Genomic DNA, 41390 nt, shown 5'->3' with positions numbered 1-41390 from the left:
GCACCATAGGCCATCCCACTTTATGAATATCTCGCATATCTGGCAGCGCTTTTGACCACTAGCATACCTGCCTGAGCCAACCGGCTTTTGGGCCTTGTGGCGTATACATATACCTTTACAAGTCATTTTCTTTTTTTCACCTTGTGATCGACTGGCATCCGAATAACGCAGGTCGACGACACCGATATTATGTGAAATATCTATTTAAGATTGTTGCAAATATTTTAACGACGAAATTGATTTCAATTATGAATTAGTTCGTTCGCACAAAATGGATCGTATAAATCATGCAAGAAATCAATAAGAAAGGCTCAGTAAATTCGCCAGCGAATTGGATTAAAGGGCGCACTTGTATCTATTAAATGGCGAATCGCAATCATAGTTCTGCAACATTCACATGATTTTCGAATATCTTGTAAAAATTGTAAATGCTATTTAATTGTTTACCTATATTGTTATATATGAAACCATGTTACGGCTATAGCCAATGTTTAAGCTTTAGAAACCCGTCGATTGGTTGTTTTCGCCAGAGTCTCAGTAGAGCTTCCGCTTGGGGAACCGAAAGCATGACCTTGGAAAAGTGGTTGTCAGTTGCAATCCTAGGACATGCGACTTGGACGAAAGCATCAATGCCCCTAAAGTTCTGCAGGCGCTCGTCTGTGATTTCCGTTAGGGCGATAAGCTGAACCTTCTTTCCCTCCTTTTCAAACTCTTTCTTGAGTTCCATTGCAGTAAGCTGAGAAAATTGACCTTCTTTGAGCCCAATTATGAGGCCAAAGTTCTCCACATCCATAGCCTTGTAGACTGAAAGTATGGCTCGTTTTTGTAGTTTGGCAGCAAACTCGTTTACTTGCGTGTATTCCTCAAAGTATGGATCGAGCATGAACGTGGGCTTTTCAGTAGACATGGCTACACTTGCGGCGTGGAACATGCTCTGTCCAAGGAATACAAAGGCGTCCACTTCTTTGACGCGAGAATGGGCGGGATAGAATTCGCAGCCAAAAACCTGCCCGTCAAGGAGCTGGCCCTTGCCTGTGCCTAGTATGACTGTAAAGCCTCTTGATTCAAAAATTCGCTTCACTTCCTGAAGCTGCAAAAGATGCTGGCTGTCAGTAAGGAGTGACACGGTTCTGTAACTTCCAGAAAGACCCTCTGCGCATTTGTCGGCTATGCTCGCAAAAGAAACATCGTCATAGGCGTTTATCATGACCACCTTGCTTCCAAAGTTCTCCATCCTAATGGTGTGGCCTATGTTGAACAGGATTTCAGCGCCGAGCATGTCCGCGGCATGAGTATTCAAATCGCATGACCCCCAGCATGTATCGCCGATAATGTAAGCTGGAATTCCTGTCCTCTGCGTGATGTGCTCCGCGGCAAGCTGTAGTTTGGGGATGAGTGCCTCGGGGCCGTTTAGCGCTACCGAACGCGGATGTCGTTCTGCAATTACTTGGAAAATGCGATCTTCGTCAATGCTAATCATCTTGAAACTCTCTCCGGCGCATCAGCTCATGAACCAAGCATGCCCTTTGGGCCAAAATCCCGATTTCTTCCGAAACGATCCAGACGCTGCATTTGCTGTCGGGATATGCTTGGGATCATTGAGGGAAATCGAGTTCGAATACAATTTAAATCATGCCCCGTGCCTGCGGGTGCCGCGCCGTTATGAGAGGGACAATGAGGAATGGAGGCAGCCCGGCGGTACCACCGTCGGAAAAAGACCCCATCTCAAGCCGAGCAAGATCCAACACGTAGACGTGCTAGCATGGCTACGCCACCTTAGGGTTGCTCCCTCCCGGACCTCACCCATTTCGACAGTGCACAGTCAACGCTGCGCCTTCGCGCAGATTGCCGTTCATAACCATCCGACACGGCATGATTTCATTTCAGCCCGGCAAGCGGGTATCTTCCACCGGCGGATTTACCCACCGGTTACTGGTCCTGGCATGAAGCCGATTTCCAGTGTGGGGCACGGCTAGCACCCCGACCCTCCCTGCCTCCGTCCAGTAAAACCCAAAATGGCTATATTTGCTTGTTGCTGGAATTTAGGATTCGAATTGTTTTGCATGCAGAGCAAATCGGCCCGCTAGAATCCCTGCCGCAGCTTGAGCATTTGTTAGAGTTGTACTCAGTCGGATTGGCGCGAACTATCGTGGCAATCTTGACCGCAGAATTAAAGGCGCTGTACTTGATTCCAGAGTGACGGCTCTCAAGCCTGTTCATGAATTCCCTGATTTCGGAGCGGATGCTCTCGTCCATGTAAGGGCATTCCTCAGACTGGAATGGAATGTCGCGCTGCAGCGCGTAAAACGCGATTTCGTATTCGGGAATCTCTACGAAGGGCTTGATTTTCCTAATCCCGTTCCCGTATTCGACCGGCTCTGGGTGCGTCCATCCGATTCTCTCAACGTCACCTGCAAAGAGGTTGATCATAAATGTCTGCAAGTGATCGTCCAGGTTGTGGCCGGTAGCTACCACCTGCGCGCCAACCTGCTCGGCTGCCAGGTCGATCGCCCTTCTGCGAAACGTTCCGCAGATGGAACAGGAGCTCATTTTGGCACTTGGTCTCGTCTTCATTGCCTCGTCCATGCTAATTCCGAAAAGTGACTTGTAGCTGAGGACGTGGTTCTCTACCTTCAGACCTTTGCAGAATTCCTTCACGATTGAAAGTGATTCGTCCCTGTAGCCGGAAATCCCCTCATCAATGGTAATAGCCACAAGCTCGTTTCCGTTATTGCGATTTTGGAACTGGCGGTGCAGGACTGACAAAAGAGATAGACTGTCCTTTCCTCCCGAGACTCCAACGGCAACTCGATCTCCGTATCTTATCATCGAATACTTGGAAATGGTTTTTGCTGCCTTGTCTTCGATGGATTTTTGGAAGCACTTCTTGCAAAGAAACTCGCCCGAGTACTCGCGCCTTATGACCGGGCTGTCGTCGTGGCACTTTGTGCATGCCCGATTATTTGCCTTTGAGTCACTTATCAAGCGAGTGCCCTTTTTTTTTGGGGCGACTCGATATTAAATCATTTACCAGCCGCAGATTGACAAGTCGCATTCACCCGGGTTCCGACAGCCTGACCTGCCGGGCATCTGATTTTATTCCCGCATTTTCAAACGAATGCGCAACTGCTGAACGGGATAATGAAGAACCAGAAAAGGCTAGGGAGAATTGTGCAATGCGGATTGTAATTGTCATATTCTTCACCAAGACGTCTTAATTGTTATTAGCCTTGACAAGTTATGGATTCTCGTAACCTACATGCCCGGCGATTCTGATTACCATGAGGAGATAAATCTCAAAATACTGAGAAGTCTCTCCCAGGATTCTTCAAAATCGTTTGTTGACATTGCAAAGGAGCTTCAAGTGTCCGATGCTACAATCCACATGCGGGTAAAGCGACTTGTCGCATCGGGTATAATCAGGAAATTTACAATTTCCGTGGACAGCGCGAAGCTGGGTTATGACCACCTTGCCTTTATGGGCGTTAACATACGGCAGGGTGCGGCCGATGAGCTGACTTCTGAATTGGCAAGCTTTAGGGAGGTCCTCGAGGTGCATGAACTTCATGGGCGCTTTGACCTATTGGTCAAGATTCGCGCACGTAGCTTGGAAGAAATGCGTAACATAGTTGTAAACAAAATAAGAAGCATGCCGCAGGTAATAGAGGTCGAACTTATGCCAGTGCTCAGGTCTGCAAAAGAAGAGCCCATGGTTGACCTGTCAGAAGTCGCTGGCCCGACGGATGCTGCTGCCTCTTAATGGCAGCAGGCGATTTACTTTTGGTTCTTGTCCTTCTTTGAGGACTGCCACCAGTCCAGATAATCGTCATGCCGCTTTCTGCGCTTGTCCTCACCGGCCGCCTCGGCCCTGTTCCTTATCTCGTCTATCTTTTCCCGGGAGGCAAAAAGCCCGCAGCTTCTGCAAATAAAGTTCTTGCTGGTAAGATCGAATTTTAGCTCTCCTCCGCATTCAGGGCAAAAACTGGGCACTCTTCCACTTGCTCCTTTCGCGAATAAAAGGTTTTCAAGCAGGGTGATGTGACGGACAGGCATGCGCTATATGGTTAATGTAAAGCCAAGTGCAGGCGCAGGCGAGGTCCGTGTGGACGGGGATGAGATCCACGTCTCTCTAAAGTCACCTCCTGAAAAGGGCAGAGCCAACGCAGAGCTTGTCAAGAGACTAGCAAAGGAGTTTGGCGTGTCGCCAGACCGAGTCAGGATTGTCTCTGGATTGAGTTCCCGGAAAAAGATCGTGGAAATTACGTAGGCAGCGGAAAACGACTAGCACTGCAAGTGCAATGCAAAAGGTAAGGTCGGTGCATGGACTTTGGTCGTCATCCCGCAGAAGCGGTCGGTTCGCCCATCAACTGCCATGCACCGAGCAATCACAAATCACCACTTTTGGATTTAATCTTTTCAGTAATGGTTCCTTGGTCTGCATCAACATAAAGCTCGGCCCCATTGCAGATTGAGGCCAGATCATATCCTTTCGGAAGGTCGACTAGCGGGATCTTGGCAATAGCACACCCTGATGCCGTTGTAATGTCCGCCTTTGTGCAAACGATGGCAGAGGGAGACTTGCGCATCACTCCAATTGAATAAAACACATAGGCCCCTACGCTACTGCCGGTCGCAAAAGGAAATACCAGTGTCGTGCCAGCAATAGATTTGCCATAAAGCTCGCTCGCCTGGTCCTTGACAACTCCTGTCCTCGGATCAATCATGGCCAAGAAATTCAAAGGCTGCGCGCTTACCAGAGCAGGCCCCTGTCCTCTCCCTCCGACAATGCGCTTGCATCCGGCAACCTTGGTTATCCCAACACGCGGGCCTTCACTCAAGACGTGTGTTCCTCGCAGATTGTCTTGATATCTTTGAGCTCCACTCCAAGCTTGCTTGAGTGGTTAAAGTAGTACGCGCTTTTGACGCTGTTGGTAGTCACGGAATCGTACCGGTCCCTTGCTACGTAGGGGGTCAGGCAGGTGCACGAGTCGCACTTGACCTCCGCTCCCGAGCGCTCGATCTCGCCTGCCAGCCCGATTTTGGCCGCTTCTTTGTAAATAGCCCTTGAACAAAATATCAGGCACCTCTTGTCAAATTTTTTCCCCTGAACACTTGATGCTACGAGCCTCAGCTCGTCCAATCCAAGCTGGGGGCTGCCAAGCGCGATAATGTCCCCTTTCTCAGACGTGTCAAGCTCGTCGAGCAACTTGGTTTTTTCCTCAATGCCAAACCCGACTTTTTCTTTTGCCTCACCAATGACGTACATGCCGCATGAACCCGAGGTGCCCATCCCTGCAGAGAGTGCCTTTGCATCCACACGGTCAAGCGTATTTTTTTCGCAGGAAATGCTGACACTGCTGCTGTCCTTGGCGACCTTGCCAGCAAAGTAACCAAGAAGGCCGTAGTCGAGTTCGCTTGAAAACCGGTACCCTGGAATTATTCCAATCCTTGGCTTGCGAAGCTCTTCAATCCGCAATTCTGAGAGGGGAGCCTTGCCAGTTACAGAGCTTGCAAGCGCGCTCAGAGCGCTTTCTTTGTTGGTCTTTAGCCCAAGCACAGAGTTCGAGTAAACGGCGGCGTTGCTTTCGGCAAAGCTCACCTGCGTTCCCTTTGGGGGAACGCCAAAGACCTCGTACGGGGTGCAGGTAAAAGACGGGATAACGCCCAGCTTCTGGTATGACGCGACAATCTTTTGTTGCTCATGCCTGAATTTCTCTGGGATAGAGTCAGGGCTATCTGCGTCGTATCCCATGGGATTAACGGTCGTCCGTATGGCAACGCGTGCCAAGTTGCTAAATTCTTCAAGAAACTGAACCCCCGCGTCTCCGATGGTGTTGTAGTTTACCCCTGAGACGTGGGCCCATTCAACGGGAACAAGCCTGTCTGCGTCTGTGGCCTCGCCTATGGCGGCCAGAATGCGATATGCCGCTGCGATGGCTTCTCCATTCTTGCCGGCAAGAGCACGCTCTTCCTCTTTTGTAAGGTGCATTAGATTCGGTTCGCCTGCTCAATTGGCTTGCCGAGATAAGAGTTATTTGGAACCCCGAAGCGACCTTTGGCTGCGCCAGTATTTTTATTGCAGTCGCAAAACCACCATCCACTGGCATAGAGCCATTGTCAGAATTCAAGAATAAGAAACTGGACGGCCGGCCACGAGCTGTCCAAAGGAGGCGCGACATCAAAAAGATAATCGCCGGGATGAATCAAACGCTTGTCGCTAACAAGCCGCCCCGGCTTACCGCTCTTCGCATGCTAAAGGAAGCCGAACAGGGCGACCCTTTCAAGATACTGATTGGCACGATACTCTCTGCACGCAGCCGCGACGAGAACACTACCAAGGTCGTTGCCCGGCTATTTTCACACTATAAGAACGCAAGTGAACTTGCATTGGCAAACCTTGAGGACATCAAGCGGGACATCCATAGCATCGGCTTTTACAATGTCAAGGCAGCCAGGATAAAACAGGTAGCCGAATCGATTGTTACAAAACACGGAGGGAAGGTTCCCGCAGACATTGATCAGCTTTTGGAGCTGCCCGGTGTCGGAAGAAAGACTGCCAATTGCGTGCTTGTATATGCTTATGACAGGCCGGCAATCCCGGTGGACGTCCACGTACACCGGATTTCAAATAGGCTGGGTCTCGTGGAAACAAGGAAGCCGGAAGAGACAGAAGAGGAACTCGCTAAAATTGCAGATCCAAACCTCTGGACCACAATCAATGACACGTTTGTAATGTTTGGTCAGAACATATGCCTGCCCCGCCGGCCGCTGTGCCGCATCTGCTCGCTCAAAAAGCAGTGCAGGTATTACCGGCTTATTGGTAAGGCTCCGGCTTCCTCCTCTTCTTCATGAGCAGGACGCCCATGAGCCCGCCCATGCCGAGCATCACGCCAAGCGGAACGTAGTAGGTAGGCGAATCGGAGGGACTTCCCGCTAGCATCTCAAATGTCAGCTGGCCGCCGACAGCATTGTCCGGATCCGCCGGACTTTTCTTTCCATATGCGGCAATCGAACCGACCGAAAAGCCTTGTATGTCCAGGCGGTCCACCACGATCCTCTTCCCGTCGGTCACCGTGAGGCCCTGGTTGTCTGCATGCGATACGGAAATGGGGCCGTCTGTGGCCCAGCCCTGACCGTCCTGGGTGTTTACTACCGAATAGCCTGTATCCGTCGTGTTTACTCCGACGATAAAGTCATGGTTCGGGCCTGCGTACATTTCAATCTGAATGAATTTCTGGCTCGGCGCTGGTTCCTGCAGTCTGACTATTGCTACTGAGGTATTTGCACGGGAATAGGTCACGTTATTTGTAATTCCGAGGATCCAGTTCTGGCCCTTTGGCGCATCGTAAGTATAGACCATCGCATGGCTCAGGTCCCTATTGGCCGCGGCTGCTGGCAAAGAAAAAGTCTCGTCCTTTTTGGTCTTCAAAACGTTAAAAGCGTCAGGATTGGTCTGCGCTACAGCAATTGCCGGAAGCGTGAAAATGGCAGTCATAAAGACGCCAAAAGCGAAAAGCGGTGCAAAGCTTGTCCTCACGGCTGATTATTTTCAATTTTAGTTATATATATCCCGCGTGAGGCACGGCGCGGAATTCCATAGTGTGCTTGAGAAGGCCTTTGCCCGTAGCACGGATGAAACGACCGTTTCACGGTCACCTAAAATAATACCTGCGAAAAGCCATAGTTGAAAGTAACGTTGTATCACCTTTCCAAGAGCTGGCTCGGAGCGATATTGGGAGTATCTATGTCCCTGATGCTACTCGAGCCCACTTATTCGGCGCTTGCCGACTCTCTTGAGGTGACGTCTAACAAGAACGTTTATTCGACAAATGAGCGGGTCATCGTCGTAGGGGTCGTACCTGCTTCTAGCGATAGTAACGAACGTGTCAAGGTCTCGATTGTTGGCCCGGACGGTCAGATCTGCGGGCCGTCCCGCTATGCTCTGCCTGACTCTGAGAATAATTTCGTCACCCGGCCCATTCCCGTAAGGAATTGCGGTGCAGGGACATACATTATAACCGCGTCGTACGCAAATCTCACAGAGTCGACCACCTTTGAAGTAGTTTCGCCTGCTGTAGAGCAGGGCTCGATAACTTTGGACCTTCAAAAGATCATGGCAGGCCTTTCCCGTTCCGACTCTGAGGTCAGCAAGACGATAAGGCACCTCTTGGTCTCAAATGAGACTATTTCCGCGGACATTTTGGTAAAATATCAGCAGGCCAAGCAGCAGGCTTCCTCGGCGATTCAGTCAATCACCTTGAAGCACTGGGACGAGGCCAAGTCCAAAGCTCGGGAAGCGCTTAACTCGTTTGACCAGATTGCGAGCGAACTCTCTGAAAACGGCTCGGCTCACCCCGCGGCGCCACTCAGTAATTCCTCAACCATCGTCAAGCAAGAGCAACTGCAGTCGTCAAAGGAAAGCCCGGACGACGACCTTCCGGTCCTTGCTGACGGGATTGCAAGCGCAGACAGCCTCTCGCAGAAGCTCCAAACGCTTGCAGCCGCAAACGACGTGAATGATTCCGAGCTCTTCAGATCTGCTTCGGCTGCCATACTCGACGCCAGAGGAATGCTCGCCTCGAACGACACACAGGGAGCCCAGGAAAAGCTCCAGCAGGCAAGCACGATTCTCGGTCATGTGCAAGTTGACCTCAGAGACCATGCTCAACAGCGAAACCTCAATTCGACTCTGGCTCCCGGAACATTAGACCTCTCAACCACTGCCAAGCAGAGACTTGTCGAGGCCGCCGACAGAATCCAAAAATCCGACATGGCGCTGCTTTCTCAGAACATCACCGACCCTACAATAAGCTCCAAGGTCCAGGCTTCGCTGGACGCGCTCCAGCTGGCGCATGAAAGTATTCAAAAGGGCGACCTTGGGCAGGCCCGCGGACACATTGGCGATGCGCTGAGTTTCATGGTCAAAGCAAAGTCTGCTTTGTTCGCTCAGCAGTCCCATAGCGACGTCCAGTCTTCGCACGATCACCGGGGCAAGAAGAAAAACCACTAGGCCGCCTGCGCCTCTATAGCGGGCTTTGATTTTCGACTATCGACTCTTTTCTCAGAAAGCTCTCGTTTTCGACAAACGTACGGCTCTTGCTGATTTAACCGGTGCTTGGGGAATCCGCGAGACCCGGGCGCCACCAATCAGCGCAAAAGCGTGCTGGAACGGTCGTTTCATCAGTGTTCTGCTAACATTCTCCTAATATAATATCGGCCGTTTTCTAGAGTTCGTGCCAGAGAAAAAAAGCAACCGTGGAAAAATCGAGATAATGGCCGATATTTTGTCTCTCTCGACGGCGGGTATCAAAAAGACTCACATCATGTACCGGGCGAACCTGAGCTACGAGCAGATTCTCTACTATCTAAATGAGCTCATGGCCAAGAGCCTGATCTCTTTACATGTCCGCGACGGATCTGCCCTTTACACCACGACCGAGAAGGGGAGGGAATTCCTGAAATGCTACGCGTATATGGCGCAGCTTATCGGCGACGGCCAGGCCCCTAGCCAAGGCGTAGAGCTTCTCGTGAGCTAGACGGCCATCGGCTATCGATTGTTCGGGATGGCCCGATTCAAGCCATCGTGTATCCTAAAGCTCAGACAAAAGGTTCGGCAAAAGAGACGATCGTCTCTGCCACCTCCGGTCTCATAAGATGCTTTGGAGGTACCTCTCCTGAGCTGACCATCTTTCGCATTTTTGTCCCGCTTAGCTCCTCTCTATGTTCCTGACCATGAGGGCAGTTGCGCTCGTTTGCAAAGGCCAGGCACCTGTTGCAGTAGTAAAAAGCCGGAAAGAAAAGCGGCTGAATCCCGATGTCCGGATAGTCCTTAAAGATCTCGTGAGCAGCAAACGGATGGTAATACGAGCCTACGCCCGCATGGTCCCTGCCCACAATAAAATGCGAGCATCCAAAATTCTTGCGCATGATAGCATGGTGTATTGCCTCCTTCGGTCCCGCGTATCTCATTTCTGTATGCAGCGTGGCAAACATGACCCGCTGGCTAGGATAATAGTTGTCGATAAGCGCCCTGTAGGCAGCAAGTATCACCTCGTCCTTGAAGTCGCCGGCTTTCTTTTTGCCGATTAGCGGGTTTAGGAAGAGGCCGTCATAAAGATTGAGGGCAGCCTTTTGCAGCATCTCATGCGCGACATGGGGGACATTTCGGGTTTGAAAGCCCACCATGCTCTTCCATCCACGGGTCTCGATTTGTTTTCTTGATTCCTCCGGAGTGATTCGGTACTTGCGGATGCTGCCTGACTTGGAGTCGAAAACCTGAATATCGCCACCGACCAGGTATTCCTTCATTCCGTTGACCTTTGCAACGCCGGGGTGAGCCATGTCCAGTGTGCCGTAAATGGACTGGCAGAACGCTGCCTTGTCGTAGGGATAAACCTCCTCTACAGTGAGCTTTGCAAATACCTGCCCGCCTTCCGCTAGGGCGACAGTCCCGCTGTCGCGCATCTTGTTTGCCTGCTCGCTGTCCGCGTCAAGAACAATGGGCACGGTCCAGGGGAGTCCGTTTCCCAGCCTGCCGGAGCGAATGACGCTGTCGAAATCATCCCTGCGCAGAAACCCTTCAAGGGGGCTGAAAATCCCGTCTGCGATATTTTCCGTGTCGCTTCGCAGGTCTGCGCTAACCTCAAAAACGTAAAGTCCGGAAACGTCAGGAACCCTCGAGTTCCTGCTTACCAGCCTTCCCCCGTGCGGAGAGGGAATCGCGTTTTCCAATCTCTCAAGACTCGCTACTTGAAGGCTTTTTTAATGCTTTCTTGGAAGTGGGGTCAAAGTGAAGGCCGCACTCTTTGTGCGCAGCATTTTCCCACCACCACCTGCCAGCGCGCTCGTCCTCGCCGGGCACCACTGGCCTGGTGCACGGCTCGCAGCCAATACTCGGATAGCCCTTTTCGTGCAGTTTGTTGTAAGGTATGTCGTTCTTTTTGATGTAGTCCCACACCATCGATGATGTCCAGTCGGCGAGCGGGTTTACCTTGATAATGCCGTTGTGCACCGGGTCCGACTCGACCTTTCTCGCCGCGGCCCTTGTGCTTACCTGGTCGCGCCTAATGCCGGTTATCCAAGCATCAAGACCTGCCAGTGCCCTGTTTAGCGGTATGACCTTTCTGACATTGCAGCAGAACTTGCGGTTCTCTACACTTTCGTACATCAGGTTCATGCCCTTCATCCGCACCATCTCCTCGACTTGTTTTTGATCTGGAAAGAAAACCTCGACTTGTATGCCGTACCTTGCGCGGACGTCGTCTATCAGATCATATGTTTCCTGGTTCAGCCGGCCAGTTTCCAGCGTAAAAACCCTGGTCTTTTGCTTGTCGGCCTTGCACATCATGTCGATAATAGCTACGTCTTCGGCTCCAAAGCTGGAGGCAAATGAGATCTTTGGTGAAAACGTTTCAAGGGACCATGCTATGACGTCCTCTGCAGTCGCAGACTCGAAGCGAGCCGCGAGCTCCTCTATTCGGGCAGGAGAGAATGCTGCTGAAGACTCCATCTGCAAGCCACTAGTTCGATTATCCGATATTATAGGGTTTGTGGGTCTGCAATCGGCAGAAATTGTAAATTAATTCAGATTTTCTGCGCCTTTCTAACTTTGGTTGCCTTCTTGGCCGGCGCCTTTTTTTCTGCATCTTTCTTGGAGGTTGGTGGTTTTGCGGCCGGCTTTGCTACGGGCTCTTCACTTACAATAATTACCGTCTCTTTTACGCTCGCTCTGCCGGCATTCTTCAGCGCCTCAATGCAGTATGAGCGAATCTCGTCGTGGACGGCTGTTTCCTTTATCTCGCTAAGGGCCTCGATTGCCTGTTCTCCAAAGTTGTTGCGCAGCTGCTCAATGGCCCTGATGCGCTCGGAAAGATCCAGTGACCACTTGGCGGCCTGCTTTAGTTCCCACAGGTCATAGTCCCGACCCGTCATTTCAAATTCGGGTATGGTGCATCTGATATTTATCCTAGCGTACATGGTACTCTCAAGCAGCGCCCCAGTTGGAAGGCAACCAAATAATACAACAATCTGGGACGGCCGTGTATTTTTTGCAAAAAACAAAATAACCTTATATATCTAATCGCCATTAGAAAGCAGCGGGATAAATCAAGGCTTTGGGAAATACCAGAGACATGAATGAATATTATGCGCTAAACCGTTCTATTCTGTCACATATCTTCCTGTAGCCGGACTCGGACCACTAAGTTGGAGGCTGTATCATTTGTCAAATAATTTCTGGGACAGGGTAGAAGAATTCAAAAAGCTAGGAGCCGATCCGCTGGCATGGCTTGCCAGCGGTACTTGCGAGGTCGACCCATCGATAAAGTCGGCGGCAGCCACTCAAGTACACAAGGCCGGGCTGAAACTTGTACCCTCCTGGTTTGACTCGTACTACTACGTTGACGGCAAGCAGCCAGAGCTTACCCGGCGGGTATTTGACCCCGCCGAGGAAAAACACGACACCGCGGTTGACATCAAGCGCGCACTTGCCATGTTCCGGCTACAGAAGGGCAGCTGCGAGGAGGCTGCGCAGCTGGCTTCCGCACTTGGCACCTTCTTCAAGCCCTTTAGTACAAAGCTGGCAGTTTCAAGCATGGCAATTGCGGCCACGCAAAATCCTGATGCGCAGTTTGCGCTGCTAGACTACATCGAACTTCACCGCGGCGACAAGGCAGGCTTTATGCCCGCGGTCAGCTCGGTCGCGCAGGTTACCGACGTATTCTCGCCGCCCGACGCCGAGCTCCAGGCTGCTATACCTATGACCTCCTGTATAGACATGCTCAGCCTGCTTGGCTGCGGAATAAACTCGAGCTTTAGGCTCTTTCCAGTCTATGACGCGCCCGGCGAATCGATGCTTGATAACATCCGCGCAAACCTCGACTCGTACACGTCGCGGCATAATCTCGCCTGGGAGGACTATAGCTCGCTCAAGAAGAGCAAGTTGTTTTACGGCTGCAGCGCAATGGCAGTCACTACCAAGGAGCTTCCCACTCGATACGACCTCGTCGAAGAGGGAATGCAGATAATGATAACAAAAAGCCTGGGAGGACTTGCGGCGCTCACACTCCGAATGCTTGGCGCAATGAGCCCGGACAACCGGGAGAAATACGAAAAATCGGGAATAACCGCAGAGACTCTTGAGCTTGCCGCCGGCAGGGCGATAAAGAACCTCACCGAGCCCCACTTTATTTTGGGAAAGATAGTTTCAAAGTACTGCCCGGACTTTGGCGGTACACTTGACAAGAGTGCCAACATTGCAGCTGTTTATCCTGTCGGCTCGCAGGGCATCAGCGCGCTACCTGGTCTCGCCCAGTCGCTGAACTGCCAGCTTGTGATAAACGAGATTCCGCTGCTAGATCCCGAAATTTCAGCATATGCAGCAAGAGACTCGCTTGTGGAGGACTGTACGGCCTCGCTGAACGGCTGCCACATCATAGTCGCAAGCAAGGAAGTGCTTGACCTTGTCCGGCCGGAGCTTTCAAGCCACGGCTTTGCGCCTGCAGTGATCGGGTTTGTCGGCAAAAAGGGAGCACCTTCAGTTGCAATCGACCAGGAAAGTGTGAAGCGGCTTGTACCCTCGGTGAGGAGGCAGGCGGCGATATTTGCAGTACCTAACAGCGGAAATGCCGAGCAGGTCCCGGGCCAGCCGGCGGCTTCCGGCGCGGCACAAACATAAGGCACGGTAACGGTCTAGAGCCGTGCAGGATCCGAACTGTATCTTTTGCAAAATCATTGGGGGCAAAATCCCCGCACGGGTTGTTGCTCGGAATCAAAACGCCATAGCGATCCTCGACGCGTTTCCACTTGCGGCCGGCCATACCCTGGTGATGCCAAAGGAGCACGTTGTCAAGGTGCAGGATGCGGATCGCGACCAGTCATCTGATATCTTTGAGCTTGTCGGCAAGGTCGCGACCGCGATAGAATCCGGACTTGGGGTGCAAGGGTCTCTGGTAGCTGTCCACAACGGCCCGACCGCTGGCCAGGAGGTTCCACACCTGCACATACACATTATCCCCCGGCAGCAAGGCGACGGAGCGGGGCCCGTCCACTCGATGTTCAAGACCCGGCGAAAAATCGAGCCGTCAGAGATGGACTCGATTCTGGACAGGATTGCGTCTAGCGCGCACCAGTGAACGCGCTATTATCCTTGCAAGCAGGACCGGGGTCATTGATCCGACGTTGCCTTCAATCGCATGACCAAGCACAAGCAGAGAGATCCCCGCGACTATCATGCATGCGCCTTGGGGCAACCCTACCTTGACAATGCCTAGAATGATTGCTATGCCTGTGACATAGGCTGGCAGGCCGGCGCAGTGCAGCGCAATGTTTGCCGGGTGCCTGTGAGTATACCTGACGATTCTGACGGCTGACCTAAAGATTCCCAGCGAGCAATAGCTCATGTACTTTCATTACCGCCGCCCGAAATTATGCCTTTCATAACGGACGGAACATCGCTGAGACTCGCCGCGGTATGTGCAGGAACCTCGCATTCTTCGCGCGGAGCCTGGAGCGAAAACAGCGACTCGCATGTCCTTATCGTTTCCATGCCAAGCCTGTTAGCGGGGCAGATGTCAGTGTCAAGCCTGTCGCCGACCATGACACACGAGCCAGCTGCAACGCCAGCCTTTTCCATTGCGAGCAGGAAAATCCTGGGGTCCGGCTTTTTGAGGTTTACCTGCGACGAGATTGCAGAGACCTTGAAAAAGCGCGAAAGGCCGGACCTGCGCAAGAGTTCCGAGACGTCGTCGGCCTGGTTTGCAATTATGCCCATCTCGCATCGCATTTCTGAAAGCGCCTCAAGGACATCAGCTGCCTCCGGGAAAAAGCGAAACAGGGCCTCCCTGCCCCTTGAAATCTCCGACTGAACCCTTGACATGACTGCCGCAAAGTACCCTTCGGGAAGCGTCAGCTTGCAAATCTGCTCAACAAGTTCGGGCACGCTGCCGGTACCTATCCCCCGGTTCCGTATTATGCTGTCACGGACGGCCAGGTAGTTTCGCTCGTCAATCCTTGCGCCGTACCCGTTCAGGACTTCCAGGAGCCGCCTGTCAAAGTGCGCGATGAAATCCCCCTCGTCGATAAGCGTCTGGCCAAGGTCAAAGAAGACAAAGCGCCCTGAAGCCACCGGCCTTCTTCGCGCCGGCCACTAATGTTCTTTCGGCTGGCGAGCCGGCACGCAGAACCAGAAACACTTTAAATAGAGTTTGCAGGCTTCACGCGCTGTTCAGTTAATGCCGGCTACGAGGGATTACGACATCATCGTTGCGGGCGGAGGGTTGGCTGGAATGATTATCGCGACCTCTGCCGCTTATTATTCAAAGCAGTCTCTGAGGATTCTGGTGGTTGACCGGAATCCTGTCTCAAGCCTTGGAAAAAAGACCGTGATGGGCTGGGTATGCGGCGACGCCGTTGGCAAAAACACGGTCGACTACATGTCTAGCAGGATAGGCACCAAGTGGGGCCATCCTGAAATTGAGCACCCCGTCAAGGGCGTAATTGCGTATTCACCTGACCACGAAACCGGGGTTTCGTTTGACGGCGAGGGCTACATCCTGAACCGCAGGCTGCTTCCACAGAAGCAAATGAGCGACGCGCTAAAGTGCGGGGTGGAATTGCTAGACCAAGTCGCGCTGCGCTCCCTTGTGATAGAGAACAATTTCGTAATCGGGGTCGAGGGCGACAACCTCCGCACCAAAGAGCCATTCCGCAAGACCGCAAAACTAGTGGTGGACTGCACCGGCGTCACCTCGGTGCTTCGCACCAACCTGCCCATCAAGTCCTTTATCCAGCGCAGAATCGACCGGGACGACCTGGAGGCGACTGGCAGATACATCTATGATTTCGAACCTGCGCGGGACGACAAGACCTACTTTGACCCCGACTATTGCATTATCCATCTCGACCAGAACCTTGCGCCCGGGGGCTACGGCTGGGTTTTCCCAAAGGGCAAGAGCAAGGTCAACATCGGCCTCGGCGTGCAGCAAAAGGCCTTCGAGACTCGCAACAAGAGGATGGGCGTCAGGACGGATCTCAAGACGCTGATCGACCAGTACGTGGATGCAAATCCTGTGGTCGAAAACCCGCGCCTTGCAGAAGGAAGCGAGGACGAGGGCAATGCGTTTGGAACCTGGCAGGTCTCGGTGAGGAGGCAGAACGACTGCCTTGTGGCAAACGGCTACATGCTCGTCGGCGATTCCGCCTGGATGCCAAAGCCACTGGACGCCGGCGGCATAGGGCCGGCAATTATCGCTGCCACAATAGCAGGCAAGGACGCGGTGGAAGCGGTGCAGTCAAGCGACACCTCCGAGAAGGGGCTGTGGAAGTACAACAAGCACTTTATCAACGACTACGGCTACAAGACCGCAGGCCTTGAGGTATTTCGGCGCATGCTGCAGGGCCTCTCAAATGAGCAGATAGACTATGGCATGAAGCACTTTCTGTCCAAGATGGACATTGACAGGATAACAAACGGCGAGCACCCAGAGTTTGGCACCGTCGACAAAATAGGCATGCTGATTCGCGGCGCAATGAACAAAAAGCTTGCCGAGGACCTGAAGTACTGCGCCAACATGAACAAGGTCCTTGTCAGCCACTATTACAACTACCCGGACGGGCCTGAGGGCTTTGAGGACTGGAGCACGACTCTCCAACGCCACCTTGGCGAGGCGGCTGCCCGCTACAAGTAGCTCCAAGAAACAGTGATAGATGGGCTCGCTCAAGTGCTAGGCGTCTCTTGTCGGCTAGCAGCAAGTACGCGTCGGTACGGGTTTTAGAGACTGTGTCGCTTTCCGAGCTCTCGCAGGTAAGGGAACTTGCCGACAGGATGGCATCAAGCTATGAGGAGCATTTCCCGCAGCACGACTTTAGCTACAGGATACTTCTTCCGCGCGGCGAGCGGGTCGGGTCCAAGGCAAAGAGGCTCGGCCTGACGCTCCAGGGGGAGTTTGTGCTGGCGCTTCGAAAAAAGCACATAATACCGAACATTCGAGACGTGAGGTACGTACATGACGAGTCGCACTACGGCTGGATCCTGAGTTCGCCGGAAGTCCTCGCGCAGGTAGGCTAGGGCGGGCTTGGAGTCCGCTTGCCCTCTGACTTTTTGAACCGGTTCATGCTAAACGGCTGTTCGAGTTTCATCGTCCTTGCTAGCACGACTGAAATGATAAAGCCAAAAATCATTCCGCCGACGATATCGCTTGGATAGTGCTGCAACAGGTAAACCCGGGTAATGCCGATTATGACCGGAAAAGCCCAGATGGCATAGGCAACCTTGTGCGACCTCTGGTACGCCGCAAAGCCAAGAATAAACGCCAGTGCGGTTGCGCGTGCAGCGTGGCCGGACGGAAATGAAAAGCCGGCCGCAAATGGTGCCAAACTGTCCGACTCTATCGTGCCGCTCGGCAGTTTTATCGCGGGCTGGTAGTCATACGGCGGAACGGCCCTGCCCACCAGCGGTTTTATGTACATCACCGTTACGGCAATGACCACAATGGCTATCAAAAACACCATGCCTGCCTTGCGGGTCCGCCGGATTACCGTCAGCACGATTCCTACAACTACCAGAAACGACGCGTCGCCCGTCGTCGTAATTGCGACCATCGCGATGTCCAGATTCGGGTTGCCCTCAATAGACTTGAAATAGCGGGAGGCCGCGTCGTCCGGGACAGAGGTTACGCCCAGGCCGACGAGGGCGCCGAGAACGGCAAACGATGCGAGCAGGAGGAAGAACCTGCCGGTGCGCACCTTCCAGAACCAGGGAGGTGAATCTACAACCGGCTGCGCGAAATCGGAATGCTCGCTCAATTGCCTGACCGGTTCTTGCATGAATAAACTTTAATTGTTTTGCTCTACCCGACGAAAAGCTGCCTGATTGCTCGTCCTGTAATGTTGATTTTCAGCGGAGTAGATGTCCGTTTTGCTACACAACCGTGCCGCACTTGGGACACTTTTTCGACTCCTCTGAATTTGAAAAGAACGATTCGGTGCCGCAGCTCTTGCAACTTGCAGGCGCAAGGGTGTCCCATATCCGGAAATAGCGGGTGTTAAAGTTCTGCGCAATTGCGCGCAGCATGCCCGAGTTTTCAAGGTCCAGCAGTACGTCCTCAAAGTCCAGGACGTCAAGGTCCATCCTCCTGTACTTTTCCTGCCTGTTCAGTTGTTCGAGCAGGTCGTCGTTGCTAAAGCGCACGTCGGTGTCATTGTAGTTTGCAAAGATTAACTCCCTTATCGCCGACGCGCTTACCTTGGATGCAGGTACTGTCATTTCCTGCTACAGACCTTTCGAGTCCTCGTTGAACTTTTTCGCGGAAGCCGGGTCCTTGTCGCTGTAGTACCTGACCATTGCCAGCTTTAGGACCTTGAGCGACAGCAGCGCGCACTTGATCCTCGACGGACCGAGCGTCGTCAGACCCATGTTCTCCAGGTGGTCGTCCTTTGTAAAGTCCCTCACGGCGCTGAGGGGCTTGCCCATGACAGTCTCCGTGAGCATCGAGGCGCTTGCCTGGCTGATTGCACAGCCGCGCCCCTCAAACTTGATATCCTTTATCTTGTCGCCGTCGATTTTCAGATGAATGTCAATCTCGTCGCCGCACAGCGGATTGCTGTCGTGTATGCTAACGTCAGCCCCGGAAAGCTTGCCCTTGTTCCGCGGGTTGCGGTAGTGATCCAGTATGATTTCGCGGTAAATGTCGTCGCTCATATCTTGAACATCCTCCGTGCGTCGTTGAGGGCGCTGGCAAGCATGTCGACCTCTTCCTTTGTGTTATACACATAAAAACTTGCCCGGGACGTGGCGGCGACATCGAGCCTTTCCATGAGCACCTGCGCGCAGTGGTGGCCCGATCTTATGGCGATCCCGTGGTCGTTCATTATGGTGGCCAGATCGTGCGGGTGGATGTCGCCCAGGTTAAACGACACGACGCCGCCGCGGTCCTTGACCTCCTCCGGCCCGTAAATAGTAACGCCCTTTACAGCGCCTATCTTGTCCATCGCGTACTTTGTGATGTCCATCTCGTGCTCCCGCACGTGGTCCATGCCCAGCTTGTTGAGATAGTCGATTGCTGCAGAGAATCCGATTACATCGGCGATATTGGGCGTGCCTCCCTCGAACTTGTAGGGAAGATCGTTGTAACGGGTGTCGTGCTTGTGCACTTCCTTTATCATGTCGCCCCCGCCAATGAAAGGCTGCATGCCCTCCAGTATCTCGCGCTTGACATAAAGTATGCCTACGCCCGTGGGCCCTAGCATCTTGTGGGCGGAAAACGCCATAAAGTCGCAGTCCATCTTCCTCACGTCGACCGGCATGTGGGGCACGGACTGCGCGCCGTCAACCAGCACCGGAATTCTTTTTTCGTGCGCCAGCTTGATTATCTTCTCTATGGGTGTAATGGTGCCAAGAACGTTCGACATGTGCGTCAGTGACATGAGCCTGGTTTTGCCCTCGAGGAACTTTCTGTACTCGGGCATTTTCAGGTAGCCGCTGTCGTCAACGCCGACATAGTCGAGAACCGCGCCCTTTTCAGAGGTGAGTATCTGCCATGGCACGATGTTGCTGTGGTGCTCTATCTCGCTTATCACGACATGGTCGTTCTTCTTGATGTTGGCCCTGCCCCAAGAGTATGAGACAAGGTTGATTGCCTCTGTCGCATTTCGGGTAAAGATTATCTCATCTGTCGACTCTGCGTTTATGAACTTGGCAACCTTGCTGCGGGTTTCCTCGAACCTGGCCGTAGCCTCCTCTGCCAGCTGGTGGACCGCTCGGTGGATATTGGAATTGTAGTTCATGTAATAATCGTGTATAGCCTCGATTACGGAAATCGGCTTCTGGGTAGTCGCAGCATTGTCGAGATAGACCAGCTGCTTGCCGCCCATGACCTGGCGCTTTAGGATGGGAAAGTCCTGCCTTATCTTCCTGATGTCAAGCGCGCCCTTTTGCATCATGTCAGAGAATCCAGTTCAACGTAAATCTGGTTGTCCTGTATTTTAACATTGTAAATCTTCAGTGGCTGCTCCGCGGGGAGGTTCTGAGGCACCCCGGAGTCCAGCTTGAAGGCAGACAGGTGCAGCGGACACGTGACGGTGCGCTCGTCCTCGTTAAGTATCCCTGTTGAGAGGTCGGCATACGCGTGAGTGCAAATCCTGTCGGTGGCGTAAAGCCTGCCCTTTACCTTTGTAATCAGAATCCTGCGCTCGCCATGGTCAAAATCGAGCATATCGCCGTCCTTGACGCTCTTTGAATCGGCAACGCGAATCCACTGGGCCATTTCTTTTAGCCTTACCTGTACTTGTAGTGCTTCTCGAAAATGTCGCTAGTCTCGTGGTACCTGCTGCGCTCTACCTCGAGTATCTGTGCCATGACGTCGTCCGTCTTGAGCAGCAGTGGCTTTCCGAGCCACTTGTTCTCTATGAGATAGTTGACCCAAGCGCGTATCGTAGGTCCCATCTTGCGCGACAGCGGCTCGAGAAAGCCGGAGACTATTTCCCTCTTTGCACCCTCCCTGCTCAGGCCCCTTGTGCACAGGTAATAGATCTGGTTCTCGTCCATCTGCGCGACAGATGCCGAGTGCGTCGCCCTGACCTCGTTTGTCTCTATTTCGAGCCCCGGAATCGCGTCAGACTTGGCGCCTCTGTCAAGAAGGATTGCATGGCCTGCAAGGTAAGACTCGGACCCCTTCCCGGCCTTGCCTATCTTTATCATGCCCTTGAACAGCGACTTGGACACGTCCTTCATGACGGACTTGACAAGCACTCTTCCCCGGGTGTGAGGTCCGACGTGGATAAGGTTGGAGGAAACGTCAAACGACTGGGTGCCGGTGCCAAAGACAATCTCGACGTCCTCTGCCGAGGCGCCGGCCTCCTTGAGGATGCTATCTGTCTTGTAGCGAGACAGCATCGAGCCAAACGCGCCGACATACCATGACATCTTGCCGTCTCGCCCTACAAACGCCTTCTTGTTGCACGCGTTGACCGAGTCGCCACCCATGGCCTGCAGGCTAATCATCTCAAGGTTGGCGTTTGCGCCAACGTGCGCCTGGATAAGTTCAAAGTTGCCCTGCTGCATAGAATCGGACTTTACTTCCGGTGCATAGACCTCCTGCACCACCGAGGCCTTGGATCCCGGCTCTGCGACAATGACGTTTCTTGCGCATGTCGATGTGCCGTCTCCTGCCAGCGTGCTGATTATCCTTATGGGGTCCTCGACAACCGCGTCGCGCGGAATGTAGACAAAAGCGCCTGTCTGAAAGGCGGCCGAGCCAAGCGCCAGGAACTTGTCCTCTGAATAGCTCAGCGGGTCTCGCTCAAGGAAGCGCCTTACCAGGTCGCCGTTTTTGACGAGCGCTTCCTGGAGTGATGATACAATTACGCCAGACGACCTTAGTTTGTCGCTAATCGAAACGCTTACAGTGTGGGATCCGACGCTAATGATGCCGGTTTCCTTCTCGAGTTCCTCAAGCCTGTCCTGCATGTACTCTGAAAGCGCGGGCCTGCCCTCTGAGAATGAAAACCGGACTCCCTGCGGCTTGATCCTGTTTGCGTCAGAATATTTTGAATAAAGCGGCGATACCTCAAGGGGAAGGGAGGCGAACTTGGAAAACGCTTCGAGCCTCTGATCCAGCATCCATGACGGCTCGCCCGAGTTTTTGGAAACAGAGCTGATGTACGATTCTGAAATGTCTGAAAGACTTGAAGAAATGGATTTGCTCATTGGTGACTTTCACCGGTGTTAACAAAAAGAGGAGGCTAGCCGACGGAGCCTTCCATTTCCATCTTTACGAGTCTGTTTAGCTCTACCGCGTATTCCATCGGCAGCTCCTTTGTAAACGGCTCCATAAAGCCCCCGACAATCATGGACAGCGCGTCGGACTCGGAGTAGCCCCTGCTCATCAGGTAGAATATCTGGTCCTCGCCTATCTTGCCGACAGTGGCCTCGTGGGTGATAGTCGCGTCGTCCTCGTTGACCTCGATGTACGGGTAAGTGTCGGTCCTTGACCGCTCGTCTAGCAGCAGCGCGTCGCATCTGACGTTTGACTTGACGCCGGTCGCGCCCTTGCCAACGTGCAGCAGTCCCCTGTAGGTGGTCCTGCCAGAGTCCTTGCTGACCGACTTGCTGGTTATCCTCGAAGTCGTATTTGGTGCAAGGTGGACCGCCTTTGCACCTGCATCCTGGTGCTGGTCCTTTCCTGCAAACGCCACCGAGACTACTTCTGCATGAGCGCCCTTGCCAAGCAGGTACACGCCCGGATACTTCATTGTGAGCCTGCTTCCAAGGTTGCCGTCAATCCACTCGACCTTTGCGTTCTCGTACGCGTACGCGCGCTTGGTCACCAGGTTGTAGACGTCCTTGCTCCAGTTCTGGATTGTAGTGTATCTTATCTTGGCGCCCTTCTTTGCAATGAGCTCTACCACTGCAGAGTGGAGCGACTCTGTGGTGTATACTGGAGCGGTGCAGCCCTCTATGTAGTGGACTTCGGCGCCCTCGTCTGCAATGATAAGTGTCCTCTCAAACTGTCCGATGTTCTCGGCGTTGATTCTAAAGTAAGCCTGCAGCGGCAGGTCAATCTTGACGTTTGGAGGTACGTAAATGAACGAGCCGCCAGACCACACCGCACTGTTGAGGGCGGCAAACTTGTTGTCTTCTGGTGGAATGACCTTGCCAAAGTGCTTCTTGACAATCTCGGGATATTCCTTGATTGCAGAGTCGGTATCGACAAAGATAACGCCCTTTTTCTGCAGGTCCTCGTGAAGGTTGTGGTAGACGACCTCTGACTCGTACTGGGCGCCTACTCCCGCAAGGAACTTGCGCTCGGCTTCGGGGATGCCCAGTTTTTCAAAGGTATTTCGCACCGACTCGGGGACGTCGTCCCAGTTCTTGCTCTGCTTTTCAGCAGCCTTGGCGTAATAGTAGATATTTTGAAAATCAATCCTATTCAAGTCGCCTCCCCACTGGGGCATTGGTTTTTTCATAAAGACCTCATACGACCTGAGTCTAAAGTCCCGCATCCAGTCGGGCTCGCCCTTCATTTTGCTAATCTCTTCAACGGTTCCACGAGACAAGCCCTTCTTGCTCAAGTAGACATAGATCGCGGTTGGATCCTTGAAGTCATACTTGGTATAGTCCATGTTCAGGTCTTCTGCTGTGGTCATGTATGGATTATAACGGTGTTATGTTTTATATATATTTTGCACTGTAGTTCTGTTGCGAAAGCGGGAGTTTTCCTGACGTGTTGCACGTAGGGAGGTTTTGTTGGAATACGGGAGTTATTCAAACGGAGGGTAAATTGCAATGCTAAAGTAAGTTCTGTTGTAGATTAGGTTTGTTCCTTCGTTCAAACTAGGCTTGTAGAATTGAAACTTGGACAGACCTCCAACTGCATAAATCATTTGTTTTAATTCATCAGCATTCATTGTCTGGCTAGCGGTACCCGTGTCACCTGCTGAATAAGGTTTTCGGTTCTGATTTGCGTTGACTATTGCTTGCGCCAGAAGGTCTTTGAGAGCTGCTGATGAACTCAGTTGATTGTCATCAATTGGCATGAACGTATCGATAACCTTTGAATGACTATCTGTCAAGTTCTTTATGTAAAAATCAGGCCATGCAATAACTCTGACATGGTAGCTAGTCACCCGCGAGTCTAGGTAAATGTACGGAGGCTGCAAAGCAATTGCCCATACAAAGATTGAGACACCAATTACAACGACTACAATAGGAATGACTATTACTAGCCATGGTCGCATTGACATCTTTGGGATTGAAGTTATTATTTAAGCAAATGCGACTTAGTTGCCTGTCTAGATTGTTGGTTTGATCCAGCAACTATTCTTTCCATTAGATAGCCAGCTGAACACTTGTACTCTTGCGATGTCGTTAATCTCAATTCAATCTTTGCGTTCAAGCCATGACCGCGCTTTAACCTTTATGCAGTCACCTTCGTGCAAGACTTGCACTTCGCTGACCTTGATTCCTGGACCTTTAACTACTGGCTTGTGCCGTACCTCTCGCATGAATTGCCGCTTGGCGCATCAAGTTCTCGGTCTTGTTCTCTCCAAGATTCAGATTGATGCCTGCTCCCTCTCGCGGTGCAACGCCAACTCCCGACATGCAACGCGCTATTGCAGCTCCCTTGTTTGCAACAGAACTTGCACTGTAGTTCGGCTGCATTTCGGTTGCTCTTGCTGCAATGCGGTTGCTGTCTTACAATAGCGCTAGACGAGGTGTATTGGTTCAAAACTTGCGTGCTTAACACTAGTTTGTATTCGTGGTATTGAATCCAAGTACATCCATACGTAGATAAATTCCCTGTACAACGCATATGGGGCAAAGGGGTGCGCGACAAAAGGCAAAGAATCCGATCACCTGCCCAGTTCGCGCATCAACATAGAAAGTGTTTTCTCCCGGTCCGGCGGGTGTTGGTATCACGGCCCAAACGTACCTGCTTTCAGTAGAGTTCACGAAAAGATGTCCCCGATATTCATCGAAAGTCGCGGTATATTGAAACTTCTGAATTGTGGTGCTGTTCAGGTCTGCGCTGTATACGCCGAACGCGGGATAGGTCTTGTTTTGAATCCAGATTCCACTTGTAGCATTCAGGCCGAATTCGCTCTCAAATGGTTTAGGATGACGAGGTGCAGTGACGTTGCCAGTGAACTTCAAGTATTCAAATTGCGGAGGATAAATTCGCAGATAGCTGTCCTTGTACTGCTTTTGTCCAGGGTTGAAAAACTTATCAGGGATCATCGTGTATGCGTAATTTGCGGTAATGAATTGACCGATATGAGGTATAGCTTGAGTCTCGTTTGCGGCCAATGGAGTGGTGCCCGTTTGATTCTTCGATTGTACGACTATTGGCAGATTTGATTGATTGGTCAGATTCCCATCTGTTTCGACAGGTGATGATGTTTGGGATTCACTGGTAACTAGAAGCAAAACACCTATGGCTACTGCAGCTGCTAGACCTATTGCCCAAATCTTATTCGATATAAGATTCAATTTTAAGGTAAGTACTTCAAGTTATCGACGAAGTAAGACCGGAATCGTAGGCTTTGTCGTTCATTTCCTTAAAGACAGAGCGAGCAAGGCAACGATACTCATCGCCTACGATCGACGAGGTAACAAGGTTAAGGCAGCCTTATCTAATCCGCTTGAGACAAAATCGCGGGAAAGGGGAATAACAATCATGCTAGTCTTGCATGGTTGCCTTCTCATCAAACGCCCCTTTCCCTGAGTATAATTTTTGATATCAAAATCATACGCGTAATTACACCGCCGGGTTCGTCAGCGAACAAGTGGCCGACGAATCGTATGTAATTCCGAATGATCGCCAATAGACCAGAAGATCACTTTCCGTAGTGGTCAACCGACCCCGTATTGAGCGGCTTTCCACTCTGGACCTGTATTACATCCTTGATTCTCTTCCAGATATGTCGCTCGTATTCATACGCCATGACGGCTCCTACCGCAACCCCGCCCGCAGCACCCAGCGGTCCGCCAACCACAAATCCCGTCGCGCCGGGAATCAAGAGGCTTTCAAACCAAGAGCCGGATCCAACCTCTACTGCGTAATCATCGGTATTTCCGAGAATAGAGATCGTAATCTCGCGAAGCGCACCCGCGAGGACCGTGGGAGAGCCATTTACTGCCGTGATGCTCCTCAAGGGCTGCCCGTTCATCTCTCCTTTAAATTCCGCCGCCATCTTTAGCTTCTTTTCCTTTTGCAGTTCTTCTTTGATGTGCTGATAAAGGCTGTCAAGGTCGGTATGCAGGCCCTTGTAGTGCTCTACCCTTGTCACGGCTTCGGATTAGTCTACGTTGTATTTATCCATCTTTATTCCGCGGAAGAAATTCGGGGATCTCTTAGCCGCGTTCAATCAGTCTAAATTACATCCTCTTGTTTCTGGAGCCGCAAGCCACGACGCTTTGGCGCGAGCTAGTCGATTTTGGGAACCCGGGGAATTGTTGCCCTCTGTGGGGCGGCGGTTGATTATACTGTCAGACCGGGACTGAATGGATCTCCAAACCATGCAGCCCTGTAGACGTCCCGCCCTAGACAGCATCTAGACTAAATGCTATATCCCGCAGCAGAGAACCTTGGCCATGGCAGAACGCGATGACGATGTCAGCAATCTCTCAGACATTTACGATGCTCTGAAAGGCGATGCCAAGACCATCGTGCAGGACCTGAAGGGTGGCGTGAGGATGTGGAGCGAGGCAGCAGGCGCTAACATTGCAGCAGGAGGCTTTTTGTTACTTCATGCTCTTGCATCGTACAGGATTTACTCTGCGCCAGCGATTTCAAGCGAGGGCGGCCTGATAATCCTCGCGGAGGGGATAACCGCAGCGATGCTTTTTGCGATCGCTGCAAAGGGCTTTTCAAAGTTCTTCAAGCTGCGGAAAAAGTACGCACCCCTATTTGAAAAGGCAGATAGACTGGAGTAAGGCACTTGCCCGCGGCCAACTTTACAAGGATTCTGCGGTACCTGGATGCAATTGACGAGGGCGGCGGCCAGTGCTCAAGGATGGCTTTCTACAACATAGCTGGCAATGAAGAAAACCTCCGGCGATGGGAGAATAAATTGTGTGGCGAATGGGGGCTCGTTGAATTGCTGGATGCAAACGGCCGCCAGACCTATCGCAAGACCGAGCTGGGGCAGAACCTGCACAGGCTCCTAAAGAATCACTATTACGTCGGCAGCCTATTTGAAGAACTTACGCGGGACAGATTGCGGAAATAGGGGGATAAATGTCTCCTACTGGAGCGCCCATAATGCTCCATTCTGGATAGAACTTTTTTATCCGCCTGCCTGGTGCATCATTATATTATGAGCAGCGCCAAGCCCAGCGCTAACGCATTTGTGTGCATCTACTGCGGCTGGACAAACTATGCCGACGCGGCGCCGGACGGATACCCGGCGCTGCGGCTTGAGCCTTGTCCAGGCACAAAGCCGGATCACAACAGGACAACTGCCAACAAGTGCGAAGAGTGCAAATCAATAAGCACCCTGTACTGGTGTCCCGGGAACCACCCAGCAGATCAGAAACCACAGATGGGGCGGTGGCCCTGATGGCCAGAATCAAAGCATGTATTATCTGGCGTGGTGTGCCAGCTGTGCAGTCAGGTCGACATACGCTGAAGCATCGCGCATGAAAGGTGTGAAGGCATTGACTGCGAGGACGAGGTGCTCCACTCCCATCTCCCTTATCTTTTCAATATCCGTTCCCACCTGCTGAACAGTGCCAGTGAGAGGGGCGCGCGTCTCCTCCGGCACCTTTGCCTCGCCGACGTAAGGGTAGGCAAGCAAAAATACCCTTGTCTTCTTGCCCGCAGCCGCAGCGGCTGCTCTGAGACCGGAAATTATCTGCTCAAGCTGGGGCAGGGGCATGGCCGCAACTCCAATCCAGCCGTCCGCGTACTTGGCTATTCGCTCAAACGTCTTTGGGGTAAAGCCTCCAAGCAGCATGGGCAGATGGGGCTTTTGGACAGGTTTTGGGCCGATCTTCGAGGCCGCAATTTTGTAGTACTGACCGGAGAACTCGACAACATCGTCCGTCCAGACTTTTTTCAGCGCCTGGACAAATTCGTCTCCGCGCGCGCCCTTCTTTTCGAAAGGAACGTTTGCGGCCTCGTACTCGTCCTTGGACCAGCCAAGGCCGAGGCCGGCTATCGCCCTGCCGTCCGACAGAACGTCGAGCGTGGCAAACCTCCTTCCCAGCATGACAGGATTGTGAAACGGCATGTCAATTACTGACGTTCCTAGCATAACATGCGAAGTCTGGCCCGCGACAAAGTGCAGCAGGTCGAGGGGATCAAAGACCGTCTGGTAGTCCGCGGGTAGCTTGCCATCAGGTGACGCTACGTACGGCGTCCTTGGGTTTACCGGCGCAAGCATCCTTTCAAGGACCCAGAGCGAGTCAAGGTTTCTGTTTTCGCTTTCCTTGGCTACTTTCAGTACATTGCTCTTCGTTGCCGCCTGCCCTATCTGCGGGAGAAAAATTCCGACTTTCACGAAACTGCTCTGGCCGCTCGCATGATATTAATGCTCTATCAAACCCCGGCGCTAATTCCGCCCAAAGACCTCTCTGAGTTTTCGCTGCTTGCCATCTGCAAATATTTCGCCTGCATAATACTGCATCGAGAAAAGCGCCATCTGTTCGAGGACGGGCCGAAGCGCCCTTCCCTTCTGAGTCAGCGTGTATTCAATGCGCACGGGGCTCTCGCTGTAGACCTTTCGCTCGACAAGCCCTTCCGACTCCATTTCCTTCAGGCGCGCCGACAGCGTCTTTGAGTTTATTTCCTCTATCGAATCGAGCAGCTGGCTGAACCTGGTATGGCCGAGGTGCATCATGTTGCGCAGGATAAGCACCGTGAATTTCTTGCCAATTATCCTAAACGTGTTGTTTATGGGACAGCGCAACAAGTTTGCATCCGCCCATGGTGATTCGCTGTCTTGCAAGTTACCTCTTCTTCAGTCGATAGCATTTTGCTTACTGCCGGGTATAATAGTTACCTTTTTTCACCAACTTGCACTAGGTGACAATGATTGGAAGAACACAACAAGATGGAAGGATACGGCTGCAAGTGCTCATGCCACGGAATGGGCACCGAACACTGCCATATGTGTCAGAACATGCACGGCCGGGGCATGCCAAACCCGATGGAAATGTCTGTAAAGATGTGGCAAAAGGCCTTCTTTGAAGCCCTGATGGAATACCACAAGGACGCAATCAAGAAAAAGATGGCGGAAGCCTGGGGCGACACGACCGACAAGGCAGCTCAGGCCGTTTTCGACGCTATGACAAAGCAGTGGATGGGAATGGCACAGGGCTCGGCAGCAGAACAGGAAATGCGTCAAAAGCTGGCGCAGCTAATGAGCGAATCGCGGGATCGCTAGCTCCTCTCTTTTCTTTTTTGGATTTTTACTAACGGCGGATTTGCAGGTTTCAAAATTTTAGCGGCCAAGTTTTGTGCGGTATCGCACTCGCGCCGGACAGTCTGCGCCCACATTATTTTACGAGTTTGACTAGAACCCATCTCACAAACACCTCTATATCGCCAATCAGACGCGCAGGATATTCATCAGAGACAAAACACTGGGTGACAGTCTCTTCAACAATGGTGACTTCATGCTGCGAAGCAGACGCAACGCATACGGCGATAGGAACGCCAAAATTGTCTGCCACTGCCATGAGCTTCGTAACTTTGCCGCGCTTGGTCGCTCCAACACACCTTCCCCTTTTTTAGCCACGATAAACATGCCATCAATGTAGCATTCTGATAAATCGACACCGCCGCGCTCTCTCAGGTCGGCAGCCAATGCCTGAAGTACCATCTCAAATACGCCAGCTCTAACTCGCTGCTGGAACCTGCGATGGCATGTCTGGTATGGCGGATAACGGTCTGGCAAATCGTACCAGCACGTTCCTGTACGAAGTATCCATAAAATGCCATTCATTACTTCTCTGGAGTCGCGCCATGGCCTGCCCTCGCCATCGACGCGCCTCTTTGGCTCGGGGATTAACGGCTTGAGGATCGACCACTGCTCGTCGGTCAAGTCCGTGGCTGTGGATTATTACGGCGGCAAAAAGCTTGTCTCAACGAATAGTCAGGACAGGAAGGTCAAAAAGCGCTGATTTGCCGTTTATGGGATGAGTTCTAATAGAATTCGCTAGGCAACTCCACTAGTACGTTTTATAATAGTTAAAATCACAGTAGCTGATGTTAGGAAGAGCGTTCGATAAGCGGGCCGCTCCCACAAACAGCGGCAAAAAAAATAGAGCACTTGCGGATTCGTCGAACCAACCTCAAAGATTTCACGGAGTCCGGTTGTACGCGGTCGCAGCAATTGCCGTGACACTGCTTCTTCCAATTGGATCCATGGCGACACAGAAGCAGACCTTCTTGCCCAGCAATTTAGGTTTGCCAACTCCGGCATACGCGTCTTCATCGTATGAAATTGCACCAGGCGACTCTAAAGGTGGCTGCGCGGCAATCGGGGGAACGTTTTTCGGGACAACATGTACCTTCTCAAAAACCCTAACTCAAAGTCTGGGCGATTTGCTAACAGTTGATTCAGGCGTAACGTTGTCATTAACAGCCACGGGCGTTATTGGTAATAACTTCGCCGGGTCCGGCGCTCAGCCTAGCAGCTTGGGAACAATAATGAACAACGGCATTATCCTCAACCGTGGCAGCATAACTTTTGGTATTCTGAACAATACTGCTGGTGGGGCTATCAGCAACTATCGTATGATAAAATCAGATGCATACTATAGTAACTTGTACAACTATGGAACTATAAGCAACCATGCACACGGTATGGTCAAGATCAGCCTTGGTACAGTCATTTACAACTTTTATGGCGCCGTAATGAACAACGCCGGCACATTTACAGACACAGTAGGCTATCCGGGCGACTCTGCGACGTTTTACAACACGGGTACGATTAACAACCTCTCCGGCGGGCTTGTCTTCAATTACTTCCACTTCGTCAACACCAATGACGGCATAATATACAACAACGCTGGCGCAAACATCACCAATGGCTACATATTCTACCAGCAGGGCACAATTCTGAACAGGGGTAATTTCAACAACAATAATGGCGCCGACGTGCCGTTTACTATTGGCGGCGTCTTCATAAACCAGCACGGTGGCGTTATCAACAACAACCACACAATCGATGTCAACTCCCTCGGGATTATAGCCAACTTGTACGGCTCTACCATTAACAATAACTCGGGTGCCATACTCTATGACCTCTCGGGCGGAACAATAGACAACAATGCAGGAGCTACAATCAACAATGGTGGAACACTCGAAGTACACTGCGGATCTGCGTACAACAACGGCGGAACGCTGACAGGCAATCCGATAACGACCCCGTGTCCGTAGGGTCTTCTTTCTCTTTTCTTTTTTTATTTTCGTAGCCGATCTTTCTTTAGAGATTAATTCAAATTTGAATTTAGTCAAATTAAAAGAAATGTATCCTTACGGCTTCGCGACCAAAGGTAACGCCTAAAGCTAGGACTGTACAATCGTGCCATCAATAATGTAGCATTCTGACAGGTCCAGTATGCCATGCTTTAACAATTCCATGGCCAACGCCTGAAGTACCTATTCAAATACTCTTGAATAAACCCATTGCTGGGAACCTGCGATGACACGTCTGAAACGGACTGTACCTATCTTTTTGAAAGTCACGCCATGGAGCACCGGTACGCAATACCAAAGTACGCCTTCCAATGCCTGTCCGGAGCCACGGCACCGCCTGCCTTTGCAAGCAGGCCGTTTGTAGGGAGATGGCAACAGTGCCTGGATTACCATTCATCCACTGCTGGTCTGTCAAATCCATACAGCGTTAGCGATAACATTGTAATTATCAGACGACTTCTAGTGCATCTGACTAGTGAGTGCTGCTCCTTGATTGCGCGGCACGCACTCTTGGTTGGTTCCTGCGCCATTCCCTTGCGGCCCCTTCGAGAAAGTCGCGGTCATATCGCGAACTGTCCATCGCGCCGGACAGGACGGCGTACTTGACAATCGGTCCCAGTCGTTCTCCGCCGTACCTGGTGAGCACGCGCTCTATGACCTCCTCTTTCGTACCTGCTGATTTTGCCTCCAAGAGGGCGTCGATAAAAAAGCCTTTTGTAAACCTGATGTTCCCGTCTGCCGCAAGCTCGAGAATGTTCAGTTCAAATGCTGATTGAAAAGTGGGAAGCCTCCTGCACTGCTCGAGCAACGAATTTGGGAGCGGATTTGATACCTGCCCCCGTGTTGCCAGTGGGCCTGCCCTGTTTTCCGTCATTTGCTTTGGAGCCGCGGAACCCAGCTTTAGCTCAAGGACTACTGTCTCTTTCCTTTCAAGCCCGAGCGCCTGCTTGATATACAACAGCAGATCTTCGAACTCCAAGACAATGCTGCCTAACAAGCAGTTTTGCTCCGAACCCGAGAGTATAAAACCTTAAGAAAAACCATGCTTGAGAAGGCCCCGACATGCGGCATTTGTCGGATTATGGAGGACTACCGTCTCAATAATAATTTCGACCATCACCGATGGATGTGGCGAGAGGCACGCGCAAGCTTTTACGGGCTAGCGGAACCTTGCCACAAAGGTGTCCTGTTCGGTGCTCGCAAAGTCTGCGGCAAACTGGGACCTCAGCACCTTCCCGTATACGGTAAGGTCCCTGCCCAGCATCCCGAGTCGCTTTGCAAGCTTCTCGTTTGGTGAACCATTTGCAAAATCTTGCTCGCTGTTGAGCGAGACGCCATATGGCATGCTCCAGCCGTAGCACTGCCGCACCGCTGTTCGCATGTGGTCCATTACAGTGAGGCCCTTCTCGTGCGATGCCACCACATATCCAAACAGCTTACCTGCAAATTCGTGCCAGTAGTGGTCAAGAAAGTTCTTCATAGCGCCCGACATGGAGCCGTGATAATCCGGCGTGGCAAGGACGAACGCGTCTGCGCGTTCCACTTCCAGCGTGACCGCGTCAAGGTCCTTGGAATTGTACTCGCTGACGTCTGGAACATAAATCGGCACTGCCGCCTGCCTTAGGTCCAGCAAGTGCGCCTCCGCGCCCGCCTTGCGGGCATGCTCAAGGACGATTTCAAGGGCCTGCTTGCTGTAGGACCTTGCGCGCATGCTCGAGCTTACCCCGAGAACTCTGATTCTTGCGTCTGATTGCAACAAACGTATCCGTGGTAGCGCGCTATATTAGTTAGCAAGGATCAGAAAATCCGGTCACAGCTACCGGCGCTTTGTCGACCAGAAGGTTCCGCCCGAACTCTTCCACTTTACATAGTCGGCAAGAATCGTCGAGTGGTCGAATGCAAGCTTTGAAGAAGGGATCCTGTCAAGCGGAATCCATTCTGCGGCCGCGGCGTCGTCGCCGGCCTGAAGTTCGCCGCCGACAATAATGCAGATGAACACCACGGACATCGAGTGGGCTCGAGGGTCGCGCTTTGGGTCCGAGTAAACGCCGAGAACATCGATGGGTTCGACCTCCAGGGATGTCTCCTCGCTTGCCTCCCGCCGTGCCGCGTCCTCGGCCGTTTCGCCCGCTTCGATAAATCCGCCTGGAAGCGCCAGCTGGTCCTTGAACGGTTCTTTCTTTCTCTTGATTGTCAGTATCCTTCCGTCGCGCTCCAGTATCATGTCGACGGTCGGGTAGGGATTTCTTTGCTCCACCGACTTTGAATCCTGTAGCCGCGCTATTAAGAGTAGAAAGACTGAAAATTTGGGTAAAGCAGGCGGTAACTTGTAATAACCACGATGAAACTTTAATAAATGCTGCAATACTGACAGCATTTAATTACAAACCTAAAATCTTATATCCTTGTTCGACCATAATTCCATAACCATGATGGCCTCCACTGAAGAGGTCCAGTTGCAGGGCCAGACGCCGCTCAGCGTGTGTCCAAGGTGCGGGCGTCAGGTCAGAATCGACGGACACTGCGAGTGCGAGAGTATCTTCCAGTCTGAGCAAACCTTAGATCGATAGCGCGGCTGGCCTACCCTAGCAGGCAAAGTCAGCAAGCGCCGTCTGTCCCATTTTTGGCCGCCTCAGTTGCCTTGGGCCCATGTGCTTTGGAAACTCTGAGCTAAGGCCAGCTGCGCGGACGATGCGGTAGAACTGATCGATAACTCGCCGCTGGTATGTGTCGCCTGCCACCCAGTATTTGCTGGAATCAAGCTCGGGTGTAATGCCGTAGATCTGCATGTACCTCGGCTCAAAGTCGCTTACGCCAAGCATGGCAAGGGCAGACTTCATCCTGTCCCAGATGTCAGGTCGCATTCGAAGGATAGAACCGAAGACGTGGCGCGCGCCTGCATCTTTGGCCCCACGGATTATCTGCTCAAAATTCGCGGCCGAGTCCGTTATTAGCGGCATGATGGGATCAACATTGATGCCGCAGGCGACACCCCTGCGCGCAAATTCTGAAATGACTTTGAACATTTTCGATGCTGGGGGAGTGCCCGGCTCCAGCACCCTCCGCAATCGCTCTTCGCAGGTCGTTATAGACCAGATGATCGCGCAATTATCCGAGTAGCCTGCGTGCAATTCAAGGTCGCGGAGGATTGAGGTGGACTTTGTAAAGACATAGTAAGGCACGTTGTGCCTCTGCAATACCCTGAGGCATTCCCTCGTGAGGCCGTAGCGCACTTCGGCGGGCTGGTATGCGTCTGTCGCGGAACCAACCATGACAGGCCCGATTTGGTCTGATTTCCAGCCTGCGAGCTGCTCGTCGAGCACTTGCGCGGCGTTGCTCTTTGCATACACAGTGTCATAGAATTCCGGCGACCACTCGTAGGTTGCATAGCAGTAGGCGCATCTGTGGTGGCAGCCCTTGTACGGGTTAATTGAAAGGCCACGGTATTTGTTGAAAATAAATGGGTGGATAAGGGATTTGCTTTCCTTCTCCAGTATCTGCGGAGAGTTGGAATACCAAAGCCTTTGTTTAGGAGCCGGTTTTTCAACCAGTGGAGCGAATAGCGATAATTTTTTCAATGTCCCGGTCAAGACACCGCCGCTTTTAAGTCCGGGAACACCGTTGGGGGAGGGGGTCTCGCGCCTAGATTGCAGCCTAACTTTTTATTGCCTGCAACTTCCCGTTAGCCCGATGCAACAATACGTTGGCGTTGCGGGGCTAGGATTGATGGGTTCCGGCATTGCCAGCAGGCTAGATCAGGCGGGTATGCTCAGAGCCGTTTACAACCGCACCAAAAAGAATCTTGATGCTTCAAAGAATGTTATCTGGGCAAAAAGCCCACAGGATCTGGCCGACTCGTGCGAGATTGTACTTACCTGCGTTACCGATTACAAAGCCGTTCGCGGCGTGCTCTTTGGCGATCGGACAAAACCTGGCATTGCTTCTTCTAAAAGAGCAGGACTTGTTGTCATTGATGCGAGCACCATCTCGCCGAGGGAGTCCGAAGAATGCGCACAGGAACTTCGGGAGCACGGAATCGACATGCTTTCGAGTCCCGTAATGGGCGGTCCTGCCGCTGCCAAGGAAGGGAAACTTGTTCCAATGATATCTGGAAGCATGGCCGCATATGAAAAGGCGAAACCTGTTATTGCAGCGATTGGAAGCAGGCACTTTTACATTGGTGCCAAGAACGGTGATGCAAACGTGCTAAAGCTCGCCTTGAACCTCAACATCGCGCTAATTGCAGTTGCGGTTTCTGAAGGAATCAACCTTGTCAAAGCAAGCGGCCTTGATCCGGCACATTTCATAAACGTGCTAAATTCCACATACTTCAAAACCGGGCTGTCCGAGGGCAAGGGTCCCAAGATGGTAGCGTGGGATTTCTCGCCTTCCTTTCATCTGAAGAATATGTTGAAAGACATTTCGCTTGCAGTCGGCGCAGCGCGGGACGCGGGGGTCAGCATTCCAAACGCAGCGCTTGCCGAGCAGATGTTCCGGGCTGCAAATAATAGCGGGTACTCCGACCTTGACTACACCTCGGTCTGCGCGTTCTTGTCGCAGATAAACGGGCTTGGTAAAAATGACAATAAGGATTGAAACACTTCAAAAAATCGCAGCCGGCGACTGCAGGCTCGTCGCCTCCCTTCCGGATATGGGCCGCGTAGGCGGCATCGTCTCCTCATATTTGGCGCTGCACCTCCGGGCAAAGCCGGTGGCAGAGTTCCTTTCCGGCGACAAGCCCTGGGTATCATATTCCGATGGGGTTGTAAAGTCAGTCACGGACTCGTACACGCTTCATTATCATGAGCGGGCCAGTCTGCTGATTTTTTCAGGCGCGTCTCAGCCTCAGGATGCTACAGAACTTTACAGGCTTTGCAACGCACTGCTTGACACAGTGCAGTCGATGGGAAACGTGACAAGGGTCTATTCTGCTGGCGGATACCTGCGGGAAAACCTCACCGGCGCGCCCAGGGTATGCGGCGCCGTAAACAGAAAAGAGCTCGCGGTCGTCCTGAGCGAGTCCGGGATAGAGCCTATCGGAAACGAGATATCGACCATTACATGGTTCAATGGCCTTATTCTTGGCCTTGCGGCAGACAGGGGCATTGACGGAATTGGTCTTTTTGGCGAAATCTCTGAGACAAGTGTCCCGCAGCCGCTCGCCGCCAAAAGCATCATCGGGGCGTTTTCTCGGATTGAAAAAATCCCCGTGGATACCAAGCCGCTCGATGCACAGTACGAGTCGGTGCTCGACGAAGTGCTCAAAAAGAAGGAGCCGCCGAAGCACGGGCCCGGCAGCGGCTAATCTCCAGCCTGCCCGTCACTTTCGTTCTCTGCTGGAGGCCTATCTAATCTGCGCGCCGGGGACGACATCCTCGGAAGCAGTGAGAAAAATGGGTCTGCCCTCCGGCCCGTCGGCCGACAGTAACATGCCGGACGAGATAATTCCACCTATTTTCTTGGGCTCAAGGTTTGCACATACCACCACGGTCCTTCCGACCACCTCTTCCGGCTTGTAATACTGCGCCACGCCCACTGCAATCTGCCGCTTCTCCGTGCCAATGTCTACTGTCGCTTTTAGCACCTTCTTCATGCCCGGTATGCTTTCCGCCGAGATAATCTTGCCCATCACGAATTTGACCTTCGAGAATTCCTCAAAAGTCACAAAACTGCTTTCAGCAAGAGGTTCAGACATATCCCAGACAGCGCGTATTGCTCTCATTTATTTTGTTACTTCGCCAAGAGGGCTGGAAACAGGAAATGGTAGCACTTGCTTGTTATGGTTGGAAGTGGTTGCACATCAACTGGTGCGCTTGCCTAGCCTTACCAGGAACCGATTCTTCTTGTCTCTCAAGGCCGGGTCGCTCAAGAGCCTAAAGTAGAGGAACTCCAGCGCATAGTATGCAAAGGTTGTGGTTGCGCCCAAGCGCACCTGTAATTGCCTGCCGAGACGTATAAGTTGTTTAGCTCGATTATTCTGAGCACCCGTGGTGCTATAACTTATAATAACAATCCCTCACACGCACTGTGTCTGAAAAATAGTGAACGAAAGCAATACCCTGGTATTTTCTCACGAGCAGGACGTTGATGGCATCTTCTCGGCCGCGATTCTAAAGCTCGCATTTGGATCGCCGGAAATAGTCCTGACCAACTACGGCATTGAAAATATGCTTTCAGTGCGGGACAAGATATACTCGTTTATCCGCGCAGGCGGCGCGCCCGGGACGATTATCATCGCAGACATGGGGCCCAACCCGGAATCTGCCGGCGCAGTAATCGACGCCCTGCAGATGGCGTCTCAGAACAATTGGCGGTGCATCTGGATAGACCATCACATCTGGCCCGAGCAGGAGCACGCCGAAATCAGGAAGTGGTGCGAGGTTGTTCTCTGCAACAACGGCGACAAGAAATGTACCGCCGAGCTGTGTGTGGATCGGTTCAAGAGCACTGACTCGCTTTCGCTGCAGCTTGCCGCCATTGCCCGCAGAACAGACTTTCCAGACACTACAAAGTTCCCCATCCCTCCGCTGACGCCTCTCATATCGTATTACGTCGGTCTGCCTGAGCTCCGCGGCAGGCTGCATAGCGTGATACTTGAGAACATTACGAAGGGCATCTTTTGGAATTACGCGATGCAGGAAGACATTATTGAATCGGCTCGCCTTATCGACGAGTCCATCGAGCGATCCGTAAAGTCGCTTGCCATAAGACAGTTTGCTATCGGAAATCTGATGTTCGGCGTGGCCATAGTCAAGGCCGACTCGTTTGTCAGCAGGTCAATCCTTCTTGGCCGGGTCATGGACCAGACGGAAATCGACATTGCAGCCGCCTATACCGATGACGGCAAGGTCAGCCTCCGCAGGAAGGACGTACCAAATTCTGAAAAGGCATCAGCCATTGACTGCAGCAAGCTGGCCCGTGAATTCAAAGAGGGCGGCGGACATGCGGGAGCGGCAGGAGGATTCCTCAGGATCATCCCGAAGGACGCACCAAACGGCGACTCGGAGGCGATAAACGAGATTTCAAGTGCAGTAAGCTCCTACCTCTCAAAGATGCAGCTGGAAAGGGGCGCCGGCCAGGCGAATGAGAAGGTCCAGGACATCACTGGCTCTTGATAACGTCAAAGGGCTTGAACGCTTCGGCCATAAAGTCCACAAGGTCTGTTGCAATCATGTGGAGGCCAACTTTTGCAAATGCGAGGTTACCTGCAGCGCCGTTTACGTAGGCGCCCGCAAGAGCAGCGTCAAAGGGCGACATTTTTTTCGCCAGCAGGCCTGCGACAACTCCTGACAGAACATCGCCAGTTCCCCCAACTGTCATTGCGCTGTTGTGGATCCTGTTTAATCCGACGCGTGACTGGTCGCAAATGACGTCCGAAGGGCCCTTAAGCAGGATGGTCACGTCATGCTTTCTTGCCATTTCGCTTGCGGTCTTGATCCTCTGGTCCTCGCCGTCGCCGGGAGACACTCCAAAAAGCCTCTTGAACTCGCCCGCATGGGGGGTCACGACGCATCCCGTACCCTTCACCTCTTCGAGGACTTCGGGGACAAGCGCCGAAGCATCAAGGAGGAGCCGAGTCTCTGCTTCGCGCAACTTTCTTACCAGCGCGACAATCGCCTCCGGCCTTGCAATGCTCATGCCCATCCCGATGGCCGCCGAGTCACACTTTTTTGGCAGCATCGCGCTCAGCCTGCCTGCGGAGCCGACCGTGAGCTTGTCGTCCGGCAGCGGGAGAGCGATAAGGGCTGGAGAATGGCATCTGACCTCTGTAGTTATTGACCTTGGAACTGCCGTGTAAACTAGGTCCGCCCCGGTTCGAAGGGCGGCCATTGATGCGAGAGTTGGGGCGCCGTGGTAATACCTGCTTCCGCCCGCCACAAGCACGGTGCCATTGTCCCCCTTTCTTGATGACGCCGACCTTGGCGGTATCAGCCGCTTGACAAGTGCCTTTGAAGTTACTATGCTCAATTCCTGCGCGATACTAGCTTTCGGACCTGGCTGGATAAACCTTACCAATTATTCCGGCTCGGCATGTATTGTGACGATGGATCCGGGGAACCTCTGCAAAATACGCTCCTCGATATCAGAGACGTACTGGTGCACCTGCTCAATGGTGTCTATCGGCGCGCCGTCCGACGTTGACTGAAAGACGCAGTCGACGTCAATCTTCATGGAGCCCTGGACAGTCCTGTAGGTGTTAATCCTTCCGGCACGCCTGACGCCTCTTGAGGAAACCACGATCTCGCGAATAGAGTCCTGCATTTCCTTGTCAGATATTGGCTCGATGCCTAGGAGTTCCGGCATGAATGGTTCTACATGCACTGTGGTGGACTGGATTTCGGGCACCTGGTTTCGGATCGAGTCCTCGACGGAATTTGATATCGCGTGTGCCTGCGCCAGCGTTGCGGACCTGTTTACCTGTATGTGAAGGGAAGCCTCCTTTCGGTTGCTGTCCTTGACCGCGCTTACAATGATGTTGTGTACGCCGCGCACCCCGTCGACCAGCCGCGCAGCGCGCTCTACAAGATCCTCAATTGATGGCCGTGTGGCCGCGCCCTCGGGCTCAAAGTGAACAGTCACAGTTATGGGCCTGCTCCCAAGTACGTCTGCAAGGATTCTTGTCACGTTGTTCTCCACCAGCACGGATGTTTCATGCGCGACCTCAAAACTGAGATCGCTCCGCATTCCAAGCGTCAGCTCTACATATACGTCCCTCCCGACCCTGCGCATCTTGACATCCTTGCAGTCAAGAACGCCGGGCGTCTGCTGCGCGGCCTCTGTTGCTTTTGCCACAAGAGATGGGGGGATAGAGTCCGACAGCTCCAGCACGTTCTGGTATGCAAATTTGCTGCTCAAGAAAGCAAGAAAGCCGCCAAGGACTATCGCTGCAAGCGAGTCGCCCGCCGCAAAGCCCCGCGCGACTAGCAGCAATCCGACGAGGGCCACGCCCGTTGACACCATGTCCGTCAGAGCATGATACATGTCGGTCTTGAGCGTGGTGCTTGAAAGGGCAACTGAACTTCCGCTGTCAGCTGCTTGCTCTCGCACGAGCGCTCTCCGCAGTACCGTGACTCTAAACCCGTCAACCGACAGCGTGTACGCGATTGCCGCATAGGCAACGAGGCCGGGCTGCGTCACCTGGGACATCGCCGCGCCAGAGTAATACCCTGCAATTCTCGTTACCGCCTCGAAGATGAAAAGGATTGAAACAACAAAGAGGGCGATTCCGCCTACAAACCCGCCTATGGTCTCTATTCTGCCGTGGCCATAGGTGTGGTCCTTGTCGCGGGGCTTCGACGCGAGCCTTACTGCAATTATCAGGACTGCAGTAACGACCGCATCAAGCAGCGCGTGAGTGCCGTCGGTAAAAAGCGCAAGGCTGTTGGTGGCGGCGCCTGCGATAAACTCGAATGCAAAAACTGTGGCAATCGCGAATAGCGACAGCTGAAGCGCTGTTTTCTTTGCATCCCCCGGCCTTTTCATCGCCAGCAGGACTATCAAGGCTGAATTCTTATCTACTTTTCTTTGGAATCAGAAAAAGGGGAAAAGATCTAGTTCAAGCCAGTGAGCTGGCTTCTTAGATTCTTGTATCTGTTGCGGACGGTCACTTCGGTTACGCCTGCCGCCTCTGCAATGTCAGTCTGCGTCCTGCTCTCTCCTGTCGAGAGACACGCGAGGTAGAGGACCGACGCTGCAAGACCCATTGGATCTTTGCCCGCGGATATGCCGCTCTGTACAACCCGCGTCATTACATTGAGTGCGACTCTTCTCGTCTTCTCGCTCAGGTTTGCCTTGCTCGCAACCCTGCCTATGCACTTCATTGGATCTATCAAGGGAATCTTTAGGTCGAGCTCTATGACCACGAGCCTGTAAATTCTCGCAAGGTCCTTTCTCTTGATGTTGCCTATCTGAGCGATGTCCTTGAGTGTGCGTGAGGTTCCTGCTTCTCTGCAGGCGATGTACACTGCAGCGCCTACAGTTGCGGAAATGGTCCTTCCTCTGACAAGCCCCCGCTCCTGCGCCTTTCTGTAAATGTAGGCAGTTTTTTCAACCACGGCGTCGGAGAGGGACAGTTTGTCCTTGAGCCTGTCCAGCTCGCTGAATGCCTGCCGGAGGTTTCTGTCTGTCGGCGAGTGCGCCTGGGTCCTAAAGTCCCAAGACCGCAGGCGGTCAAATGTGGACTTCATCTGTCCTTCAAGCCTGCGTCCGCTTGCATCCTTGTCCGCCTTGCCAATAATGGTCGATAGGCCCATGTCGTGCCTGGCAAGCGAGCTTGGAATACCCGTTCTGCTCCTGTCAGTCACTTCTTCGGTATTAAATGCGCGCCATTCTGCACGCGTCTCCTGCACACGATCAGTCAGCACAAGACCGCAGTTGCCGCAAATTATTTCGCCTGATTCCGAATCAGTAATGACCCGTCCGTCCTTACATCCATTGCATATAATCGAGGTTTGCATGTTTTCTAGG

At 52.6% G+C, this 41390-nt stretch carries 51 protein-coding genes and 1 other RNA gene; 18 read left to right on the top strand and 34 right to left on the bottom strand.

Annotated elements, in window-relative coordinates:
• Positions 1-478: 478 nt before the first annotated feature.
• The 3 genes from dph2 to ABI361_12065 form a co-directional block, all read right to left on the bottom strand.
• Positions 479-1480 (bottom strand): diphthamide biosynthesis enzyme Dph2, encoded by a 1002-nt coding sequence (gene dph2, locus ABI361_12075; GenBank protein MEO9321398.1) that lies wholly within the window; start codon positions 1478-1480, stop codon positions 479-481.
• Between the two features lie 205 nt (positions 1481-1685).
• Positions 1686-1996: signal recognition particle sRNA (ffs, locus tag ABI361_12070), an RNA gene on the bottom strand.
• 23 nt (positions 1997-2019) lie between these two features.
• A complete protein-coding gene (locus tag ABI361_12065) occupies positions 2020-2985 on the bottom strand; it encodes a TIGR00269 family protein (GenBank protein MEO9321397.1) in 966 nt (321 codons plus the stop codon).
• A 274-nt stretch (positions 2986-3259) separates the two neighbouring features.
• On the opposite strand from ABI361_12065, the gene ABI361_12060 reads away from it, so the two are divergent.
• Positions 3260-3760, top strand: a complete 501-nt coding sequence (locus ABI361_12060; protein MEO9321396.1) for an Lrp/AsnC family transcriptional regulator — start codon at positions 3260-3262, stop codon at positions 3758-3760.
• A 14-nt stretch (positions 3761-3774) separates the two neighbouring features.
• Here ABI361_12060 and ABI361_12055 read toward each other — a convergent pair whose 3' ends face one another.
• Positions 3775-3990, bottom strand: coding sequence for a hypothetical protein (locus tag ABI361_12055; protein ID MEO9321395.1), 216 nt, complete (start codon positions 3988-3990; stop codon positions 3775-3777).
• Positions 3991-4060: 70 nt separating this feature from the next.
• Between ABI361_12055 and ABI361_12050 the strand changes: the two genes are divergently transcribed.
• A complete protein-coding gene (locus ABI361_12050; GenBank protein MEO9321394.1) occupies positions 4061-4267 on the top strand; it encodes a DUF167 domain-containing protein in 207 nt (68 codons plus the stop codon).
• Positions 4268-4385: 118 nt separating this feature from the next.
• Here ABI361_12050 and ABI361_12045 read toward each other — a convergent pair whose 3' ends face one another.
• Both ABI361_12045 and ABI361_12040 read right to left on the bottom strand, forming a co-directional pair.
• A complete protein-coding gene (locus ABI361_12045; GenBank protein MEO9321393.1) occupies positions 4386-4838 on the bottom strand; it encodes a DUF126 domain-containing protein in 453 nt (150 codons plus the stop codon).
• A complete protein-coding gene (locus ABI361_12040; protein ID MEO9321392.1) occupies positions 4835-5989 on the bottom strand; it encodes an aconitase X catalytic domain-containing protein in 1155 nt (384 codons plus the stop codon). Before ABI361_12040 ends, ABI361_12045 begins: the two co-directional genes overlap by 4 nt.
• Before the next feature lie 209 nt (positions 5990-6198).
• Here ABI361_12040 and nth point away from each other — a divergent pair, with 209 nt between their 5' ends.
• Positions 6199-6852 (top strand): endonuclease III, encoded by a 654-nt coding sequence (gene nth, locus ABI361_12035; protein MEO9321391.1) that lies wholly within the window; start codon positions 6199-6201, stop codon positions 6850-6852.
• Here the strand turns inward: nth and ABI361_12030 are convergent.
• On the bottom strand, positions 6815-7537 hold the full coding sequence (locus ABI361_12030; GenBank protein MEO9321390.1) for a hypothetical protein: 723 nt from the start codon (positions 7535-7537) through the stop codon (positions 6815-6817). The genes nth and ABI361_12030 overlap by 38 nt on opposite strands.
• Positions 7538-7696: 159 nt before the next feature.
• On the opposite strand from ABI361_12030, the gene ABI361_12025 reads away from it, so the two are divergent.
• Positions 7697-9010 carry a hypothetical protein gene (locus tag ABI361_12025; protein MEO9321389.1) on the top strand — a complete coding sequence of 438 codons (1314 nt, stop codon included), beginning with the start codon at positions 7697-7699 and terminating at the stop codon, positions 9008-9010.
• Between the two features lie 223 nt (positions 9011-9233).
• Positions 9234-9536 (top strand): winged helix-turn-helix domain-containing protein, encoded by a 303-nt coding sequence (locus tag ABI361_12020; GenBank protein ID MEO9321388.1) that lies wholly within the window; start codon positions 9234-9236, stop codon positions 9534-9536.
• Positions 9537-9597: 61 nt separating this feature from the next.
• On the opposite strand, the gene sat is transcribed toward ABI361_12020, so the two are convergent.
• The 3 genes from sat to ABI361_12005 form a co-directional block, all read right to left on the bottom strand.
• The gene (gene sat, locus ABI361_12015; protein MEO9321387.1) at positions 9598-10731 is read right to left on the bottom strand and encodes a sulfate adenylyltransferase; all 1134 of its coding nucleotides are present in this window, start codon (positions 10729-10731) and stop codon (positions 9598-9600) included.
• Between the two features lie 4 nt (positions 10732-10735).
• Entirely contained in the window at positions 10736-11509 is a 774-nt protein-coding gene (locus ABI361_12010) for a phosphoadenylyl-sulfate reductase (protein ID MEO9321386.1), read from the bottom strand.
• 74 nt (positions 11510-11583) lie between these two features.
• On the bottom strand, positions 11584-11931 hold the full coding sequence (locus ABI361_12005; GenBank protein ID MEO9321385.1) for a hypothetical protein: 348 nt from the start codon (positions 11929-11931) through the stop codon (positions 11584-11586).
• 289 nt (positions 11932-12220) lie between these two features.
• On the opposite strand from ABI361_12005, the gene ABI361_12000 reads away from it, so the two are divergent.
• Positions 12221-13675, top strand: a complete 1455-nt coding sequence (locus ABI361_12000) for a hypothetical protein (GenBank protein ID MEO9321384.1) — start codon at positions 12221-12223, stop codon at positions 13673-13675.
• Positions 13676-13697: 22 nt separating this feature from the next.
• The gene (locus tag ABI361_11995) at positions 13698-14132 is read left to right on the top strand and encodes an HIT family protein (GenBank protein MEO9321383.1); all 435 of its coding nucleotides are present in this window, start codon (positions 13698-13700) and stop codon (positions 14130-14132) included.
• Here the strand turns inward: ABI361_11995 and ABI361_11990 are convergent.
• Together ABI361_11990 and ABI361_11985 are read right to left on the bottom strand one after the other, a co-directional pair.
• Complete coding sequence (locus ABI361_11990) at positions 14082-14399, bottom strand: hypothetical protein (protein MEO9321382.1); 318 nt, start codon at positions 14397-14399, stop codon at positions 14082-14084. The genes ABI361_11995 and ABI361_11990 overlap by 51 nt on opposite strands.
• A complete protein-coding gene (locus ABI361_11985) occupies positions 14396-15124 on the bottom strand; it encodes an HAD family hydrolase (GenBank protein ID MEO9321381.1) in 729 nt (242 codons plus the stop codon). The genes ABI361_11990 and ABI361_11985 overlap by 4 nt, the downstream gene beginning before the upstream one ends.
• A gap of 106 nt (positions 15125-15230) precedes the next feature.
• Here ABI361_11985 and ABI361_11980 point away from each other — a divergent pair, with 106 nt between their 5' ends.
• Complete coding sequence (locus tag ABI361_11980; protein MEO9321380.1) at positions 15231-16685, top strand: NAD(P)/FAD-dependent oxidoreductase; 1455 nt, start codon at positions 15231-15233, stop codon at positions 16683-16685.
• Positions 16686-16732: 47 nt separating this feature from the next.
• Positions 16733-17065, top strand: coding sequence for a hypothetical protein (locus tag ABI361_11975; protein ID MEO9321379.1), 333 nt, complete (start codon positions 16733-16735; stop codon positions 17063-17065).
• Here ABI361_11975 and ABI361_11970 read toward each other — a convergent pair.
• The 10 genes from ABI361_11970 to ABI361_11925 form a co-directional block, all read right to left on the bottom strand.
• A complete protein-coding gene (locus tag ABI361_11970; protein MEO9321378.1) occupies positions 17062-17802 on the bottom strand; it encodes a phosphatase PAP2 family protein in 741 nt (246 codons plus the stop codon). The genes ABI361_11975 and ABI361_11970 overlap by 4 nt on opposite strands.
• Positions 17803-17917: 115 nt before the next feature.
• Positions 17918-18262, bottom strand: coding sequence for a zinc ribbon domain-containing protein (locus tag ABI361_11965; GenBank protein MEO9321377.1), 345 nt, complete (start codon positions 18260-18262; stop codon positions 17918-17920).
• Between the two features lie 6 nt (positions 18263-18268).
• On the bottom strand, positions 18269-18697 hold the full coding sequence (gene sufU / locus ABI361_11960) for a Fe-S cluster assembly sulfur transfer protein SufU (GenBank protein MEO9321376.1): 429 nt from the start codon (positions 18695-18697) through the stop codon (positions 18269-18271).
• Positions 18694-19935, bottom strand: a complete 1242-nt coding sequence (locus ABI361_11955) for a cysteine desulfurase (GenBank protein ID MEO9321375.1) — start codon at positions 19933-19935, stop codon at positions 18694-18696. Before ABI361_11955 ends, sufU begins: the two co-directional genes overlap by 4 nt.
• Complete coding sequence (locus tag ABI361_11950; GenBank protein MEO9321374.1) at positions 19935-20261, bottom strand: non-heme iron oxygenase ferredoxin subunit; 327 nt, start codon at positions 20259-20261, stop codon at positions 19935-19937. The genes ABI361_11955 and ABI361_11950 overlap by 1 nt, the downstream gene beginning before the upstream one ends.
• Before the next feature lie 11 nt (positions 20262-20272).
• The gene (locus tag ABI361_11945) at positions 20273-21703 is read right to left on the bottom strand and encodes a SufD family Fe-S cluster assembly protein (GenBank protein MEO9321373.1); all 1431 of its coding nucleotides are present in this window, start codon (positions 21701-21703) and stop codon (positions 20273-20275) included.
• A gap of 35 nt (positions 21704-21738) precedes the next feature.
• Entirely contained in the window at positions 21739-23142 is a 1404-nt protein-coding gene (sufB, locus tag ABI361_11940; protein MEO9321372.1) for a Fe-S cluster assembly protein SufB, read from the bottom strand.
• Between the two features lie 114 nt (positions 23143-23256).
• Entirely contained in the window at positions 23257-23733 is a 477-nt protein-coding gene (locus ABI361_11935; GenBank protein ID MEO9321371.1) for a hypothetical protein, read from the bottom strand.
• Between the two features lie 508 nt (positions 23734-24241).
• On the bottom strand, positions 24242-24802 hold the full coding sequence (locus ABI361_11930) for a hypothetical protein (GenBank protein ID MEO9321370.1): 561 nt from the start codon (positions 24800-24802) through the stop codon (positions 24242-24244).
• Between the two features lie 530 nt (positions 24803-25332).
• Positions 25333-25785, bottom strand: coding sequence for a hypothetical protein (locus ABI361_11925; GenBank protein MEO9321369.1), 453 nt, complete (start codon positions 25783-25785; stop codon positions 25333-25335).
• Positions 25786-26089: 304 nt separating this feature from the next.
• Here ABI361_11925 and ABI361_11920 point away from each other — a divergent pair, with 304 nt between their 5' ends.
• From ABI361_11920 to ABI361_11910, 3 genes are all read left to right on the top strand, one after another.
• Positions 26090-26431 (top strand): hypothetical protein, encoded by a 342-nt coding sequence (locus tag ABI361_11920; protein MEO9321368.1) that lies wholly within the window; start codon positions 26090-26092, stop codon positions 26429-26431.
• A 5-nt stretch (positions 26432-26436) separates the two neighbouring features.
• Complete coding sequence (locus ABI361_11915; protein MEO9321367.1) at positions 26437-26727, top strand: hypothetical protein; 291 nt, start codon at positions 26437-26439, stop codon at positions 26725-26727.
• Positions 26728-26814: 87 nt separating this feature from the next.
• Positions 26815-27057 carry a hypothetical protein gene (locus tag ABI361_11910; protein ID MEO9321366.1) on the top strand — a complete coding sequence of 81 codons (243 nt, stop codon included), beginning with the start codon at positions 26815-26817 and terminating at the stop codon, positions 27055-27057.
• A gap of 21 nt (positions 27058-27078) precedes the next feature.
• Here ABI361_11910 and ABI361_11905 read toward each other — a convergent pair whose 3' ends face one another.
• Complete coding sequence (locus ABI361_11905) at positions 27079-27999, bottom strand: TIGR03619 family F420-dependent LLM class oxidoreductase (protein MEO9321365.1); 921 nt, start codon at positions 27997-27999, stop codon at positions 27079-27081.
• A gap of 51 nt (positions 28000-28050) precedes the next feature.
• Positions 28051-28446 (bottom strand): helix-turn-helix domain-containing protein, encoded by a 396-nt coding sequence (locus ABI361_11900; GenBank protein MEO9321364.1) that lies wholly within the window; start codon positions 28444-28446, stop codon positions 28051-28053.
• Positions 28447-28533: 87 nt separating this feature from the next.
• On the opposite strand from ABI361_11900, the gene ABI361_11895 reads away from it, so the two are divergent.
• Complete coding sequence (locus ABI361_11895; GenBank protein ID MEO9321363.1) at positions 28534-28884, top strand: hypothetical protein; 351 nt, start codon at positions 28534-28536, stop codon at positions 28882-28884.
• Between the two features lie 112 nt (positions 28885-28996).
• On the opposite strand, the gene ABI361_11890 is transcribed toward ABI361_11895, so the two are convergent.
• Complete coding sequence (locus tag ABI361_11890; protein ID MEO9321362.1) at positions 28997-29173, bottom strand: hypothetical protein; 177 nt, start codon at positions 29171-29173, stop codon at positions 28997-28999.
• Between the two features lie 261 nt (positions 29174-29434).
• On the opposite strand from ABI361_11890, the gene ABI361_11885 reads away from it, so the two are divergent.
• A complete protein-coding gene (locus ABI361_11885; GenBank protein MEO9321361.1) occupies positions 29435-29623 on the top strand; it encodes a hypothetical protein in 189 nt (62 codons plus the stop codon).
• A gap of 529 nt (positions 29624-30152) precedes the next feature.
• Entirely contained in the window at positions 30153-30884 is a 732-nt protein-coding gene (locus ABI361_11880; GenBank protein ID MEO9321360.1) for a hypothetical protein, read from the top strand.
• A gap of 511 nt (positions 30885-31395) precedes the next feature.
• Here the strand turns inward: ABI361_11880 and ABI361_11875 are convergent.
• The 4 genes from ABI361_11875 to ABI361_11860 all read right to left on the bottom strand — a co-directional run bounded on the left by ABI361_11875 (position 31396) and on the right by ABI361_11860 (position 34501).
• The gene (locus ABI361_11875) at positions 31396-31920 is read right to left on the bottom strand and encodes a hypothetical protein (protein ID MEO9321359.1); all 525 of its coding nucleotides are present in this window, start codon (positions 31918-31920) and stop codon (positions 31396-31398) included.
• 162 nt (positions 31921-32082) lie between these two features.
• Entirely contained in the window at positions 32083-32679 is a 597-nt protein-coding gene (locus tag ABI361_11870; protein MEO9321358.1) for an NAD(P)H-dependent oxidoreductase, read from the bottom strand.
• A 60-nt stretch (positions 32680-32739) separates the two neighbouring features.
• Entirely contained in the window at positions 32740-33180 is a 441-nt protein-coding gene (locus tag ABI361_11865; protein ID MEO9321357.1) for an NUDIX hydrolase, read from the bottom strand.
• 328 nt (positions 33181-33508) lie between these two features.
• Positions 33509-34501: a radical SAM protein gene (locus ABI361_11860; GenBank protein MEO9321356.1), complete on the bottom strand. Its 993-nt coding sequence runs from the start codon at positions 34499-34501 to the stop codon at positions 33509-33511.
• Positions 34502-34613: 112 nt separating this feature from the next.
• On the opposite strand from ABI361_11860, the gene ABI361_11855 reads away from it, so the two are divergent.
• Positions 34614-35519 (top strand): NAD(P)-dependent oxidoreductase, encoded by a 906-nt coding sequence (locus tag ABI361_11855; protein MEO9321355.1) that lies wholly within the window; start codon positions 34614-34616, stop codon positions 35517-35519.
• On the top strand, positions 35503-36228 hold the full coding sequence (locus ABI361_11850) for a PAC2 family protein (protein MEO9321354.1): 726 nt from the start codon (positions 35503-35505) through the stop codon (positions 36226-36228). The genes ABI361_11855 and ABI361_11850 overlap by 17 nt, the downstream gene beginning before the upstream one ends.
• Positions 36229-36267: 39 nt before the next feature.
• Here ABI361_11850 and ABI361_11845 read toward each other — a convergent pair whose 3' ends face one another.
• Together ABI361_11845 and ABI361_11840 are read right to left on the bottom strand one after the other, a co-directional pair.
• Positions 36268-36618 (bottom strand): methionine--tRNA ligase, encoded by a 351-nt coding sequence (locus tag ABI361_11845; GenBank protein ID MEO9321353.1) that lies wholly within the window; start codon positions 36616-36618, stop codon positions 36268-36270.
• A gap of 105 nt (positions 36619-36723) precedes the next feature.
• Positions 36724-36849: a hypothetical protein gene (locus tag ABI361_11840; GenBank protein MEO9321352.1), complete on the bottom strand. Its 126-nt coding sequence runs from the start codon at positions 36847-36849 to the stop codon at positions 36724-36726.
• A gap of 115 nt (positions 36850-36964) precedes the next feature.
• Here ABI361_11840 and ABI361_11835 point away from each other — a divergent pair, with 115 nt between their 5' ends.
• Positions 36965-38038 carry a DHH family phosphoesterase gene (locus ABI361_11835; GenBank protein MEO9321351.1) on the top strand — a complete coding sequence of 358 codons (1074 nt, stop codon included), beginning with the start codon at positions 36965-36967 and terminating at the stop codon, positions 38036-38038.
• Here the strand turns inward: ABI361_11835 and ABI361_11830 are convergent.
• From ABI361_11830 to ABI361_11820, 3 genes are all read right to left on the bottom strand, one after another.
• On the bottom strand, positions 38025-38891 hold the full coding sequence (locus ABI361_11830) for an NAD(P)H-hydrate dehydratase (protein ID MEO9321350.1): 867 nt from the start codon (positions 38889-38891) through the stop codon (positions 38025-38027). The genes ABI361_11835 and ABI361_11830 overlap by 14 nt on opposite strands.
• Positions 38892-38939: 48 nt before the next feature.
• Positions 38940-40406 (bottom strand): cation diffusion facilitator family transporter, encoded by a 1467-nt coding sequence (locus ABI361_11825; protein MEO9321349.1) that lies wholly within the window; start codon positions 40404-40406, stop codon positions 38940-38942.
• A gap of 68 nt (positions 40407-40474) precedes the next feature.
• A complete protein-coding gene (locus ABI361_11820) occupies positions 40475-41380 on the bottom strand; it encodes a TFIIB-type zinc ribbon-containing protein (protein ID MEO9321348.1) in 906 nt (301 codons plus the stop codon).
• Positions 41381-41390: the final 10 nt, after the last annotated feature.

It is taken from the genome of Nitrososphaera sp. (assembly GCA_039938515.1).
Taxonomy (GTDB): domain Archaea; phylum Thermoproteota; class Nitrososphaeria; order Nitrososphaerales; family Nitrososphaeraceae; genus Nitrososphaera.
The sequence above is the reverse complement of the archived record's forward strand: the minus strand, read 5'-3'. Positions and strand labels throughout refer to the sequence as shown.

Coding starts and splice junctions, on each gene's coding strand:
- ABI361_11965 (MEO9321377.1), bottom strand. CDS start 18,262: ATGACAGTACCTGCATCCAAGGTAAGCGCGTCGGCGATAAGGGAGTTA.
- ABI361_11825 (MEO9321349.1), bottom strand. CDS start 40,406: ATGAAAAGGCCGGGGGATGCAAAGAAAACAGCGCTTCAGCTGTCGCTA.
- ABI361_12060 (MEO9321396.1), top strand. CDS start 3,260: ATGCCCGGCGATTCTGATTACCATGAGGAGATAAATCTCAAAATACTG.
- ABI361_12005 (MEO9321385.1), bottom strand. CDS start 11,931: ATGACGGGTCGGGACTATGACCTGTGGGAACTAAAGCAGGCCGCCAAG.
- ABI361_11990 (MEO9321382.1), bottom strand. CDS start 14,399: ATGAGCTATTGCTCGCTGGGAATCTTTAGGTCAGCCGTCAGAATCGTC.
- ABI361_12010 (MEO9321386.1), bottom strand. CDS start 11,509: ATGGAGTCTTCAGCAGCATTCTCTCCTGCCCGAATAGAGGAGCTCGCG.
- ABI361_11920 (MEO9321368.1), top strand. CDS start 26,090: ATGGCAGAACGCGATGACGATGTCAGCAATCTCTCAGACATTTACGAT.
- ABI361_11845 (MEO9321353.1), bottom strand. CDS start 36,618: ATGTCTGAACCTCTTGCTGAAAGCAGTTTTGTGACTTTTGAGGAATTC.
- nth (MEO9321391.1), top strand. CDS start 6,199: ATGAATCAAACGCTTGTCGCTAACAAGCCGCCCCGGCTTACCGCTCTT.
- ABI361_11950 (MEO9321374.1), bottom strand. CDS start 20,261: ATGGCCCAGTGGATTCGCGTTGCCGATTCAAAGAGCGTCAAGGACGGC.
- ABI361_11820 (MEO9321348.1), bottom strand. CDS start 41,380: ATGCAAACCTCGATTATATGCAATGGATGTAAGGACGGACGGGTCATT.
- ABI361_11955 (MEO9321375.1), bottom strand. CDS start 19,935: ATGCAAAAGGGCGCGCTTGACATCAGGAAGATAAGGCAGGACTTTCCC.
- ABI361_11850 (MEO9321354.1), top strand. CDS start 35,503: ATGACAATAAGGATTGAAACACTTCAAAAAATCGCAGCCGGCGACTGC.
- ABI361_12050 (MEO9321394.1), top strand. CDS start 4,061: ATGGTTAATGTAAAGCCAAGTGCAGGCGCAGGCGAGGTCCGTGTGGAC.
- ABI361_11880 (MEO9321360.1), top strand. CDS start 30,153: ATGAACAACGGCATTATCCTCAACCGTGGCAGCATAACTTTTGGTATT.
- ABI361_11910 (MEO9321366.1), top strand. CDS start 26,815: ATGAGCAGCGCCAAGCCCAGCGCTAACGCATTTGTGTGCATCTACTGC.
- ABI361_11945 (MEO9321373.1), bottom strand. CDS start 21,703: ATGAGCAAATCCATTTCTTCAAGTCTTTCAGACATTTCAGAATCGTAC.
- sufB (MEO9321372.1), bottom strand. CDS start 23,142: ATGACCACAGCAGAAGACCTGAACATGGACTATACCAAGTATGACTTC.
- sufU (MEO9321376.1), bottom strand. CDS start 18,697: ATGAGCGACGACATTTACCGCGAAATCATACTGGATCACTACCGCAAC.
- ABI361_12040 (MEO9321392.1), bottom strand. CDS start 5,989: ATGCACCTTACAAAAGAGGAAGAGCGTGCTCTTGCCGGCAAGAATGGA.
- ABI361_11980 (MEO9321380.1), top strand. CDS start 15,231: ATGCCGGCTACGAGGGATTACGACATCATCGTTGCGGGCGGAGGGTTG.
- dph2 (MEO9321398.1), bottom strand. CDS start 1,480: ATGATTAGCATTGACGAAGATCGCATTTTCCAAGTAATTGCAGAACGA.
- ABI361_11855 (MEO9321355.1), top strand. CDS start 34,614: ATGCAACAATACGTTGGCGTTGCGGGGCTAGGATTGATGGGTTCCGGC.
- ABI361_11885 (MEO9321361.1), top strand. CDS start 29,435: ATGCCATTCATTACTTCTCTGGAGTCGCGCCATGGCCTGCCCTCGCCA.
- ABI361_11935 (MEO9321371.1), bottom strand. CDS start 23,733: ATGCGACCATGGCTAGTAATAGTCATTCCTATTGTAGTCGTTGTAATT.